This window comes from Sulfitobacter sp. TMED3 (genome assembly GCF_002167505.1).
Classification (GTDB): Bacteria; Pseudomonadota; Alphaproteobacteria; order Rhodobacterales; family Rhodobacteraceae; genus Sulfitobacter; species Sulfitobacter pontiacus.
In genome coordinates, this window is sequence record NZ_NHBI01000003.1 from 57,672 (window position 1) to 115,342 (window position 57,671).

Annotated in this window: 57 protein-coding genes and 1 pseudogene (2 of these 58 cut by a window edge); 38 read left to right on the forward strand and 20 right to left on the reverse strand. The window is 58.7% G+C overall.

What is annotated here, in order from left to right; all coding sequences use genetic code 11:
* Together CBB63_RS00430 and CBB63_RS00435 are read right to left on the reverse strand one after the other, a co-directional pair.
* Nucleotides 1-298, reverse strand: partial view of a shikimate dehydrogenase gene (locus tag CBB63_RS00430; protein WP_286697737.1) — the start only. The gene continues 536 nt to the left of window position 1, outside the view; the window shows 298 of its 834 coding nt (coding positions 1-298); its start codon is at nt 296-298; its stop codon lies off the left edge, out of view.
* Nucleotides 295-894, reverse strand: a complete 600-nt coding sequence (locus CBB63_RS00435) for a Maf family protein (RefSeq protein WP_286697738.1) — start codon at nt 892-894, stop codon at nt 295-297. The genes CBB63_RS00430 and CBB63_RS00435 overlap by 4 nt, the downstream gene beginning before the upstream one ends.
* Nucleotides 895-1,298: 404 nt before the next feature.
* Between CBB63_RS00435 and CBB63_RS00440 the strand changes: the two genes are divergently transcribed.
* The 7 genes from CBB63_RS00440 to CBB63_RS00470 all read left to right on the forward strand — a co-directional run bounded on the left by CBB63_RS00440 (nt 1,299) and on the right by CBB63_RS00470 (nt 8,638).
* The gene (locus CBB63_RS00440) at nt 1,299-1,748 is read left to right on the forward strand and encodes a CopD family protein (protein WP_286697739.1); all 450 of its coding nucleotides are present in this window, start codon (nt 1,299-1,301) and stop codon (nt 1,746-1,748) included.
* A 123-nt stretch (nt 1,749-1,871) separates the two neighbouring features.
* A complete protein-coding gene (gene rho / locus CBB63_RS00445) occupies nt 1,872-3,143 on the forward strand; it encodes a transcription termination factor Rho (RefSeq protein ID WP_005850767.1) in 1,272 nt (423 codons plus the stop codon).
* 30 nt (nt 3,144-3,173) lie between these two features.
* Nucleotides 3,174-4,460: a tRNA uridine-5-carboxymethylaminomethyl(34) synthesis GTPase MnmE gene (gene mnmE, locus CBB63_RS00450; protein WP_286697740.1), complete on the forward strand. Its 1,287-nt coding sequence runs from the start codon at nt 3,174-3,176 to the stop codon at nt 4,458-4,460.
* A 14-nt stretch (nt 4,461-4,474) separates the two neighbouring features.
* On the forward strand, nt 4,475-6,337 hold the full coding sequence (mnmG, locus tag CBB63_RS00455) for a tRNA uridine-5-carboxymethylaminomethyl(34) synthesis enzyme MnmG (RefSeq protein ID WP_286697741.1): 1,863 nt from the start codon (nt 4,475-4,477) through the stop codon (nt 6,335-6,337).
* Nucleotides 6,334-6,942 (forward strand): 16S rRNA (guanine(527)-N(7))-methyltransferase RsmG, encoded by a 609-nt coding sequence (gene rsmG, locus CBB63_RS00460; protein ID WP_286697742.1) that lies wholly within the window; start codon nt 6,334-6,336, stop codon nt 6,940-6,942. The genes mnmG and rsmG overlap by 4 nt, the downstream gene beginning before the upstream one ends.
* The gene (locus CBB63_RS00465; protein ID WP_286697743.1) at nt 6,935-7,735 is read left to right on the forward strand and encodes a ParA family protein; all 801 of its coding nucleotides are present in this window, start codon (nt 6,935-6,937) and stop codon (nt 7,733-7,735) included. Before rsmG ends, CBB63_RS00465 begins: the two co-directional genes overlap by 8 nt.
* Nucleotides 7,736-7,750: 15 nt before the next feature.
* Complete coding sequence (locus CBB63_RS00470) at nt 7,751-8,638, forward strand: ParB/RepB/Spo0J family partition protein (protein ID WP_286697744.1); 888 nt, start codon at nt 7,751-7,753, stop codon at nt 8,636-8,638.
* Here the strand turns inward: CBB63_RS00470 and hemW are convergent.
* The 3 genes from hemW to rph are packed head-to-tail and all read right to left on the reverse strand — an operon-like array spanning nt 8,584 to nt 11,106.
* Nucleotides 8,584-9,792 carry a radical SAM family heme chaperone HemW gene (gene hemW, locus CBB63_RS00475; protein WP_286697745.1) on the reverse strand — a complete coding sequence of 403 codons (1,209 nt, stop codon included), beginning with the start codon at nt 9,790-9,792 and terminating at the stop codon, nt 8,584-8,586. The two genes, CBB63_RS00470 and hemW, sit on opposite strands and share 55 nt — an antisense overlap.
* Nucleotides 9,785-10,396 carry an RdgB/HAM1 family non-canonical purine NTP pyrophosphatase gene (gene rdgB / locus CBB63_RS00480; protein WP_286697746.1) on the reverse strand — a complete coding sequence of 204 codons (612 nt, stop codon included), beginning with the start codon at nt 10,394-10,396 and terminating at the stop codon, nt 9,785-9,787. The genes hemW and rdgB overlap by 8 nt, the downstream gene beginning before the upstream one ends.
* A complete protein-coding gene (gene rph, locus CBB63_RS00485) occupies nt 10,393-11,106 on the reverse strand; it encodes a ribonuclease PH (RefSeq protein ID WP_005850783.1) in 714 nt (237 codons plus the stop codon). Before rph ends, rdgB begins: the two co-directional genes overlap by 4 nt.
* 130 nt (nt 11,107-11,236) lie before the next feature.
* Between rph and hrcA the strand changes: the two genes are divergently transcribed.
* Nucleotides 11,237-12,271, forward strand: a complete 1,035-nt coding sequence (gene hrcA / locus CBB63_RS00490; protein ID WP_009825719.1) for a heat-inducible transcriptional repressor HrcA — start codon at nt 11,237-11,239, stop codon at nt 12,269-12,271.
* Between the two features lie 9 nt (nt 12,272-12,280).
* Nucleotides 12,281-12,844: a nucleotide exchange factor GrpE gene (locus CBB63_RS00495; RefSeq protein WP_009825720.1), complete on the forward strand. Its 564-nt coding sequence runs from the start codon at nt 12,281-12,283 to the stop codon at nt 12,842-12,844.
* A 62-nt stretch (nt 12,845-12,906) separates the two neighbouring features.
* Here CBB63_RS00495 and mutS read toward each other — a convergent pair whose 3' ends face one another.
* Nucleotides 12,907-15,528 carry a DNA mismatch repair protein MutS gene (mutS, locus tag CBB63_RS00500; RefSeq protein WP_286697805.1) on the reverse strand — a complete coding sequence of 874 codons (2,622 nt, stop codon included), beginning with the start codon at nt 15,526-15,528 and terminating at the stop codon, nt 12,907-12,909.
* A 201-nt stretch (nt 15,529-15,729) separates the two neighbouring features.
* On the opposite strand from mutS, the gene CBB63_RS00505 reads away from it, so the two are divergent.
* Nucleotides 15,730-17,988 (forward strand): NADP-dependent malic enzyme, encoded by a 2,259-nt coding sequence (locus CBB63_RS00505; RefSeq protein WP_005850791.1) that lies wholly within the window; start codon nt 15,730-15,732, stop codon nt 17,986-17,988.
* Nucleotides 17,985-18,863 (forward strand): ribokinase, encoded by an 879-nt coding sequence (locus CBB63_RS00510; RefSeq protein ID WP_286697747.1) that lies wholly within the window; start codon nt 17,985-17,987, stop codon nt 18,861-18,863. Before CBB63_RS00505 ends, CBB63_RS00510 begins: the two co-directional genes overlap by 4 nt.
* 26 nt (nt 18,864-18,889) lie before the next feature.
* On the opposite strand, the gene msrA is transcribed toward CBB63_RS00510, so the two are convergent.
* The gene (msrA, locus tag CBB63_RS00515) at nt 18,890-19,555 is read right to left on the reverse strand and encodes a peptide-methionine (S)-S-oxide reductase MsrA (RefSeq protein ID WP_286697748.1); all 666 of its coding nucleotides are present in this window, start codon (nt 19,553-19,555) and stop codon (nt 18,890-18,892) included.
* A 152-nt stretch (nt 19,556-19,707) separates the two neighbouring features.
* On the opposite strand from msrA, the gene CBB63_RS00520 reads away from it, so the two are divergent.
* The 3 genes from CBB63_RS00520 to CBB63_RS00530 all read left to right on the forward strand — a co-directional run bounded on the left by CBB63_RS00520 (nt 19,708) and on the right by CBB63_RS00530 (nt 21,811).
* A complete protein-coding gene (locus tag CBB63_RS00520; protein ID WP_286697749.1) occupies nt 19,708-20,616 on the forward strand; it encodes a D-amino acid aminotransferase in 909 nt (302 codons plus the stop codon).
* Nucleotides 20,616-21,308, forward strand: a complete 693-nt coding sequence (locus CBB63_RS00525; RefSeq protein ID WP_286697750.1) for a sulfotransferase-like domain-containing protein — start codon at nt 20,616-20,618, stop codon at nt 21,306-21,308. Before CBB63_RS00520 ends, CBB63_RS00525 begins: the two co-directional genes overlap by 1 nt.
* 89 nt (nt 21,309-21,397) lie before the next feature.
* A complete protein-coding gene (locus CBB63_RS00530) occupies nt 21,398-21,811 on the forward strand; it encodes a DUF7282 domain-containing protein (RefSeq protein WP_286697751.1) in 414 nt (137 codons plus the stop codon).
* A gap of 59 nt (nt 21,812-21,870) precedes the next feature.
* On the opposite strand, the gene CBB63_RS00535 is transcribed toward CBB63_RS00530, so the two are convergent.
* Nucleotides 21,871-23,091 carry an argininosuccinate synthase gene (locus CBB63_RS00535; RefSeq protein ID WP_286697752.1) on the reverse strand — a complete coding sequence of 407 codons (1,221 nt, stop codon included), beginning with the start codon at nt 23,089-23,091 and terminating at the stop codon, nt 21,871-21,873.
* Nucleotides 23,092-23,216: 125 nt separating this feature from the next.
* Between CBB63_RS00535 and ilvA the strand changes: the two genes are divergently transcribed.
* Entirely contained in the window at nt 23,217-24,449 is a 1,233-nt protein-coding gene (ilvA, locus tag CBB63_RS00540) for a threonine ammonia-lyase IlvA (RefSeq protein WP_286697753.1), read from the forward strand.
* On the opposite strand, the gene CBB63_RS00545 is transcribed toward ilvA, so the two are convergent.
* Nucleotides 24,412-24,711, reverse strand: coding sequence for an Hpt domain-containing protein (locus CBB63_RS00545; RefSeq protein WP_286697806.1), 300 nt, complete (start codon nt 24,709-24,711; stop codon nt 24,412-24,414). The genes ilvA and CBB63_RS00545 overlap by 38 nt on opposite strands.
* Nucleotides 24,712-24,993: 282 nt before the next feature.
* On the opposite strand from CBB63_RS00545, the pseudogene CBB63_RS00550 reads away from it, so the two are divergent.
* Nucleotides 24,994-26,169: pseudogene (locus CBB63_RS00550) on the forward strand (SpoIIE family protein phosphatase); the annotation flags it as partial.
* Nucleotides 26,170-26,180: 11 nt separating this feature from the next.
* On the opposite strand, the gene CBB63_RS00555 reads toward CBB63_RS00550, so the two are convergent.
* Entirely contained in the window at nt 26,181-26,627 is a 447-nt protein-coding gene (locus CBB63_RS00555) for an NUDIX hydrolase (RefSeq protein WP_009825732.1), read from the reverse strand.
* A gap of 78 nt (nt 26,628-26,705) precedes the next feature.
* Between CBB63_RS00555 and hslO the strand changes: the two genes are divergently transcribed.
* The 8 genes from hslO to CBB63_RS00595 all read left to right on the forward strand — a co-directional run bounded on the left by hslO (nt 26,706) and on the right by CBB63_RS00595 (nt 35,839).
* Entirely contained in the window at nt 26,706-27,692 is a 987-nt protein-coding gene (gene hslO, locus CBB63_RS00560; protein WP_009825733.1) for an Hsp33 family molecular chaperone HslO, read from the forward strand.
* Complete coding sequence (locus CBB63_RS00565; RefSeq protein ID WP_009825734.1) at nt 27,682-28,278, forward strand: CoA pyrophosphatase; 597 nt, start codon at nt 27,682-27,684, stop codon at nt 28,276-28,278. Before hslO ends, CBB63_RS00565 begins: the two co-directional genes overlap by 11 nt.
* A complete protein-coding gene (locus tag CBB63_RS00570; RefSeq protein ID WP_286697754.1) occupies nt 28,257-29,441 on the forward strand; it encodes a CCA tRNA nucleotidyltransferase in 1,185 nt (394 codons plus the stop codon). The genes CBB63_RS00565 and CBB63_RS00570 overlap by 22 nt, the downstream gene beginning before the upstream one ends.
* Nucleotides 29,442-29,510: 69 nt before the next feature.
* Complete coding sequence (locus tag CBB63_RS00575; protein WP_286697755.1) at nt 29,511-31,352, forward strand: ABC transporter ATP-binding protein; 1,842 nt, start codon at nt 29,511-29,513, stop codon at nt 31,350-31,352.
* Nucleotides 31,352-33,178, forward strand: coding sequence for an ABC transporter ATP-binding protein (locus tag CBB63_RS00580; RefSeq protein ID WP_286697756.1), 1,827 nt, complete (start codon nt 31,352-31,354; stop codon nt 33,176-33,178). Before CBB63_RS00575 ends, CBB63_RS00580 begins: the two co-directional genes overlap by 1 nt.
* Nucleotides 33,179-33,216: 38 nt before the next feature.
* Nucleotides 33,217-34,455: a class I SAM-dependent RNA methyltransferase gene (locus CBB63_RS00585; RefSeq protein WP_005850822.1), complete on the forward strand. Its 1,239-nt coding sequence runs from the start codon at nt 33,217-33,219 to the stop codon at nt 34,453-34,455.
* Nucleotides 34,456-34,464: 9 nt separating this feature from the next.
* Nucleotides 34,465-35,256 (forward strand): ion transporter, encoded by a 792-nt coding sequence (locus CBB63_RS00590; protein ID WP_009825739.1) that lies wholly within the window; start codon nt 34,465-34,467, stop codon nt 35,254-35,256.
* Nucleotides 35,257-35,341: 85 nt separating this feature from the next.
* A complete protein-coding gene (locus tag CBB63_RS00595) occupies nt 35,342-35,839 on the forward strand; it encodes a L,D-transpeptidase family protein (RefSeq protein WP_005850826.1) in 498 nt (165 codons plus the stop codon).
* Between the two features lie 32 nt (nt 35,840-35,871).
* On the opposite strand, the gene dalA is transcribed toward CBB63_RS00595, so the two are convergent.
* Nucleotides 35,872-36,381 carry a divisome-associated lipoprotein DalA gene (dalA, locus tag CBB63_RS00600; protein WP_286697757.1) on the reverse strand — a complete coding sequence of 170 codons (510 nt, stop codon included), beginning with the start codon at nt 36,379-36,381 and terminating at the stop codon, nt 35,872-35,874.
* Nucleotides 36,382-36,552: 171 nt separating this feature from the next.
* Between dalA and CBB63_RS00605 the strand changes: the two genes are divergently transcribed.
* Together CBB63_RS00605 and CBB63_RS00610 are read left to right on the forward strand one after the other, a co-directional pair.
* Nucleotides 36,553-37,158, forward strand: coding sequence for a L,D-transpeptidase (locus tag CBB63_RS00605; protein ID WP_286697758.1), 606 nt, complete (start codon nt 36,553-36,555; stop codon nt 37,156-37,158).
* A gap of 140 nt (nt 37,159-37,298) precedes the next feature.
* A complete protein-coding gene (locus CBB63_RS00610) occupies nt 37,299-37,481 on the forward strand; it encodes a hypothetical protein (RefSeq protein ID WP_005850832.1) in 183 nt (60 codons plus the stop codon).
* 148 nt (nt 37,482-37,629) lie between these two features.
* Here CBB63_RS00610 and hemH read toward each other — a convergent pair whose 3' ends face one another.
* Nucleotides 37,630-38,676, reverse strand: a complete 1,047-nt coding sequence (gene hemH / locus CBB63_RS00615; protein WP_286697759.1) for a ferrochelatase — start codon at nt 38,674-38,676, stop codon at nt 37,630-37,632.
* A gap of 52 nt (nt 38,677-38,728) precedes the next feature.
* Complete coding sequence (locus CBB63_RS00620) at nt 38,729-39,547, reverse strand: methyltransferase domain-containing protein (protein WP_286697760.1); 819 nt, start codon at nt 39,545-39,547, stop codon at nt 38,729-38,731.
* 17 nt (nt 39,548-39,564) lie between these two features.
* Between CBB63_RS00620 and CBB63_RS00625 the strand changes: the two genes are divergently transcribed.
* From CBB63_RS00625 to CBB63_RS00640, 4 genes are all read left to right on the forward strand, one after another.
* A complete protein-coding gene (locus tag CBB63_RS00625; RefSeq protein ID WP_286697761.1) occupies nt 39,565-40,293 on the forward strand; it encodes a ComF family protein in 729 nt (242 codons plus the stop codon).
* Between the two features lie 36 nt (nt 40,294-40,329).
* On the forward strand, nt 40,330-40,587 hold the full coding sequence (grxC, locus tag CBB63_RS00630; RefSeq protein ID WP_286697762.1) for a glutaredoxin 3: 258 nt from the start codon (nt 40,330-40,332) through the stop codon (nt 40,585-40,587).
* Nucleotides 40,587-41,417, forward strand: coding sequence for a carbon-nitrogen hydrolase family protein (locus tag CBB63_RS00635; RefSeq protein ID WP_286697763.1), 831 nt, complete (start codon nt 40,587-40,589; stop codon nt 41,415-41,417). Before grxC ends, CBB63_RS00635 begins: the two co-directional genes overlap by 1 nt.
* Nucleotides 41,418-41,426: 9 nt before the next feature.
* Nucleotides 41,427-41,864, forward strand: a complete 438-nt coding sequence (locus tag CBB63_RS00640; RefSeq protein ID WP_286697764.1) for a MarR family winged helix-turn-helix transcriptional regulator — start codon at nt 41,427-41,429, stop codon at nt 41,862-41,864.
* A 12-nt stretch (nt 41,865-41,876) separates the two neighbouring features.
* On the opposite strand, the gene ubiG is transcribed toward CBB63_RS00640, so the two are convergent.
* Nucleotides 41,877-42,623, reverse strand: coding sequence for a bifunctional 2-polyprenyl-6-hydroxyphenol methylase/3-demethylubiquinol 3-O-methyltransferase UbiG (gene ubiG, locus CBB63_RS00645; RefSeq protein ID WP_064217204.1), 747 nt, complete (start codon nt 42,621-42,623; stop codon nt 41,877-41,879).
* A gap of 48 nt (nt 42,624-42,671) precedes the next feature.
* Between ubiG and pip the strand changes: the two genes are divergently transcribed.
* The 6 genes from pip (at nt 42,672) to infB (ending at nt 49,994) form a co-directional block, all read left to right on the forward strand.
* Entirely contained in the window at nt 42,672-43,643 is a 972-nt protein-coding gene (gene pip, locus CBB63_RS00650; protein WP_286697765.1) for a prolyl aminopeptidase, read from the forward strand.
* A gap of 170 nt (nt 43,644-43,813) precedes the next feature.
* A complete protein-coding gene (locus CBB63_RS00655; protein WP_502695834.1) occupies nt 43,814-44,488 on the forward strand; it encodes an ABC transporter substrate-binding protein in 675 nt (224 codons plus the stop codon).
* A 162-nt stretch (nt 44,489-44,650) separates the two neighbouring features.
* Entirely contained in the window at nt 44,651-45,229 is a 579-nt protein-coding gene (gene rimP, locus CBB63_RS00660; protein ID WP_286697767.1) for a ribosome maturation factor RimP, read from the forward strand.
* Nucleotides 45,230-46,858, forward strand: a complete 1,629-nt coding sequence (nusA, locus tag CBB63_RS00665) for a transcription termination factor NusA (RefSeq protein WP_286697768.1) — start codon at nt 45,230-45,232, stop codon at nt 46,856-46,858. It abuts the gene before it with no gap.
* 22 nt (nt 46,859-46,880) lie between these two features.
* Complete coding sequence (locus CBB63_RS00670; RefSeq protein WP_005850857.1) at nt 46,881-47,501, forward strand: RNA-binding protein; 621 nt, start codon at nt 46,881-46,883, stop codon at nt 47,499-47,501.
* A gap of 9 nt (nt 47,502-47,510) precedes the next feature.
* Entirely contained in the window at nt 47,511-49,994 is a 2,484-nt protein-coding gene (gene infB, locus CBB63_RS00675; protein ID WP_286697769.1) for a translation initiation factor IF-2, read from the forward strand.
* A 1-nt stretch (nt 49,995) separates the two neighbouring features.
* Here the strand turns inward: infB and CBB63_RS00680 are convergent, their stop codons facing one another.
* The 6 genes from CBB63_RS00680 to CBB63_RS00705 all read right to left on the reverse strand — a co-directional run bounded on the left by CBB63_RS00680 (nt 49,996) and on the right by CBB63_RS00705 (nt 54,561).
* Nucleotides 49,996-50,802 (reverse strand): metallophosphoesterase family protein, encoded by an 807-nt coding sequence (locus CBB63_RS00680; protein WP_286697770.1) that lies wholly within the window; start codon nt 50,800-50,802, stop codon nt 49,996-49,998.
* Entirely contained in the window at nt 50,799-51,722 is a 924-nt protein-coding gene (locus CBB63_RS00685) for a diacylglycerol/lipid kinase family protein (protein ID WP_286697771.1), read from the reverse strand. The genes CBB63_RS00680 and CBB63_RS00685 overlap by 4 nt, the downstream gene beginning before the upstream one ends.
* Before the next feature lie 74 nt (nt 51,723-51,796).
* Entirely contained in the window at nt 51,797-51,931 is a 135-nt protein-coding gene (locus CBB63_RS00690) for a hypothetical protein (RefSeq protein ID WP_005850863.1), read from the reverse strand.
* 126 nt (nt 51,932-52,057) lie between these two features.
* A complete protein-coding gene (mutT, locus tag CBB63_RS00695; protein WP_286697772.1) occupies nt 52,058-52,456 on the reverse strand; it encodes an 8-oxo-dGTP diphosphatase MutT in 399 nt (132 codons plus the stop codon).
* Nucleotides 52,453-53,679, reverse strand: coding sequence for a bifunctional glutamate N-acetyltransferase/amino-acid acetyltransferase ArgJ (argJ, locus tag CBB63_RS00700; protein ID WP_286697773.1), 1,227 nt, complete (start codon nt 53,677-53,679; stop codon nt 52,453-52,455). Before argJ ends, mutT begins: the two co-directional genes overlap by 4 nt.
* 3 nt (nt 53,680-53,682) lie before the next feature.
* Nucleotides 53,683-54,561, reverse strand: coding sequence for a peptidylprolyl isomerase (locus CBB63_RS00705; protein ID WP_286697774.1), 879 nt, complete (start codon nt 54,559-54,561; stop codon nt 53,683-53,685).
* A gap of 176 nt (nt 54,562-54,737) precedes the next feature.
* On the opposite strand from CBB63_RS00705, the gene secA reads away from it, so the two are divergent.
* Together secA and CBB63_RS00715 are read left to right on the forward strand one after the other, a co-directional pair.
* Nucleotides 54,738-57,467 carry a preprotein translocase subunit SecA gene (gene secA / locus CBB63_RS00710; RefSeq protein ID WP_286697775.1) on the forward strand — a complete coding sequence of 910 codons (2,730 nt, stop codon included), beginning with the start codon at nt 54,738-54,740 and terminating at the stop codon, nt 57,465-57,467.
* Nucleotides 57,468-57,577: 110 nt separating this feature from the next.
* Nucleotides 57,578-57,671 carry the beginning of a spike base protein, RCAP_Rcc01079 family gene (locus CBB63_RS00715; RefSeq protein ID WP_005850873.1) on the forward strand. Its footprint extends 176 nt past the window's final position, so the window shows 94 of its 270 coding nt (coding positions 1-94); it begins with the start codon at nt 57,578-57,580; its stop codon lies beyond the right edge, outside the window.

Sequence of the window (57,671 nt, forward strand, 5' to 3'; positions counted from 1 at the left end):
TACCGTCTGCGCGGAAGGTGATCGTATTCACNGCCCCAATCATCGCGGCGCGGTCTGTGATGATATCTGCGATCTCGATCACCGCTTCTTTATGGGGGATCGTGACATTGGCNCCGATGAACCCCATTTTCGGCATCGCCTCAAGCACTTGGCGCAGATCTTCGGGTTCGACGTGCAGGGGGATATAGGCCCCNTNCAGCCCAAGCGTTTTCAGCCAGTGCCCGTGGATCTGNGGGGATTTTGAATGGGCAATCGGCGATCCGATCACACCTGCCAGCGGTATTTTAGCCAAGCTCATGCGGATAGATCCCCCCGTAGCGTCAGATAATTCAACAGTTCAAGCAGGGGTAACCCTAGGACATTAAAGTAATCNCCTTCAATGCCGCTGAACAGCCTGACGCCTTCCTCTTCTAGTTTATAGGCGCCGACCGCATGTTGGATACTGTCCCAGTTCCGCGCGACATACTCCTCTATATAGCTGTCGGACGCGTCGCGCATGCGCAGCCGCACCTGACCCACGTGACGCCAGATCGGTTTGCCATCCTCGACGATCACCACGGCGGACAGCAAGCTATGGCGATCGCCGCGCAGGGATTTCAGCTGGGCAATCGCCTCGTCTGGCGTGGCGGGTTTTGACAGCANCGTCCCGCGNTGGTCNAGCACCTGATCACAGCCCATCACCAAGGCGCCCGGGGTCTTGTCGCTGACTTTGCGGGCTTTCATCTCGGCCAGTGTATCGGCGATGTCGCGGGGGGGCGCCTGCTCTGCCAGCAGGGCCATCTTAATCATTTGTTCATCTATTCGCGCCACGCTCACCTCATGGGGGACGCAGGCCTGTTGCAGCAGCTGTGACCGGATCGACGACCCGGAGGCGAGGATGAAACGTTGGGGCATGGGGATAAACCTGTGTGCGACGCTAGGAAGTTCTTAGGGATTTTTCNCCCGAATGGCGAGAGTGCGCGAAAGCGTCGGGAAAACCCCTGCCTGCCAGCGGGAAATTCCAGCTTTATACGGGGCGGCATAAGGATAAATCGCAAACCCCCTGAACGGAGTTANTCCCAAGCTTATCCACAAAGCTACACAGTTTATCCCCTGAAAATTTTTTATTTAAGTATTTGAAAAAGGGTGAATTTATCCGCGCGGNGCCGAGTTATCATCGATAGGGGATTCACAACATGCACAGGTGGATAAATCGAGGTACAAAACAGTAATCCACAGAAAATGATNTCCCTACTTACATCATCATCTTTCTTCTTTTCTTATTTATATTAGTAAGAAGGCACCAACCGGAGTGTGACATGACCGACTTGCTTGCCATCGCCTATCCTTGGGTAAAATCGCTTCATATTATCTCGGTCATTTCGTGGATGGCGGCGCTGTTCTATCTGCCGCGGCTTCTNGTGCATCATACAGAGCAGGTGGGCCAAAGCGGCCAGACNCACGATCTTTTCAAGATGATGGAGTTCAAGCTNGCCACCGTGATCATGCGNCCCGCGATGATCGGCACCTGGATTTTCGGGCTGGCGCTGGTGTTCACACCGGGCATCGTCGACTGGGCNGCTGTGTGGCCCTGGACGAANGGCGCAAGCGTATTTGCGATGACNGGGTTCCNCGGGTGGCTNGTCGGGCGTGTGAAGGCCTTTGCAGCGGGGGAGAACCGGCTGAGCGGTAAACGTTACCGGATCATGAACGAGGTACCGACGCTGCTGATGATCATCATTGTATTCTCGGTCGTCGTGAAATTCTAAGCTGATTGACGAANCCCGCCATTCTGAGTATGTGTTTCCTGCACCCCGTCCGGGGACCGTATACATCTGCCCATTTTTATGACACGACCCGCCCGCATTCCGGGATCGGAACAGGATATTTCCATGACAACTGAAACACTTAACCTTGCCGATCTAAAGGCGCAGACGCCCAAGAATCTTCTGGCGATGGCCGAAGAGCTTGAGATCGAAAACGCATCGACCATGCGTAAAGGCGAAATGATGTTCCAGATCCTGCGCGAACGTGCGGATGAAGGCTGGGAAATCTCGGGCGATGGTGTGCTGGAAGTGTTGCAGGACGGTTTTGGCTTCCTGCGGTCGCCCGAAGCGAACTATCTGCCGGGCCCCGATGACATTTACGTCTCGCCCGAGATGATCCGCCAGCACTCGCTGCGCACGGGCGACACAATCGAAGGTCTGATCAAGGCGCCAGATGATGCGGAGCGGTATTTCGCGCTGACAGATGTCACCAAGATCAACTTTGAAGAGCCGGAAAAAGCGCGCCACAAGGTCGCCTTTGAAAACCTGACGCCGCTTTACCCCGATGAACGTCTGACGATGGAAGTCGATGATCCGACGATAAAGGACCGGTCCTCGCGTATCATCGATCTGGTATCGCCCATCGGTAAGGGCCAGCGCTGCTTGATCGTGGCGCCGCCACGGACCGGTAAAACGGTTCTGCTGCAAAACATCGCCAATTCGATCGAACAGAACCACCCCGAGTGCTACTTGATCGTTCTGCTGATCGATGAACGCCCCGAAGAAGTCACTGATATGCAGCGTAGTGTCAAAGGGGAGGTTGTATCTTCGACCTTCGACGAGCCTGCAACGCGCCACGTGGCCGTGTCGGAAATGGTCATCGAAAAGGCGAAACGTCTGGTCGAGCATAAGCGTGACGTTGTGATCTTGCTGGATTCGATCACCCGTCTGGGCCGCGCGTTCAACACTGTTGTGCCGTCGTCGGGTAAGGTTCTGACCGGTGGTGTTGATGCCAACGCGCTGCAACGCCCCAAACGTTTCTTCGGCGCCGCGCGGAACATCGAAGAGGGTGGGTCGCTGACCATTATCGCTACTGCTCTGATCGATACCGGCAGCCGCATGGACGAGGTGATCTTTGAAGAATTCAAAGGGACCGGTAACTCTGAAATCGTGCTGGATCGCAAGATTGCGGACAAGCGCGTCTTCCCTGCGATCGATATTCTGAAGTCCGGTACGCGGAAAGAGGATCTGCTGGTCGACAAGAACGATCTGCAAAAGACCTTTGTGTTGCGTCGTATTCTGAACCCGATGGGTACGACAGATGCGATTGAATTCCTGATCGGGAAGTTGAAACAAACCAAGACGAACTCCGATTTCTTCGACTCAATGAATAGCTAAATATTCACTTAAATCAGTGGGTTAAATGATATGGATACGATATTCGCCCAAGCCACAACGCAGGGGCGGGCCGGTGTTTGCGTCATTCGTATCTCGGGCCCGCAAGCGTTTTTTATCGCTGAAACCATCGCGCAGCCATTGCCCGCGCCGCGGGTTGCCGCCGTGCGCGCAATTAGTGAGGCCGATGGGCAGGTGATTGATCGTGCCCTTGTCCTGACTTTCGAAGGTCCGAACAGCTTTACCGGCGAAGACACGGTCGAGCTTCATTTGCATGGGAGCATCGCGGTGGTGCGTGCGGTACTGGCGCTGCTCTCTGGTTTTGACGGCACGCGCCTTGCCGAGCCGGGCGAATTTACCCGCCGTGCGATGGAGAATGGCAAGCTGGATCTCACGCAGGTTGAGGGTTTGGGTGACCTCATCGAGGCAGAGACCGAAGCCCAGCGAAAACAAGCCTTGCGCGTTTTGTCCGGTCACCTGGGTCAAAAGGTCGATATCTGGCGCGAAAAACTGATCCGCGCGGCCGCTCTGCTTGAGGTGACCATCGATTTCGCGGATGAAGACGTTCCNGTCGACGTCTCGCCCGAGGTTACGGAACTGCTGAATGCGGTGAACGCCGATATTCTGGCTGAAATCGCCGGTACCCATACGGCGGAACGTATCCGAACGGGTTTTGAGGTCGCTATCATCGGCCGGCCCAATGCCGGGAAATCGACTTTGTTGAACGCATTGGCNGGGCGCGATGNGGCGATCACCTCTGCCGTGGCGGGTACGACGCGNGACGTGATCGAGGTCCGGATGGACCTTGGTGGCCTGCCGGTGACCTTGCTGGATACGGCGGGCTTGCGCGANGGGGCAGACGAGGTCGAAGCCATCGGGATCGACCGCGCGAAAACCCGCGGCGAGCAAGCTGACCTGCGCGTGTTTTTGAGTGAAGAGGGTGAGGANCTGNCTGTTGCCGCANNTGCGGATGATATCGTCCTGCGACCAAAGGCTGACTTACGCGATAGCGCGGACGACGCTATATCTGGTGTGACGGGGCAGGGCGTACCGCAGCTGATAGAAAGAATACAGACCATCCTTGGCGCGCGAAGTCTGAATGCCGGCCTTGCGACGCACGAACGTCACCGCGTTGCATTGCAGAAATCAGCCGAGGGATTAGCNGCTGCGATGTTGGTTCTGGATCACGGCCCCGATCAATATGATATAGCATCAGAAGAACTGCGCCATTCGATTCGCGCGCTTGAGGCGCTGGTAGGNCGAATTGACGTTGAGAACCTGCTGGATGTAATCTTTTCGAGCTTTTGCTTGGGNAAATAGATGGAGTGTTTCACGTGAAACATTTTGACGTGATAGTTATCGGTGGCGGCCATGCCGGNGCCGAAGCGGCCCACGCATCCGCGCGTATGGGCGCGAATACTGCTTTGATCACGATGTCGCGCGATGGGATCGGGGTGATGTCCTGCAATCCGGCTATCGGTGGTCTGGGTAAGGGGCATTTGGTGCGCGAGATTGACGCGCTGGANGGCGTTATGGGNCGTGTCGCGGATNAAGCCGGCATCCAGTTCCGNCTTTTGAACCGCCGCAAGGGGCCCGCTGTTCAAGGCCCGCGGGCGCAAGCGGACCGGGCGATCTATCGGAAAGAAATGCTGGCCGAGACCGAACGCCAGGAGAATCTGACCATCGTAGAGGGTGAGGTGACCGACTTCATTCTCGACAATGGTAAGGTTTCTGGTGCCGTTCTTGCCGATGGTGAACAGATCTCCGCGGCTGCNGTTGTTTTGACGACGGGTACTTTCTTGCGCGGGGTCATCCATATTGGGGATGTGTCGCGCTCCGGCGGTCGGATGGGCGATAAAGCCTCCGTCGACCTGGCAAACCGCATTGATTCGTTCAACTTGCCACTCGGCCGCTTGAAGACGGGGACGCCACCGCGTCTGGACGGACGGACGATTGACTGGGAAAAGCTGGAATCGCAACCCGGGGATGATGAGCCTGTCTTGTTCTCGTTCTTGTCAGAGACGACGTCGGCCCCGCAAATCTCCTGCGGTATTACGCATACCAATGAAGAAACGCATCAAATTATTCGCGATAACCTGTCGCGCTCCGCGATGTACGGGGGGCATATCGACGGGGTAGGGCCTCGATACTGCCCGTCGATTGAAGATAAAGTTGTCCGCTTCGCTGACAAAACCTCGCACCAAGTTTTCCTGGAGCCTGAGGGCGCCGATGACCATACGATCTACCCCAATGGTATTTCGACCTCGCTGCCTGAGGATGTTCAACTTGCCTATGTNCGGTCGATGGTNGGGTTGGAAAATGTTGAAATCATCCAGCCCGGNTATGCGATTGAATATGACTATGTCGACCCCCGCGCCCTTGATCTGGCCCTTTCCGTGAGGACTGTGCCTGGCCTATATCTCGCTGGTCAGATCAACGGGACNACCGGNTATGAAGAAGCTGCAGCACAAGGNTTGGTTGCCGGATTGAACGCGGCNCTTNCAGCNCAGGGNAAAGANCCGGTGACGTTCAGCCGCGCCGATAGCTATATTGGCGTGATGATTGATGACCTGACCACCCGNGGNGTGACAGAGCCCTATCGCATGTTCACCTCTCGNGCCGAATTCCGNTTGTCGCTTCGTGCTGATAACGCTGACCAGCGCCTCACNCCTTTGGCGATNGCCTTGGGCTGCGTNTCGCANGAGCGGGTTGCGCATTTTANCGCCAAAATGGCCAANATCGACGCAGCGATGGCNGAACTNACGAANACGCCCTATGCATCNAAGGCGATCGAGGCGGCAGGGATCAAGGTTAGCCAGGACGGAACAAAGCGGACCGGTTTCCAACTNTTGGCNTTTCCGGACGTGACATTCGAGCAGATCGTCTTGATCAATCCAGCGCTTGATGCGGTAGAACCCGAAATTCGCCGTCAGGTCGAGCGGGATGCGCTATATGCAAATTATATCGCGCGTCAGCAACGGGATATCGACCTCCTCCAGAAGGACGAGGCGCATGTTATTCCCGCGAGTTTTGATTATGAAGCCATCGACGGGCTGTCAAATGAGCTAACCTCAAAGCTGTTGCTGACACGCCCGACCAACCTCGCGCAGGCGGCTCGAATTGACGGTATGACACCCTCCGCCTTGACGCTGCTTCTGTCTCACCTCAAGCGCGGCAGCCAGAAGAAGTCTGCATGATGGGCGCTTTTGAGGAAGATGTTTCACGTGAAACATTGGAAAAGCTTCAGCATTTCTCGCAATTGGTCGAGAAATGGACGGCGAAGATCAATCTGATTTCCAAGCCGAGCGTCCCCGAGATGTGGGAGCGTCACATTCTGGATTCTCTACAAATCTATTTCCACGCGCCGAATGCGGGCCATTGGGTAGATCTTGGAAGCGGTGGCGGTTTTCCGGCAATTGTCGTGGCGCTGATGTCACAGCAAGACGAGCGTGCGACGAAATTTACCTTGGTCGAAAGTGACCAGCGTAAATGCGCGTTTCTGAGAACAGCCATTCGGGAGCTTGAGCTGAACGCAAAGGTGGCGAACGCGCGGATTGAAGCGATCGAACCCTTGGAAGCAGACGTTCTAAGCGCGCGGGCCCTGTCCGACTTGACCGCTTTGCTCGGCTTTGCAGATCGCCATCTCTTACCTTCTGGCACTGCGCTTTTCCCGAAGGGGGAGAACTGGCGCGCAGAGGATGCCGCCGCGAGAGAGACATGGGCATATACCTGCGACGCTATCCAAAGCCAGACGAACCCCTCCGCCGCAATTCTTAAGATCAAGGAAATCAAACATGTCTGATCTGTCTCGACCTTCGGGGCCCAAAATTATTGCGATTGCGAACCAGAAGGGTGGGGTGGGCAAAACCACGACGACGATCAACCTCGCCGCGGCTCTGGTTGAGCAGAAGCAGCGCGTTCTGGTGATTGACCTCGATCCGCAGGGCAACGCGTCAACTGGTCTGGGCATCGAATTGGATGATCGGGAATTTACGACCTACGAGCTTTTGCTTGAGGATATCGACCTTGATCAAGTGATTATGACGACCGAGACAGAGGGCCTGCATATCGTTGCCGCCACTGTCGATCTCAGTTCCGCAGATATGGAATTGATCGCTAATGAAAAGCGTAGTTTTCTTCTGCATGACGCCCTACGGCAGACGCAGATGGACAGCTACGCCTTCGANTATATTCTGATNGATTGCCCGCCATCGCTGAACTTGCTGACGGTGAACGCGATGATNGCGGCGCATTCGGTGCTNGTCCCNCTNCAAAGCGAGTTTTTCGCGCTTGAAGGNTTGTCGCANNTGATGCTNACCATCCGCGAAGTGCGCCAGAGCGGGAACAAGGATCTACGGATCGAAGGAATTTTGCTGACGATGTATGATCAGCGGAACAACCTGTCGCAACAGGTTGAGCAGGACGCCCGAAGCAATTTGGGCGAACTGGTATATAGAACCGTTATTCCGCGCAACGTAAGGGTCAGTGAGGCACCCAGTTACGCGATGCCGGTTCTAAGTTACGATAGCGGGTCGAAAGGTGCCAAAGCGTACCGCGATCTGGCGAAAGAAGTACTGGCAAATAGTGCCGTATAAATAAGGGGTCAGGCAATGGCAGATAAAGACAAACGGCGCGGTTTGGGTCGAGGATTGTCGGCTTTGATGGCGGACGTAGCGGAGACACAAACGGTGGCATCAGAAGGCGCGGCGGAACAGTATGTTCCTATTGAAAAGATTTCCCCCAATCCGGAGCAGCCGCGCAAGCGGTTTGATCCGCAGGATTTGGANGATCTTGCAAACTCTATCCGCGAAAAGGGCGTTATCCAGCCGCTGATCGTACGCCGCCGCGATGATGGGACGTTCGAAATTGTCGCGGGTGAACGCCGTTGGCGNGCGTCGCAGATGGCGCAACTGCATGAACTTCCGATCATCGTGCGCGAGTTCACNGATGTCGAAGTTCTCGAAGTTGCGATTATCGAGAACATCCAGCGGGCGGACCTCAATTCNATCGAGGAAGCNGCGGGCTATCGTCAGCTGATGGACCGTTTTGGNCACACGCAAGAGAAGATGGCNGAAGCCTTGGGCAAAAGCCGNAGTCATATCGCNAACTTGCTGCGCTTGCTGAACTTGCCCGAAAANGTACTGGAAATGGTGCGTCAGGGCGACCTGACAGCGGGNCACGCCCGGACCTTGGTGCCGTCGAAGAACCCTGAAAAGCTGGCCAAACAGATTATCGCNGGCGGCTTGTCGGTGCGCGCGGCCGAGGCGCTGATCAAGAAAGAGCAGCAAGCTGAGAATGANGGACCAAACAAGCGGGCGGNNAAATCCTCGANCGAAAAAGACGCGGATACCCGCGCGCTTGAAGGGGATCTGTCAGCGAACCTTGGNTTGAAGGTAACCCTGAACCACAAGCCGGGGCAGGAGGCNGGGCAGATGGTGNTGCACTACACNACGATGGACGAGCTGGACGAGCTTTGCCAACGTCTGTCGNCNTCNTAATCNGACAAAAGCTCGGCCAGGATCGCGTTTAGCACCATAAAGCCCTGATCNGTNACATAAAGCTGGTCTTTATCCCTAGAAATCATCCCGATGTCCTGCATCTGGGTGATTTTTTTTGTCGAAAGCGGTGCGCCGGAAAGCGCCTCGTACCGNCGCAGGTCCACGCCTTCTTTCAGACGCAGCCCCATCATCAGAAACTCGCTCCCCTGATCTTCGGTCGTCAAAAGCTCGCGGGGCTTTTCGGTGGCACCGCTGGCAACAGCGTCAAGCCAGCGTTTGGGGTTGCTAAAACATTCGGTCGCAAAGCGATTGCCGTTCTGGGTCAGGCGCCCGTGTGCCCCCGGACCGATGCCAAGATAATCACCATAGCGCCAGTAGATCAGATTGTGCCGCGACTGCGCCCCGTCGCGGGCGTGGTTCGATACCTCGTAAGAGGGCATCCCCATCTCGCCGCAAATATCCTGAGTTGCCGCATACATATCGGCACCCAGATCATCGCTGGGCAATCCGCGCAGCTTTCCTACCGCATAGCGGTCGCCAAAGGCGGTGCCTTGTTCAATGGTTAGTTGATACAGCGACATATGGTCTATCGCTAGGGATAGGGCCTGTTTTAGCTCGGCTTTCCAGTCGGGCAAGCTCTGGTTCTGGCGGCCATAGATCAGATCAAAACTGACGCGTTCGAAGGTATTGCGGGCAATGTCAAAAGCGGCAAGCCCTTCGTCNACCGTATGGATGCGGCCCAGACGTTTCAGGTCCGCGACATTCAGGGCCTGTATCCCCATTGAAATACGGTTCACGCCCGCCTGACGGAAGGCCGCAAAACGGTCGGCCTCAACCGAACCGGGGTTCGCCTCGAGCGTGATTTCCAGATCATTCGCTGTGGGCCACAGTCGACGGATCGCGGCGATGACATCAGCGACGACATCGGGGTCCATCAGACTGGGGGTACCACCGCCGAAAAAGACGGCGTTCAAGACGCGCCCTTGGGTTTCGGCGGCGCCGCGTTCAAGCTCTGCCAGATAGGCATCGCGCCAGGCCCGTTGGTCGATTGTGCGACTAACATGGCTGTTAAAGTCACAATAGGGGCACTTCGCCTCGCAAAACGGCCAATGGATATAAAGGCCAAAGCCCCCCTGGCGCCAATCCTCAGTCAAAGCAGGCAGAGATCAGTTTGGCGAAAGCATCCGCACGGTGGCTGATTGCGTTCTTGGCGTCGGCGGACATTTCGCCAAAGGTCTGCTCGTGCCCGTCGGGTTGGAACATCGGGTCATAGCCGTGACCGATGTCGCCGCGGATCGGCCAGACAAGCGTGCCGTTCACGCGGCCTTCGAAAACCTCTTCATGCCCGTCGGGCCATACCAAAACCAATGTCGCGCAGAACCGCGCGCGGCGCGGGTAGGGGGCGTTTGCCTCTTCCAGTAACCTGTGGGTCTTGGTCATCGCCATGACGAAATCGCGTCCGTTGGGCGTTTCGGACCAATCGGCGGTATAGACGCCGGGGGCATTGTCCAGCGCTTCGACCTCGATCCCGGAGTCATCTGCAAGCGCGGGAAGGCCCGTTGCCGCCACCGCCGCACGTGCTTTGATGCGGGCGTTGCCGATGAAAGTGTTTTCGGTTTCCTCCGGCTCGCCCAGGTTCATTTCGGCGGCGCCTTTGACGGTGACGCCGAAGGGGGCGAAAAGCTCGGTCATTTCCTGCAGCTTGCCAGCGTTGTGGGTGGCGACCAGGATCTGGTCGCCTGTGAATTTACGGGTCATGCGGTGGCTGCCTTCTGCTTCTCGACCAGCTCTGCCACGCCCTTTTCAGCGAGGTCCATCAGCTGGTTCATCTGGTCGCGCGAATAGGTGGAGCCTTCGGCGCTCATCTGGATCTCGATCAGTTTGCCGGTGCCGGTCATAATAAAGTTACCGTCAACGCCTGCTTCGGAATCCTCGGGGTAATCAAGGTCAAGCACGGGCTGGCCCGCATAGATGCCGCAGCTGATCGCGGCGACCGGATCGACCAGCGGGTCGCTGACCACGTCGCCCGCCTTCATTAGCTTGTTCACCGCCAGTTTCAACGCGACCCAACCGCCCGTGATAGAGGCACAACGCGTGCCGCCGTCGGCCTGCAGCACGTCACAGTCGATGGTGATCTGACGTTCGCCCAAGGCGCTACGATCCACGCCGGCGCGCAGGGCGCGGCCGATAAGGCGTTGAATTTCAACAGTACGGCCCCCTTGTTTGCCCATTGCCGCTTCGCGGCGCATACGGGTATTGGTGGCACGGGGCAGCATGCCGTATTCTGCCGTGACCCAGCCCAGACCAGAGCCCTTGATAAAGGGTGGCACGCGGTCCTCGATCGTGGCGGTACACAGCACATGGGTGTCGCCCATCTTGATCAGGGCCGATCCTTCGGCGTGTTTGGTGAATCCCGTTTCAATCGATACGGCACGCAGTTCGTCAAGTTTCCGACCAGAGGGGCGCATAGGTATTTCCTTTTCCATTTGCCATTGGGGATAACTCTGCGTTGCGCCGCGATGCAACCCCGATTGACGTTTGCCCCCTGTCGCACATACTTCTCCCACTATGGACAAAACACCTACAGTTTTAGACGAGATGAACGACCGTTCGCGCGAGGTGTTCCGCCGCGTGGTCGAAGGCTATCTGGCGAATGGCGATCCCGTGGGGTCGCGCACGCTGACCCGGGATTTCAGCGAAAAGGTCAGCGCGGCGACGATCCGTAATGTGATGCAGGATCTTGAATATATGGGCCTGCTCGGCAGCCCCCATGTCAGCGCCGGTCGTATCCCGACGCAGATGGGGCTGCGCATGTTCGTCGACGGGATGATCGAGATCGGCGATCCAACCGAGATGGACCGTGAAAAGATCGACGCGACCGTTGGCAGCAACAACGCCGATGTCAGCGGCATTCTTGATCGGGTGGGGTCGGCGCTGTCCGGCGTGACCCAGGGCGCCTCGCTTGTGCTGACGCCCAAGCACGAGGCACCGATCAAGCATATCGAATTTGTTTCACTGTCTCACGATAGGGCGCTGGTCGTTCTGGTCTTTTCAGACGGTCACGTGGAGAACCGGTTGTTCACACCGCCGCCGGGCCAGACCCCCAGCAGCATGCGTGAAGCCGCGAATTTCCTGAATGCGCTGGTCGAGGGGAAAACCATCTCGGAATTGCAGCGCACCATCGCGCATGAGATCAGCCAGCGGCGCCAGCAGATTGACGTACTGGCGCAGCAGCTTGTCGAGAGCGGTCTGGCGCTGTGGCAGGGCGAAGGGGAATCCCCCGAGCGGTTGATCGTGCGCGGACGGTCGAATCTGATCAACACCGAAGGCGAGGCCGAGAATGTCGAATTGATCCGCCAGCTATTTGACGACCTTGAACGCAAGCGGGACATCGCGGAATTCCTTGAATTGGCCGACGCGGGCGACGGTGTGCGCATTTTTATTGGTTCTGAGAATAAACTTTTTTCACTTTCGGGTTCCTCTCTGGTCGTTTCCCCTTATATGAACGCTGATCGTAAGGTGATCGGGGCGGTCGGTGTGATCGGCCCCACGCGCCTTAATTATGGACGTATCGTGCCGATTGTGAATTACACGGCGCAGCTGGTTGGAAAGCTGATTTCGAACCGCAGCTAGAGGTGAATTATGGCAGAGCCGAAAGAGAACGAATTTCTGGATGATATCGATGACGCAGAGGCCGAAGCCTATGCCGACGAGATGTCCGAAATTGATGACGAAGCGCTGGAACTGGACGAATTGCGTGCCGAGCGTGACCAGCTGAAAGACCGTTTCATGCGGGCCCTGGCCGACGCAGAGAACGCGCGCAAAAGGTCTGACAAGGATCGTCGCGAGGCGGAAAACTATGGCGGGTCGAAACTGGCGCGCGACATGCTGCCGGTCTACGACAATATGAAACGCGCCCTGGAAGCCGCTACAGAAGAGCAACGCACCATCTCCGGCCCATTGCTGGAAGGGATCGAGCTGACGATGCGCGAGTTGCTGAGCGTGTTCAAGAAGCACGGCATCGAAGTTATCTCGCCCGCAGTGGGTGACAAGTTCGATCCGCAGCATCATCAGGCGATGTTCGAGGCGCCCGTGCCAGACACCAAATCAGGCGATATCATCCAGGTCGCCGCCGAAGGTTTCATGTTGCACGACCGTCTGCTGCGTCCGGCGCAGGTCGGCGTTTCCTCTACCCCCGCAGGGTAAACGCCCGGGATAGAGCGGCCCTTCGGGGAGGATTTAACACCATTTGGAAGCGAGGGAGGCGGTCAGGTTTTGGCCGCCTCTTTCAATTTATAGATCAGGTCGAGCGCTTCACGTGGAGAGAGCTCGTCGGGGATAATCTCGGCCAGCGTTTCTTCAAGCTTGGAGCTTTGTTTTGGTTGGGGCGCAGGTGCCGGTGACACGGCAAACAGGGGCAGGTCGTCGATCAGGGTTTTCTGCGTCGCGCCGCCTTCACGTTCGCCCTTTTCCAACGCTTCAAGCACGACGCGGGCGCGCGCGATGACGGACGGCGGCAGGCCGGCCAATTGCGCGACTTGCACACCGTAGGACCGATCGGCGGCGCCTTTGCGGACCTCGTGCAGGAAGATCACCTCTCCGTCCCATTCCTTGACCGCGACGGTGGCGTTATCGACCCCGCCCAGCTTGTTCGAAAGCGCGGTCATTTCATGGTAGTGCGTCGCGAACAAAGCGCGAGAGCGGTTGATATCGTGCAGGTGTTCCAGCGTGGCCCAGGCGATGGACAAGCCGTCATAGGTCGCCGTGCCGCGCCCGATTTCATCCAGGATCACAAGCGCGCGGTCGTCCGCCTGATTGAGGATTGCGGCAGTTTCGACCATTTCGACCATAAACGTGGAACGGCCTCGTGCCAGATCGTCAGAGGCACCGACACGGCTGAAAATCTGGCTGATCAGGCCGATGTAAGCGGTGGCGGCAGGCACGTAGCTGCCCATTTGTGCCATCAAAGCGATGATCGCATTCTGCCGCAGGAAGGTCGATTTACCCGCCATGTTAGGGCCGGTCAGCAGCCAGATATTCGCGTTGTCGCCATCGGCCGACAGGGTGCAATCATTGGCGATAAAGGGGCTGCCGGATTGCTGGGCCAAGGCGCGTTCCACGACCGGATGGCGGCCCCCCTGAATGTCGAAGGCACGTGAATTATCGACGCGGGGTTTCACCCAGTTTTCGGACTGCGCCAGATCGGCCAGACCGGCGGCCAGATCAATCTCGGCCAATCCAGCCGAGGCGACACCGATCGGGCCGGAGTGATCCAGAATCGCGCGTTTCAACGTTTCATAGAGCCGCTTTTCAATCTCCAGCGCGTGGTTGCCCGCGTTGAGGATCTTTGTCTCCATCTCTGACAGTTCCACGGTTGTGAAACGGACCTGATTGGCGGTGGTCTGACGGTGGATAAAGGTATCGGACAGCGGCGCCGACAGCATTTTCTCGGCGTGGGTCGCTGTGACTTCGGCGAAATAGCCAAGCACGTTGTTGTGTTTGATCTTCAACGTCGAGATACCGGTGAGCGTGATGAAATCCTGCTGCATCTGGGCAATGACGCTGCGGCCTTCGTCCCGCAGGGTGCGCACCTCGTCCAGCTCGGCGTCATACCCCGGCGCGATAAAGCTGCCGTCGCGGGCCAGCAGGGGTGGTTCGGCGATCAGCGCGTCGTCGAGCAGATCAATCAGGCTGTCATGGCCGGTAAGCCCTTTGGCGGCCTGGGCCAGAAGATCGGGCAGGGCGGCGGCTTGCATCTTGTCGGCTAGATGGCTGGCTTCGGTCAGGCCGTTGCGGATGGCGGCAAGGTCACGGGGGCCGCCACGGTCCAGCGACAGGCGCGACAGGGCGCGGTCCAGATCAGGGACATTGCGCAGATGCTGGCGGATGTCATTGCAGATCGACGGTGTGTCATAGGCAAAGCTGATCGCGTCCAGACGGGATTGAATCGTCTCTAACACACGGGAAGGTGACGAAATGCGCCGTTCCAGCAGCCTGGCGCCACCGGCGGTCACTGTCTTGTCCATAACGGACAACAGCGTGCCGGCGCGACCACCGGTCAGCGCGTGTGTCAGTTCAAGATTGCGACGTGTGGCAGCGTCGATCTGCACGCTGCGGGCCTCGGCCTCTTTCTGCGGCGGGCGCAGGAGGGGGAGTTTGCCCTTCTGTGTAATCTCGAGATAGTCGATGATCGCGCCCATGGCCGAGATATCAGCCCGTTCAAAGCTGCCGAAGGCGTCGAGCGACCCGATGCCGAACAGATCGCAGACCCGTTTTTCAGCGCTGCTGCTGTCAAAGGCAGAGCGCGCGATAGGGGTCAGCGCGATGTCGAAATCAGAGACTAATTCGCGTAAATCAGCCTCTTTCGCTTCTGACACGATCAGCTCTGACGGGGACAGACGGGCCAGTTCGGGGCCAAGCCGCGACAGGGTCAGGGGCATCACGTGAAACGCACCGGTCGAAATATCGACCCAGGCCAGCGCATGACCATCGCGGACCTCTGCAAATGCGGCCAGATAGTTGTGGCGCCGCGCTTCGAGCAGGGATTCCTCGGTCAATGTGCCGGGGGTGACCAGCCGCACGACATCGCGTTTGACCACGGATTTATAGCCGCGTTTCTTCGCCTCTGCCGGGCTTTCCATCTGTTCGCAGACCGCCACGCGGAAGCCTTTGCGGATCAGCGTCAGCAAATACCCTTCGGCGGCATGGACCGGCACGCCGCACATGGGGATGTCTTCGCCCCCGTGTTTGCCGCGTTTGGTCAGCGCGATATCCAGCGCTTCGGCCGCGGCGACGGCATCGTCAAAGAACATCTCGTAGAAATCGCCCATGCGGTAGAACAGCAGCGCTTCGGCGTACTGGGATTTAAGCTCTAGATATTGCGCCATCATTGGCGTGATTTTTTCTTCGGTCACCCTGCGCCCCCGGTTCGAGTTAACGTTGTGTACAAAACCGCGCCTCCGGACGAAAGGGCGGACCGGCTTTGCACGCGAGGCGTCGCCGCGACGTCGCGCAAACCGTGAGCGCCATCATGATTGTGTGAGGGGCCGATCGGCGATATCAAGCGGGAAACCATGAGGAAAGCCGTTCTAGTGACCAAAAACCGCATCACGTCCGAAGAGGCGCTCGCCTTTCACCTTGAACCCACGCCGGGCAAGTTCGAAATCACCGCAACCGTCCCGATGACGACCCAGCGGGATCTGAGCCTCGCCTATTCCCCCGGTGTTGCCGTTCCCTGTGAAGCGATCGCCGAAAATCCCGAGCTGGCATATGACTATACCAACAAGGGCAATATGGTCGCGGTGATTTCCAACGGCACTGCTGTTTTGGGCTTGGGCAACCTTGGTGCGCTGGCGTCGAAACCGGTGATGGAGGGCAAGTCGGTGCTGTTCAAACGGTTCGCCGACGTGAATTCGATCGACGTCGAGCTGGATACCGAAGACCCCGAGGCATTCATCAACGCGGTCAAGCTGATGGGGCCGACGTTCGGCGGGATCAACCTTGAGGACATCAAGGCGCCGGAATGTTTCATCATCGAACAGCGTCTGAAAGAAGAGATGGATATTCCGGTCTTTCACGACGACCAGCACGGCACCGCGGTGATCTGTGCTGCCGGTCTGCTGAACGCCTTGCGCATTTCGGGCAAGAAGATCGAAGATGTGCAGATTGTGTTGAACGGTGCGGGGGCGGCGGGGATCGCCTGTCTTGAACTGCTCAAGGCGATGGGGGCCAAGCATAACAACTGTATCATGTGCGATACAAAAGGTGTGATCTATCAGGGCCGTACCGAGGGTATGAACCAGTGGAAGTCGGCCCATGCTGCGCAGACCGAACTGCGCACGCTGGAAGAGGCGATGAAGAACGCGGATGTGTTCCTGGGTGTGTCGGTCAAAGGGGCGGTAACGCCTGCGATGGTCGCCAGCATGGCGGATAATCCGGTGATCTTCGCGATGGCGAACCCCGATCCTGAAATCACCCCGGAGGAAGCACACGAGGTGCGCCCCGATGCGATTGTCGCCACAGGCCGCAGCGATTACCCCAATCAGGTTAACAACGTTTTGGGCTTTCCTTACCTGTTCCGCGGGGCGCTGGATATCCACGCCCGCGCCATCAACGACGAGATGAAGATCGCCTGCGCCCACGCTTTGGCCGATCTGGCACGCGAGGATGTGCCGGACGAAGTGGCGCTGGCCTATGGCAAGAACCTGAGCTTTGGTCGGGATTACATCATCCCGACGCCGTTCGATCCGCGTCTGATCCATCGTATTCCGCCTGCTGTTGCACGTGCAGGTATGGACACCGGCGCCGCGCGGCGCCCGATCATCGATATGGACGCCTACGAGCTGAGCCTGAAGTCGCGGATGGACCCGACGGCGAATATCCTGCGTGGGATCAACGCCCGTGCGCGGGCCAATCAGGCGCGGATGATCTTTGCAGAAGGGGATGACCCCAAGGTTCTGCGTGCTGCGGTGATGTATCAACGCTCCGGTCTGGGCAAGGCGCTGGTGGTCGGACGCGCTGACGACGTAAAGGCCAAGCTGACGGCGGCGGGGATGGAGGATGCCTACCGCGAGCTTGAGGTCGTGAATGCGGCCAATACCCAGCACCTGGAGACGTATAAATCATTCCTTTACAATCGCTTGCAGCGCAAAGGGTCGGACAGCAAGGATATCCACCGTCTGGCCGCCCGTGACCGCCACGTCTTTGCCGCGCTGATGTTGGCGCACGGGCATGGCGATGGTCTGGTGACCGGTGCAACCCGCAAATCCGCCCATGTTCTTGAACGGTTGAACCACGTATTCGATGCCAATGCGAAACACGGCGCCGTCGGGATCACTGCGTTGCTGCACAAGGGGCGGATTGTGTTCATCGGCGATACGCTGGTGCATGAATGGCCGAACGAAGAAGATCTTGCGAATATTGCTGAAAAAGGGGCCAAGGTCGCCCGCCACATGGGGCTTGAGCCACGGGTTGCCTTCGTCAGCTTTTCGACATTCGGCTACCCCGTGTCCGAGCGGGCAGAAAAGATGCAGCGTGCCCCCGATGTGCTGGACGCACGCGGGGTCGATTTCGAATACGAAGGCGAAATGACCGTTGATGTGGCGCTGAATGCGGAAAGCCAGAAGAACTATCCGTTCTCGCGGCTGACAGGGCCTGCGAATATCCTCGTCGTGCCGGCGCGGCATTCGGCCAGTATCTCGGTCAAATTGATGCAGGAAATGGCGGGCGCCACGGTGATCGGCCCGATCCTGACGGGGTTGGACAAGTCGATCCAGATCTGTTCGACCACATCCACCGCGAATGACATCCTGAACATGGCCATTCTGGCGGCCTGCAAGGTCGGCGAATGATCTGGAACCTCGGCTCTATCAACGCGGATAATTTCTACTATCTGCGGCATCTGCCGGCGCCGGGGGAAACGATTGCCGCGCATGATTTCCGGCAAGGGTTGGGCGGGAAGGGGGCCAATATGTCGGTCGCCGCCGCCCGCGCCGGAACGCGCGTTATGCATATCGGCGCCGTGGGGCCGGATGGGAAATGGACCGTGGACCGCTTGCTGGAATACGGCGTCGAAACGCAGCATATCAGCATGATCGACACGGCCACCGGTCACGCGAATATCTGTGTGGCCGAGGATGGCGAAAACTCTATCGTGTTGTTTTCAGGGGCCAATCACAAGATCACCACCCAGATGATCGGGGCCGCCCTGGCAGAGGCATCGCCCGGTGACTTTCTGCTGATGCAGAACGAAACCCTGGGCCAACGCTTTGCCGCGCAGACCGCGCATACTTTGGGCCTGCGCGTCGCCTATGCCGCCGCGCCCTTTGATGCTGAGATCGTGGCGCAGGTTCTGCCCGACATTGATCTGCTGGTGTTGAACGAGGTCGAGGCAGAGGCGCTTGAAAAAACCACAGGTGCCCGCATCGACGCGCTGCCGATCAACGATATTATCGTGACCTTGGGTGCTGAGGGGTGCAAATGGGTCTCTAACAAGGCGAAAACGGTGCAAATCTTTCCGGCCTATCCGGTCAAAGCCGTCGATACCACGGGCGCGGGGGACACGTTTACCGGCTATCTGATCGCTGCCTTGGACCGCAAACTGTCGATGCCGGATGCGATTGCGCTGGCAATGCAAGCTGGCGCCTTGATGGTCACCCGGCAAGGGACGGCGGATGTGATCCCGGACCTCAAAGACATCCAGGATCACGGATTTGACGAAGATTAACGCTCGCGATTAACGCGGGGTTAACGTTATTTCGCAAAGGGCGCAGCGTTGCCCCAAAGTTGTTTCACGCGCTGGTCGCGCCCGCAGCCGTTGCGATAGCGCTTGTAGGCGACGGATTTCTTCACGCCCAAGCCGACGCTGGTAAAGGCCAGACGTTCGTCGCTTTTGTAGTAATCCTGATGGTAGGCATCGGCGGGGGAGAACGCGGCTTTGCCCAAGATCGGGGTTACGACGGTCTTGCCCAAAGCGGCCTGCGCATCGGCCTTGGCCTTTTCTGCAGCGGCCTTCTGCCCATTACCGTCGGCAAAAATCGCGGTGCGGTAGCTATCGCCGCGGTCGCAGAATTGCCCGCCCGCGTCCGTTGGATCAACCGACCGGAAGAACATCGACAGCAGCTGGTCCGCAGATACCACCGCCGGATCATACTGGATCTGCGCTGCTTCATAGTGTCCGGTGCCGCCGGCGACGCCCTGTTTATAGGTGGGGTTTTTGACGCTTCCGCCCGCAAAACCCGATACGACCTCTTTCACACCCTTAACGCTTTCAAAGTCCGCTTCAACGCACCAAAAGCAGCCGCCCGCGACCAAAAGCGTCTCTGTTCCGGCGGCTTTTGCGGTTGTCGCCTGTGCTGCAAGGCCCAGACCAATGGCAGCGCTTAACGCGATCATGCGCATATTTGTGGCAAATCCCATGGAATACTCTCCTTTATTTTGCCTGACGGTGACCGCAATGCCTGCGCGACGCAACTCAGGTGCCTGTGATGTCACAGCCAAGTGATGTCGGTTTCACCCTTGGCCCCGCGGCACGAAGTTCTTAGCGTCAGCCCCAAAGAAGGAGCAATTTGATGCAAACCCACGTCACCACGCACCAAGCCGAAGAAGATGCCCGCAATGAAGACACTTTGATCTATTTAAACGGTCAGATTGTCCCCAAGGCACAGGCCGTGGTCAGCGTCTATGACAGCGGTTTCATGCTGGGCGACGGCATCTGGGAAGGGTTGCGGCTGTATGATGGTACATGGGCCTTTCTGGACGATCACCTTGACCGCCTGTTCGAGGCGTCCAAAGCCATTGACCTTGACATCGGGATGACGCGCGACGCCCTGATTTTGGCCTTGTTAGAAACGCAAAAAGCCAATGGCATGACCACCGATGCCCACGCGCGTCTGATGATCACACGGGGGCCAAAAACGCGGCCCTTCCAGCACCCGTCGCTGTCGCAATCGGGCCCTACCATCACGATCATTATGGAACACTCGCGCCCGAATATGCCGCGCCCGATCCGGCTGGCGACAGTACCGCATCTGCGCGGGCTGCCGATGACGCAGGACCCAAAGCTAAATAGTCATTCCAAATTGAACTGTATTCTCGCGTGTATTGCCGCGGAAAAAGCGGGTGCCGACGAAGGGCTGATGCTGGATATTAACGGTTTCGTGAATACAACCAACGCCTGTAACTTTTTCATCGTCCGCAAAGGGGAGGTTTGGACCAGCACCGGCGATTACTGCATGAATGGAATCACCCGTCAGAAGGTGATCGACCTGTGTCGCGCCAATGATATCCCGTGTTTCGAAAGGAATTATTCATTGGTCGACACCTATGGTGCTGACGAGGCGTTCTTGACCGGCACATTCGGGGCGCAAACACCNGTCGCGATGATCGANGGCCGTCAGATTGGCACNGGCGACATGGGGCCGGTAACAAAAAAGCTGCGCGGNTTGTACAAAGACCTGATNGCAAAGGAATGTGNCTGATGCGTATCGCAATGTGGTCCGGCCCGCGCAATCTGAGCACGGCGATGATGTATAGCTTCGGNAACCGNGCNGATTTCACCGCGATGGATGAACCGTTCTATGCGCCGTATCTTAAGGCCACCGGCGCCGATCATCCGATGAAAGATGAAATTATCGCGGGCCATGAATGTGACCCCTCGAGCGTCGCGGCGCGCTGCGCAGAGCCGGGCACGACGCATCGCTACATGAAACACATGCCCCATCATATGATTGACGGGTTTCCGATGGGTTGGGCAGAGGGCTGCGTGCATGTCCACCTGATACGCCACCCCGCCCGCGTGATCGCGAGCTATACCGCGAAACGGGAAGCGCCGAATTTTAATGATATCGGCTATGGCCAACAGACCGCGCTGTACGATCAAATCGGTGGGCTGGTCATCGATTCCGCTGATATTCGCGCGAACCCCGAAGGCATGTTGCGCAAGCTGTGTGATGCCATCAACCTGCCCTTCGATCCGGCAATGCTATCCTGGGCGGCGGGCCCACGTGCCGAAGATGGCATCTGGGCATCACATTGGTATGGTGCCGTGCACAAAAGCACCGGTTTCGCAGGGGNGGAGGGGCCGTTGCCCAGGCTTGAACCTGCCGCAGAAGCGCTGTGTGCCAAAGCNCTTCCACATTATCAAAAGCTTTATGATCAACGGCTTAGGTGATTTCGNGTAAAAATNTNCGATTTATCGAAACTAAATCATCTCATGTTGCGTGAATTATCAGGAAGAACCACGCAACAAGGAGATTTAACATGAAGATGTTTACAGCAACCGCTCTGGCTCTCACGCTTGCCACGGGTACAGCCTTCGCCGCCGCACACAGCAACGCGATGGTCGAAGCGATGGATCAAGATGTATCCAACGGTGTGGTCAGCGCCGATAAGGTGATGGCAACTGAAAACGGCTGGATGGTCGTTCACCGCACAGATGCCGAGATGAAACCCGGCCCCGTTGTCGGCTACGCGCCTCTGCGTGCGGGTGAAAACGTCGACGTTGCCGCCATTCTGCAAGAAGAAGTGAAATCCGGCGATATGTTGATGCTCATGGTCCACTCCGAAGAGGGCGGCATGAAAACCGGCGGCTTTGAATACACATTGGGNGCCAAAGAAGACGGCCCGATCAAGCCAGANGGNAAATTGGTGATGACGGTTATTACTGCAGAGTAAACCGTTCTAACCCAAAAGAAGGCCCGGACAGAATATCCCCCTGTCCGGGCCTTTTNTGTTTACCCTTTGAGGCGCTTNTCGCGTGCGGCCAAGAGCTTGAGACGCAGNGCGTTCAGCTGAATGAAGCCCGCCGCGTCTTTTTGATCATAGGCACCAGCGTCATCTTCAAATGTCACGTGGGCTTCGGAATACAGCGAATGATCCGACCAGCGNCCGACTGTACGCACGTGGCCTTTGTACAATTTCAGTCGAACTGTACCGGTTACATGGGTTTGCGAGGCATCAATNGCCGCTTGCAGCATGGTGCGCTCGGGGCTGTACCAGAANCCGTTNTANATCAGCTCCGCATAGCGCGGCATCAGCTCGTCCTTCAGGTGCATCGCNCCACGGTCNAGGGTGATTGATTCGATCCCGCGGTGTGCTTCAAGCAACAAGGTGCCGCCCGGCGTTTCGTAAATACCGCGGGATTTCATNCCNACAAAACGACCCTCGACAAGGTCAAGGCGCCCGCAGCCATGTTTGCCGCCAAGTTCGTTCAATTTAGCCAGAAGTGTCGCGGGCGACATGGCTTCACCGTTGATGCTTACCGCATCGCCACGTTCAAACCCGATCTCCACATACTCGGGCGTATCTGGTGCTTGCTCTGGCGAGACCGTGCGCTGGTACACATAGTCGGGCGCGTCCACGGCCGGATCCTCCAGCACTTTGCCTTCCGAAGAGGTGTGCAGCAGGTTCGCNTCCACGCTAAACGGCGCTTCGCCACGTTTGTCCTTCGCCACGGGGATCTGATGTTTTTCGGCAAATTCGATCAATTTAGTCCGGCTGGACAGGTCCCATTCTCGCCATGGCGCGATCACCTTGATGTCGGGGTTCAACGCATAGGCCGCCAATTCGAANCGAACCTGATCGTTGCCCTTGCCTGTCGCGCCATGCGCAACGGCGTCGGCGCCGGTTTCGGCGGCGATTTCAACAAGGCGCTTGGAAATCAGAGGGCGCGCGATGGAGGTGCCCAACAGNTATAGGCCTTCNTAGACCGCATTGGCGCGGAACATGGGGAAGACGAAATCGCGCACGAATTCTTCACGCACGTCTTCCACGTAAATCTCGGATGCGCCCATCATTTCAGCTTTGGCGCGGGCGGGCTCAAGCTCTTCGCCTTGGCCGAGGTCAGCGGTAAAGGTAACCACCTCGCAACCATATTCGGTTTGCAGCCATTTCAGGATGATCGAGGTATCAAGCCCACCAGAATAGGCGAGCACAACTTTTTTGGGCGCGGACATGATGTTTCCTTTTCGGTTTGCACCGCGAAGTACCTGTTTTTCAAGGCGTGAGCAAGATTGAAGGCTGCGTTGACCGCGTCACCTGGGAATCGTATCGACAAGTATTCAACGGGAAGGTCGATGAGATGACAGATATGTTTAAAACTGCAGCACGCAGCGCAGCGCAACAGATGCGAGAGGTGTTTCCCGCCACCCCCTTGATGCGCAACGAACATCTGTCAGAAAAATATGACGCTGACATATGGTTGAAACGCGAAGACCTAAGCCCCGTTAGATCATATAAGTTGCGCGGGGCGTTCAACGCGATGCGCAAAGTGATCCCCGAGAAGTCTGTTTTCGTTTGNGCAAGNGCGGGCAACCACGCCCAAGGTGTTGCATTTATGTGCAGTCATTTCGGTGTGAAAGGTGTGATTTTCATGCCCGTCACGACGCCTCAACAGAAAATTCAGAAAACCAAGATGTTCGGTGGGCTTCAGGTCGAGGTTCGCTTGATCGGCGATTACTTTGACAAAACGCTCGCCGCGGCGCAGCAGTATTGCGTGGAAGAGGGCGCGCATTTTCTGTCTCCTTTCGATGATGAAGATGTCATAGAGGGGCAAGCCTCCGTTGCGGTTGAAATAGAGGAGCAGTTAGGGCGCGTGCCCGACCACATTCTGCTTCCCGTTGGTGGCGGCGGTCTTTCGTCCGGCGTTTACAGCTATTTTCAAAATGCATGCCGATATAGCTTTGTTGAACCTGAAGGGGCCCCTAGTTTGGCCAAAGCTTTGGCCGCGGGTGCACCGGTGGATGTGTCTCCTATCAATAGTTTCGTCGATGGGGCCGCGGTCGCAAAAATTGGCCAACGTAACTTTGCACGGTTGGATCGTGTCGCAGAGAGTGATGTGATCCATCTGGCCGAAGACCGCATCTGCGTCACGATCATCGAAATGCTGAATGTTGAAGGCATCGTATTAGAACCTGCTGGTGCCCTTTCTATTGAGGCGCTGGGCGAAGTAGCTGACCAGATCAAGGGCAAGACCGTTGTATGCGTAGCATCCGGCGGAAACTTCGATTTTGAGCGTCTGCCAGAGGTGAAAGAGCGGGCGCAGCGGTACTCCGGCGTCAAGAAATATTTTATTCTGCGGATGCCGCAGCGCCCTGGTGCGCTGAAAGAATTCTTGAGCATTCTCGGCCCGGACGATGACATCTGTCGGTTTGAATACCTGAAGAAGTCTGCGCGAAACTTCGGCTCTGTCCTGATCGGAATTGAAACACGCAGCCCTGAAAGTTTTGGGCCGTTCTTGGCGCAACTGAAGGACGCAGGATTTACCTATACGGACATCACGAATNACGAAACCTTGGCTCAATTTGTCCTATAGGCNTAATGCAGGTCTCCGTGTTCGATAGGAAATGTTCTTTCGATTTTTCATAGCTGGTAAGGATCTCCTTCCAAATAGATGTGATTTGATGGCTGCCGGTAAAGTCGCCTTCGGCCTGCGCGCATTGTTCTGACAATTCGACAAACCCCACGCTTAATGCGCTGCCCTTCACAAAGTGAAGTATATCGCGAAACTGATCGGTCGTTACGCCCATCGTTAGCTGAGCATTGGCTTCTTCCACCTCCTTAAAAAANACGCACATAATTGTGCTGAAGTCGTCGCGCCCAACAGCGGNNTGCAAGGTCGCGACCTGTTCCCAGTCAATCACTGATTCGCCCTCTTTCTCCGNCCAATGTGGGGCAAAATTCTTAACAAAGCGTGCAGGGCGATCATCACTTAAAAACTTTTNGGCTTCACCGAATCTTAATCNGTCGTTGGCTAGGCTCGGGGNGAAGTTGNCGAAAGNTTNTGNATGTTGCAGANCAAGATTGAANAAATAGCCCGNCCAAACACGCCGCAGCGGTTTCGCGCGATCAAAACAGCTATGGTTGTCGACGATAGCGCGCTGCAGCGGCGAATCTTGATGGCGACGTTGTCGCGATGGGGATTCGATGTGCAGGAAGCGGCCTCTGCTGAAGAAGCATTGGCGGTCTGCGAACAAAATCTACCAGATCTGATCATCAGCGACTGGATTATGCCAGGTATGTCGGGGCTGCAATTTTGCGAGGCGTTTCGCAAACTTTCGAAGGGCAGCTACGGGTACTTCATTTTACTGACGGCAAAATCTGATAAATCCGAGGTGGTTAAAGGGTTGGACAGCGGTGCGGACGATTTTGTCAGCAAGCCAGTCAACGTTGACGAGCTACGCGCGCGAATTATGGCCGGCGAACGCATTTTGACGATGCAGCGTGAATTATCGTCGAAAAACCGTGTCATTAGTGAAGCTCTGGACGCGTTGCAAAACGTACATGACGCATTGGATCGGGACCTAGACGAGGCGCGAAAGTTTCAGAAATCCCTTTTGCAGGAACCGTTTTGCGCCTTCGATGCGGGTGCCGTGTCTTTGATGCTCAGGTCTAGCGGGCATGTAGGGGGCGATCTGGTGGGATATTTCACAGCGGGAAATAGCATCGGGATCTACGGGCTAGATGTGTCCGGCCACGGGGTGAGCTCGGCCCTGATGGCCGCCCGATTGGCCGGTATTTTTTCCGCCGTCGCACCGGAGCAAAACCTGGCGTTGGCACGCCAATCTGACGGGACGTATAAAATGCGCCCGCCCGACCAAGTAATCGCCGAGCTGAACAGCCTAGTGCTCTCTGACATGGAATCGGAGCAGTATTTCACACTTTTTTTGGCGGAAATTGAACTTGATACCGGCAGGATCAGGGCAACCCAGGCCGGCCACCCGCACCCCTTTATTCAGCGACGCAACAGCAGGTTGGAAAACTTCGGGAGAGGCGGGCTGCCCGTAGGGCTGATTGCCGATGCGCAATATGAAACAGTCGCGAGCCAGCTTTACCCTGGCGATCGTCTGATCGTGCTTTCCGACGGGGTGACCGAATGTCCTGACCCGATTGGGCAAATGCTGGACGATAATGGTTTAAATCAGGTTCTACATGATCTGCACCCCATCAGGGGGCCGCTTTTCTTTGACGCGCTCACGTCGAGGCTAGAAGATCATGCGGGGACGGCTGACTTTCCTGATGATGTTTCCGGCATCTGCTTCGAATTTCAGGACCTTGCCGCCAGAAACCGTTCAAGAAAGTGCCGATCCCCATCGTTGCCTAGCACCGAAACGGCCTCTTCCCCCGACAGAACAACTGTTGCGTGGTCAGGCTCTATCGGGGGGGCAATATGACGGACGGGATGGGCGACATAGACATGGCAAATTTTCTCTGCCCAGATGTTATACTCCGGCATATAGACGTATCGTCGGAATGCGCCCAACCGCCGAGGGCGCGCAATGGTCCAGCCAATCTCTTCCATCACCTCGCGGTGGAGCGTTTGGAGAGGCGATTCACCGGGGTCAATGCCACCGCCTGGCAACTGAATATCAACATGTGGCCTAAGCTGGGCGGTCATCAAAAAGCGGCCCTTGAGGGGCAAAATCGCATAGGCTCCGGGACGCGACGTGTATGTTTTTCCCGGAATGGGCGGTTCCCCAACGCGTCGCATCATATGACTCCCCCTTTTCGCACGGCTTGTTGCCCTTATATAGACGCGGTATGCCAACCGTCTGCCGGTAAGGAAAGTCAAATGACCCAAGGAAACAAAATCGCGTGGGACGACACCGTTCTACCCTTTCAACTCGATGCCTCTGATATTCGGGGGCGCGTCGCGCGTCTGGATGGCGTGCTGGAAGGGATTTTGCGTCAGCATGACTATCCCGAAAAGGTAGAGGCGTTGGTCGCCGAAATGGCCTTGCTTACGGCGCTGATCGGGCAAACCATTAAACTGCGTTGGAAATTGCAACTGCAGGTCCAATCCAAAGGGCCCGTGCGCATGATTGCGACAGACTACTACGGCCCGACGGATGATGGTGAACCCGCGCGCATCCGTGCTTACGCTAGTTATGATGCCGACCGGATCACCGATGGGCCGGCCTTTGATCAAGTGGGCGAGGGGTATTTTGCCATTATGATCGATCAGGGCAACGGGATGACCCCCTATCAGGGGATTACGCCGCTTACCGGTAAATCGCTGTCCGAATGTGCAGAGGCGTATTTCGCGCAGTCCGAACAGCTGCCCACACGGTTTGAGCTGAGCTTTGGCAAATCCACCTCCCCGGGGGAGGATGAGCATTGGCGCGCCGGCGGTGTTATGCTGCAACATATGCCCAAAGCCTCGCCCTTTGCCGCGCAAGGGGAAGGCAGCGGCGAGGTGCTGCAAGCCACTGATCTGGTCGACGGTGAAGAGGGGGATAACTGGCACCGCGTCAACGTCTTGCTGGATACGGTAGACGAGCTTGAACTGATTGGGCCGAGCCTGCCGCCGACAGATCTTTTGAAACGTCTATTTCACGAGGAGATGCCGCGCGTATTCGACGCGCAGGCGGTCCGCTTTGGCTGCACTTGCTCCGAAGATCGTGTGCGGCAAAGCCTGTCGATCTATTCGGCGGGGGATATCGAAACGATGACGACAGACGACGGCCGCGTCACGGCCGACTGCCAGTTCTGTGGTGCGCATTATGATCTGGATCCGAAAACAGTCGGGTTCGAGGCAGAAGACAACAGTGGCAGCTGATCAGCTCGCCCATTTTCGGAAGGCGCTGGCGCAAACTGGTGTCACGTCTTCCGATTTTGACCTTAACAAAGGGTCTACGCCACCGGCGAATCGGACATTGCGGCCAGCTGGCGTTCTGGCCCCGATCGTTGAACGGGGCGGGCGGTTGGAACTTATCCTGACCAAACGGTCGTCCGCGCTAAAGCACCATCCGGGGCAAATCGCCTTCCCGGGCGGCAAGCAGGATGGCGGTGATGCGGATGTTGTTGCCGCAGCTCTACGCGAGGCGCGGGAAGAAATCGGCCTGCCCTCGGATCTGGTCGACGTCTTGGGTACGCTGCCCGCACATGAGACAGTTACCAACTTTCTGGTGACGCCCGTCATTGCCTTCGTGAAAAAAGACTTCGAAATTATCCCCGAGCCTGGCGAAGTTGAGGAAGTCTTTACCGTTCCACTTGATCATGTGCTCAACGCCGAAAATTACGTGGTCCAGTCGCGCCGGTGGCAGGGGCAGCGACGGTATTATTACACGGTTCCTTATGGTCCCTATTACATTTGGGGGGCAACCGCGCGTATGTTGCGGGCATGGACAGAACGTATGATGTGACCCTTCCTGCCAGCACGCGCTGGCTTTCCGACCCCGATGCCCAAGCCGTATGCGATGCGGTGACGGACGGCGGGCATGCGATCTATTTTGTCGGGGGCTGTGTGCGGAACGCGCTTTTGGGCGTGGCGGATAGCGATGTCGACATGTCGACCAATGCATTGCCCGAGCGTGTCATGGCTCTTGCCGCGCGCGCTGGGCTGAAAGCCGTACCGACGGGCGTGGAACATGGAACTGTCACCGTGGTCAGCGGCGGTAAGGGGTTCGAGGTGACGACCTTCCGCCGGGACGTGGAAACGGACGGGCGACGTGCGGTTGTCGCTTTTTCGGACAGTATCCTCGACGATGCGTTGCGCCGTGATTTTACGATGAACGCGCTTTACGCGGATGCGCAGGGGCGGGTGATCGACCCGCTTGAAGGTCTTGTTGATTTGCGCGCGCGGCGGGTGAGGTTTATCGAGGATGCCGCCCAACGTATCCGCGAAGATTACCTGCGCACTTTGCGCTATTTCCGGTTTTGCGCGTGGTATGCGGACCCGGTCGAGGGCTTCGATCCGGAGGCTTTGGCCGCGATTGCAGCGCATACAGACGGGTTGGAAAGCCTGTCGGCAGAGCGGATCGGGGCAGAGCTTACGAAGCTGTTAACCGCGCCGGACCCTGCGCCAGCGGTCGCGGCGATGCGCCAAACCGGCGTCTTGGGGGCAATTCTGCCGGGGAGCGATGACCGCTGGCTCGGGATGGTCGTGCATTTCGAACAGCTGTTGCAGATGTCTGTGGACTGGCGCAGGCGGCTGGCAGCACTTGGCGGTGAGGATACCGATCAGCGCCTGAGGTTGAGCAAGGCAGACGCGAAATACCTGCATCGGCTGAAAGAGGCGGCATATGGCGCAGAGACGGTGGCCGCGATTGCCCATACCGACGGCGGCGATATGGCGCGCGCGGTTGTTGTGCTGCGCGCCTGCCTGTCTGAAACGCCACCCGATGCGGCTGTGCTTGATAGTATCGCGCAGGCCGAAGCTGCCGTATTTCCCGTTCAAGCCGCTGATTTGATGCCGGAATACACCGGACCTGCTTTGGGAAGGCGGATGGCCGAGCTTAAGGCGCTCTGGATCGCTTCGGGGTTTGCGGCGACGCGGGACAGTTTGTTGGACATGCCAGAAAGCTGACGCAACCTGTGGTCTTTTCGGCGCTGCTCTTTCTATAGTGGCGGCGAACACGCGCCCCACAGGTGAATTATGTTTCGATTTTTCGAAAATCTTGTCGATCCCTATGCGGACTACGCCGAGCTAGACACGCCGCCCACGCGGCTGTGGCCCTTTTTCCGCAACTACAGCGCGCCGTTCAAAACGGTGTTCTGGGTCACGGGTGTGCTTTCCGTTGTGGTCGCGGCGATCGAGATCGGGCTGATCTACTATATGGGCCGTCTTGTCGATCTGATGGACGGCAGCCCGGCCGAGGTATGGCGNAGCTATGGGGCGGAGTTTATCGTCGTCGCGCTGCTTATCCTGATCGCGCGNCCNGCTGTGCANGCGGTTCATGTGTTACTGCTGAACAACGCTGTGTTGCCAAATTACGGCACNCTTTTCCGTTGGCGCGGNCACCGGCAGGTGNTGCGGCAATCGGTCGGCTGGTTCGAGGATGACTTTGCCGGGCGCATCGCCAACCGCATCATGCAAACGCCCCCCGCTGCGGGGGAGGTCGTGTTTCAGGTCTTTGACGCGATTTCNTATGCGCTGGCCTATCTCATCGGNGCAGCGATTTTGTTAACCACGTCGGACTGGCAGCTGCTGATCCCCTTGGTCGCGTGGTTCGCGCTTTATGCTGTGCTGACCCAATGGACGATCAAGCGTGTGGCGGTTGCGTCGCAGGCGGCGTCGGATGCCCGCTCAGAGGTGACAGGCCGCGTGGTCGACAGTTACAGCAANATTCATTCGGTCAAGATGTTNGCNCACCATGACCGCGAGATTGAATATGCCAAGGGNGCCATCGAGAANGCGCGCGTCACTTTTCAAAAGGAAATGCGGATATTCACCATCATGGATATCTGTCTGGTCAGCTTGAACGGTTTGNTAATCGTCGGGGTCGTAGGCTGGGCGTTCTATCTNTGGTCAACCGGCAACGCGACGGTGGGCGTGGTGACGGCTGCGACGGCGCTGACGCTGCGGTTGAACTCCATGACCGCCTGGATCATGTGGGCGCTTTCGACGTTCTTCCAGCAGCTTGGCGTCGTGGCCGAGGGGCTAGAAACGATTGCGCAGCCCATCACCTTGGTTGACGACAGCGATGCCAAGCCGCTGGCCCTGACCGACGGGCGGGTGGAGATGCGCGGGCTGACCCATCATTATGGCCGTGGTTCGGGCGGGTTGGATCANGTGGATATCACCGTGCAGCCGGGGGAAAAGATCGGCCTGATCGGGCGGTCGGGCGCGGGCAAATCGACCTTGGTCAAGCTGNTGCTGCGGTTTTACGACCCCGAAGGCGGACGNATTCTGATTGACGGGCAGGATATCACCACCGTCCGGCAGGACAGCCTGCGGCAGGCGATCGGGATGGTGCAGCAGGACAATGCCTTGCTGCATCGGTCGATCCGCGAAAATATCCTNTACGGNCGTCCCACCGCGACGGAGGCAGAGGTGATTGCCGCAGCGAAACAGGCCCAAGCACATGATTTTATTCAGGANTTGAACGATCAGGGCGGGCGGTCCGGCTATGACGCGCAGGTTGGCGAGCGGGGNGTGAAACTGTCGGGAGGGCAGCGGCAACGCATCGCGCTGGCGCGGGTCATCCTCAAGAACGCGCCGATCCTTTTGCTGGACGAAGCGACGAGCGCGCTTGATAGCGAGGTAGAGGCCGCGATCCAGCAGACCCTGTACGGCATGATGGAGGGCAAGACCGTCATCGCCATCGCGCATCGCCTGTCCACCATCGCTGAAATGGACCGTATTNTGGTCATGGACGGGGGCCGTATCGTCGAAGAGGGCACGCATGAGGTGCTTTTGGNACAAGGCGGGCTATATGCAGATTTCTGGAACCGGCAATCCGGCGGGTTCCTTCGCACAGAAGAGCCGACATCGTAATGCCTTTGACATGGATCGACCCGTTTTCCCCCGCCACGACAGAGCCGCCGCGCCGTCTGGCGGCCTTTTTTCGTTGGGCGTTGAAGGGCAGCGGCCCTGCACTTGGGGTTGCCGGGGTGCTGTCGATTTTCGCCGGCGTGATAGAGGTGATGGCNGCCTTGGTTCTTGGGTGGGTNGTGGATGCGGCGCTTGCCGCCGAGGCNGGGGCCGTATTCTCGGATCATACGGGGCTGCTCTTGGCGGGGCTGGCGTTCTTTTTGCTGCTGCGTCCNGCGCTGTTCGGCGTCAGTTCGTATATGCAGTCGATCGTGGTCGCGCCGAATGTGTTCAACCTCGTGCTGTCGCGCTTGCATCGCTACACGCTGGGGCAGGCGGTCACGTTTTTCGACAATGATTTCGCGGGCCGGATTTCGCAGAAGGAAATGCAGACCAGCCGCGCGCTGACCGATGTCGTGACCGAGGTGCTGCATACGGTGCTCTTCGCCGCCGCGTCCTTTGTCGGCGCGGTGATGCTGCTTGGCACGGTNGANTGGCGCATCGCTGCGGGGCTGGTGCTTTGGATGGTCGGCTATGTCTTCCTGATCCGCCACTTCATGCCGCGGGTCCGNAAACATTCNAAAGCGCGGGCAGGNGCGCGCGCGATGGTGACGGGGCAGGTGGTCGATACGATCACCAACATCAANACNGTCAAGCTCTTCGCCCATGCCGATCACGAGGACCGCGCCGCCTTGGGGGCGATGCGCAAGTTTCTGGACACGAGCCTCGATTTCGGGCGGGTNAGCGTCTCTTTCCGGTTCTGGCTGATGACGATNGCGGGNTTTTTGCCGGTGCTGCTGGTGGGGGGNGCGCTTTGGTANTGGTCGCTGGGTCTGGTGACGGCGGGNGATATTGCGGCGNCGGGGGCGGTGTCGNTTCGGCTGGCGCAGATGACGGGCTGGGTCAGTTTCACGCTGATGGCGCTTTATGCGAATATGGGCGAGGTTGAAGACGGGATGCGCACGCTGGCCGCGCCGCAGCAGCTGCGCGATGCAGACAACGCGGCAGAGCTGGTGGTGCACGAAGGGGCTATCCGCTTTGACGGGCTGCGCTTTACCTATGGCCGCGATACGGGCGGTATCGAGGAGCTGAGCCTATCGATCAAACCGGGGGAGAAGCTAGGCATCGTCGGCGCATCGGGGGCGGGAAAATCGACGTTGGTGTCGCTTTTGCTGCGGCTCTATACGGCGGAACAGGGTCACATTTCAATTGATGGGCAGGATGTCTCGGGTGTCACCAAGCAAAGCTTGCGGCGTCAGATCGGGATGGTCACTCAGGAGACCGCGATGTTCAACCGGTCGGCGTTCGACAACATCCGCTATGGCAAGCCCGACGCGACAGAGGCAGAGGTCATCGCCGCCGCACGTAAGGCCGAGGCGCATGAGTTCATCGAGAAGATGCAGGATCACACGGGCCGCAGCGGCTATGACGCGCATCTGGGGGAACGGGGGGTCAAGCTGTCGGGCGGGCAACGTCAGCGTATTGCGCTGGCCCGCGCGATCCTCAAGGACGCGCCGATCCTGATATTGGACGAAGCGACAAGCGCGCTGGATAGCGAGGTCGAAGCCGCGATCCAAAGCGCGCTGACCCGCGTGATGGAGGGCAAGACCGTGATGGCCATCGCCCACCGTCTGTCGACCCTGACCGAGATGGACCGCATCGCCGTGATGGACGCGGGCCGCATCGTAGAGATCGGCACCCATGATGCGCTGCTTGCCAAAGACGGGCTTTATGCCCGCTACTGGCGGCGGCAGTCGGGCGGGTTTTTGGATATGAAGGCCGCAGAATAAGGCTTTTGCTGCGCCCGGCTTCGCGGTAAGCCCTGCGCATGACAGAATATACAATCCAGCGACTTGGCCACCTGGGCGACGGCATTGCGCCCGGCCCTTTATTTGCTCCTATGACCCTGCCGGGCGAGGTGGTGACAGGCACGCCTGACGGTCAGACCCTGACCGACATCCGTATCGTCACCCCGTCGGAGAACCGGGTGTCGGCGCCGTGTCGCCACTTCAAGGCCTGTGGCGGCTGCCAGTTGCAGCATGCGTCGGATGACTACGTCGCGGATTTCAAGCTGGGCGTGGTCAAGGCGTCGCTGGATGCCCACGGGATAGAGACTGTTTTCAAGCCACTGCAAACCTCGCCCGCGCAATCGCGCCGTCGGGCAACCTTTGCCGCCAAACGTACCAAAAAGGGCGCGATGGCCGGTTTCCACGGGCGCGGGTCTGATGTGGTGATCGAAATTCCCGGGTGTCAGTTGCTGGACCCTGCGGTGATGGGCGCTCTGCCGATTGCCGAAAAGCTTGCCGTGATCGGCACCAGCCGCAAGGCTGCCCTTGCTGTAACGGTGACCGCGTCGCGCGGGGGGCTCGATATCTCGGTCCAGAACGGGAAAGAGCTGGACGGCCCCTTGCGGCAAGAACTGGCACATCTGTGCGACAGTCTGGGGCTGGCGCGGCTGACCTGGGATGGCGAGGTGATCGCGATGCGCACGCCACCCGTACAGCGTTTCGGTGCGGCCAAGGTGACACCCCCGCCCGGTGCCTTCCTGCAAGCCACCCCGCACGGAGAGGCGGCGCTGGTCACCGCCGTCCGCGAGGCTGTCGGTGAGGCGCGCCATGTGATTGACCTGTTTGCGGGCTGCGGCACGTTCAGCCTGCCCCTGGCCGATCAGGCAGAGGTACACGCCGTCGAGGGTGACGCCGCCATGACCGCCGCGCTGGATCACGGGTGGCGCATGTCGACGGGGCTCAAACCCGTCACGACAGAGGCGCGCGATCTGTTCCGCCGCCCCTTGCTGCCGGACGAGCTGGCCAAGACCGACGCCGTGGTCATCGACCCGCCGCGCGCGGGGGCCGAGGCCCAGATCGCCGAGATCGTCAAAGCGATGCCGCCGGTGCTGGCCTATGTGTCGTGTAACCCCGTCACCTTCGCGCGGGACGCCGCCGTGCTGATTGCCGCCGGTTATACGTTGAATTGGGTGCAAGTCGTTGATCAATTCCGCTGGTCCTCCCATGTGGAGCTGGCAGCGCAGTTCACTGCGCCGGAAGTACAACGCAAACGTAAATAACGCAGATCTATGGTGGGCACGGTAAACATGCGGGAACGTCTGGGAAGATGGGTCGAAGGGCGGGCCGTCAGCAATTTCATCATCGGTGTGATCGTGTTCAACGCCGCCTTGCTGGGGATGGAGACAGCCCCCGCCCTGATGGAGAGATACGGCACGCTGATCCTATTCCTTGATCGCGTCTGCCTGTTTATTTTCATCGCCGAGATCACGCTCAAGATCATTGCGCGCGGGGTCGGGTTCTTCCGCAACGGGTGGAATGTCTTTGACTTTACGGTCGTTGCCATCGCGCTGGTGCCCGCGGTGCAGGGGCTGTCTGTCTTGCGGGCGCTGCGTATCCTGCGGGTTTTGCGGGTGCTGTCCGTCGCCCCGCGTCTGCGCCGCGTTGTCGAAGGGTTTATCACCGCGTTGCCCGGTATGGGGTCGGTGTTCCTGCTGATGACGATCATCTTTTACATCGGGTCCGTCATCGCGACCAAATTGTTCAGCGACCAGTTCCCCGAATGGTTCGGGTCATTGCCCGCCAGCGCCTATAGCCTGTTTCAGATCATGACGCTGGAAAGCTGGTCGATGGGGATCGTCCGCCCGGTGATGGAGGTCTACCCCTATGCCTGGGTTTTCTTCGTGCCGTTTATTCTGGTCACGACCTTCGCCGTAGTGAACTTGCTGGTGGGTCTGATCGTGAACTCGATGCAGGATGCGCATAACGAGGAAGAGACCGTGCGCACCGATGCCTACCGGCTTGAGGTGATGGAAAAGCTGGAAGCGATCGAAAAGAAGCTGGCAGAGCACAGCCGACAGTAACGGCTTTTTGACCGCATCGATATTTGCTACATGATAGGGCATCCACATAAGGCCGAAATGGTCGCGGGAACGAGGCATAGTGAACATGAAACGCAGAAACCTGATTCTGGGTGGCACCGCGCTGGTCGCGCTTGGGGCCTGCAGCAGCAGTAAATTCAAACGGTACAACGGGCCGCAGGTCACCTATGTGATCGTCAACAAGGGCGACCGCCGGATGTATCTGATGCACCACGACAAGGTGCTGGAATCATACGATATCAAACTGGGGTTCGCGCCTGTGGGCCACAAGGTGTACGAAGGTGACGGGCGCACGCCCGAAGGGATCTATATGATCGACCGGCGCAATCCGAACAGCCGNTTCCACCTGTCGATCGGCATCAACTACCCCAATGAAATGGACCGCGCCCGCGCGGAAGCTTTGGGCAAAAGCCCCGGTGGCGATATCTTTATCCACGGTCAAAAGACCGCCAAGGACAAGAATCGCACCGATTGGACGTGGGGATGTATCTCTGTCTCGAACGACGAGATGGAGGAGATCTATGCGATGGTCGGGGATAACACCCCNATCGCACTGAACCCCTGATATCTAGNTAAAAGCGGGGGTGACCTTGGCGGTCACTTCCCCATCACCATGGTCCACCAGATCTTGCCGTTGTTTTCCTGATGCCAGGAAAAGCCCATGTTCAAAGCGTCCTTCGACATGATGATGCGGCGGGTGTCNGGTTTNTCCATCCANGCGGCAAGTGTTTCGAGCTCGGTCTCGTAGGTTTCCGAGATGACTTCGCCGACCAGCGCGCCAGTGTATCCTACACGTTGGATACGATCGACAGGGGACGACCCGTCAGACCCGAAGTGCCAGGGGCGGTTCTGCACCGCCATATCCCGCGAATGGGTCGCGGCGGCGGCGTTCAGNTGTGCGTCNAGTTGAACNGGTGCCAGACCNGAGGCACCGCGCAGCGCGTTCACGGAATCAAGCATGCGGAANTGCAGCTTGCCGGTATCGTTGCGCCCGATCTTATAGACGGTNGGGCCGGGGCGACCGTCGGATGCAAGCGGGGTCGGTGCAGGGGTACAGGCCGCCAGCGCCACGGTCAGGGAAATAAGGATTGAAAACAGACGGATCATGGCGCAGCTCCACGCAATTGGGTTTGTCGTGCCATACAGCTTGATGCGTTGCAGATCAAACGCACATGAGCGTGAGCGCGCCTGTTAACGCTTGTTTGATTTGAAACTGCGACTTTCGAGCCATATACGACAGTATTATACTAGGTTGTAACTACCTTCAGGAGACATCTGATGTCTGATAAGAAATTTACCCTTTCGTCGCGCCGTGCTTTCCTTGCTGGCAGCGCCGCGATGCTGGCAACGCCTGCGCTGGCGCAAAGCAGCGTNAACAGCGAAGCGACCACGGAGACGGAGCGNGATCTGACCGAGNCNGTGCGTCGCAACACCTCCAGCTTCCGCACGCTGGATTGGCAGCCTTACTTNAGCNACACCAAGAACGGGGCCATTCTTGTCGATATCGACAGCCGCGCGGTGCATTACTGGTCNGAGGATCAGTCGATCTACAAGCTGTACCCCTCAAGCGTACCGCTGACCGAGGAACTGACCCGCCGTGGGCGTACCAGCGTGATCCAGAAGGTCGTCGGCCCCACATGGCGTCCGACCCCGTCGATGCTGGAACGCAACCCAGAGTGGCCAGCGGTGATCGGGCCGGGCCCTGACAACCCCTTGGGCACCCACGCGCTGTACCTGAGCTGGACGTACTACCGTATCCATGGCACGCATGACACACGCAAGATCGGGCGTCGTTCGTCGAATGGCTGCATTGGCCTGTACAATGAACATATTGCTGAACTTTTTGGCATGGCGAACGTCGGNACCCAAGTGTTGCTTATTTGACAACTTTTTAGCGATTGTGGTGCTCAAAAGCTGAATCCGGGTTTGCAATTACCCGCTGATGCTGTTTAGAAAGTTTTACGAGGTAAGTCTTGGGCGCGTGCTATCACACTGTGAAGTACGCCTTTTCTGGAGGTTATGTTATGAAGAAACTCGTTCTCGCCGCTGCTCTGACAGCTGCTGCATCGAATGCATTTGCNGGTTCGCTGGCAGAGCCAATCATCGAAGCACCCGTCATCGTTGAAGAGTCCACCTCTTCTTCCTCGGGCATCCTGATTCCTCTGCTGCTGCTGGCCGTTGTTGCTGCTGCAGTTGCTTCCGACTAATTCGGTCGAAGTTTCAGTTAGAAAAAGGCGGTGTTCTACACCGCCTTTTTTTATGTCTGCCGTTTNGCNTCAGATGACAAGCGGACAAAAGAAAAGCGCCTGTAGCCACAGGCGCTTTCTTTGTTTTCAGGTCCGACCGGCGGGGGGATTAGTCGATCCAGCCTTGCAGGTTTTCCTCGATCACATTGGACAGCGCCTTGATGTGCAAGTCGTCGTCATTGAGNCAGGGGATATAGTGAAACTCCTCCCCGCCCGCGTGTTCAAAGCTTTCCTTGATCTCTTCGTTGATCTCTTCCAGCGTTTCGATGCAATCGGCTGAAAAGGCAGGGGCACAGACCGCGATCTTTTTGTTACCGGCTTCGGCCTGCCGCGCGACCTCTTCCACNGTATAGGGCTGCAACCATTCTTCGGGGCCGAACTTCGACTGGAAGGTCGTCATGATCTGGGTGTCGTCCCAGCCCAGCCGTTCCTTCAGCAGGCGCGTCGTTTTCTGGCATTGGCAGTGATAGGGATCGCCCTCCATCAAATAGCGCAGCGGGACACCGTGATAGGAACACAGCAGCTTGTCGGGCTTTGTCTCCATCTTGGCGTAGGCCTTCTCGATCGAGGTGGCGAGCGCTTCGATATAATCGGGGCGGTCGAAATAGGGTTCAACCGTGCGGGCGGCGGGNTGCCATTTCTCTTTGGCGAGCGCNGCGAAAAACGCGTCATTCGCGGTGGCAGAGGTGGCACCGGCGTATTGCGGGTACAGCGGGAAAAACAGGATCTTCTGGCAGCCCGCAGCGGTCATCGCCGCCACCTTGGATTGGGTCGACGGGTTGCCGTAGCGCATGCAGTAATCGACCATGACTGCGTCACCATACCGCGCCTGCATCGCGTCTTTTATCTTCNCNGTTTGCTGTTTGGTGATGGTCATCAGCGGGCTTTCCCCCGCCTCGTGGTTCCAGATCGACTTATACGCGGCACCGCTGGTGAAGGGGCGTTTCGACAGGATCACCAGCTGAAGCAGCGGTTGCCATTTCCACGGGCTATAGTCGATCACGCGGCGATCCGACAGAAATTCCGATAGATAACGGCGCATTGACCAGTAATCATAGTTGTCCGGCGTGCCGAGGTTCGCCAGCAGGATACCCACCTTGGGGGCGGGNACGGTGGGGTGGTCAGGCTGTGCATGGGCTGGGCGCTGCTGCGTCATCTGGCATTCCTTTTCTGCGTTTAGCGCTGAGATAAACGGTTATGGTCGCGCGTCAATCGCGCAGCGGCGTTTCTGCCGTNGCCAGCGCATCGGCCAAGCGCTGCTGCGCAGAGCCGGGTCGCAGGGGTTTGGGCTGGCTGTCCGCCGGTGCCCAGCCCGCCAGAAAGACCAGCTCAAAGCTTGCTTTGATGCGCCCCTCTGGCGTGGCGTAGTGGTCGCGGTAAAGCTGCCCCGCCGCNTCAAAGATCGCGCGGCCACTGGNGCGGCGCAGGCGGCTGGTCAGGGCGTTGGCCTCTCCCATGGCGCGCAGGTCGCGCATCAGGTGCCAGATATCGCGGTATTCTGTCGTCAGCGTCACGGAATCCGCCACCGGCAGCGCAAGCCCCGCCCGTTGCAGCAGCCCGCCGATATCGCGCAANTCGGCCATAGGGGCGATCCGCGGCGACAGCCCACCGGTGATCGACGCCTCGGCCTGACCCAGACAGGCGCGCAGCTCGTGCAGGGTCTGCCCGCCGAAACCNACGCTTAAAAACAGCCCGTCGGGTTGCAGGGCACGGCGTGACTGGATGATCTGACCCACCGGATCATTCGCCCAATGCATCCCCATCGCATGGACCACCAGATCATGNGCGCCNTGGGTCAGCGCAAGCGTATCGGTGTCCTCCACCAGCGTCGCGNNNGGNTGCAGCGCGCCCCAGACCTGCGGGAAGCCNGTGACAATCGCTGCTGACGTAAAGGTTCTGTTAACCAGCGACAGCCGATCATCGACCTCTTCAAGCGCGGCGCGGTGCAGGAACAGGGCGTCATCGGAGGCGCGGCTGCGGTTGCGGGTCAGCGCCGCGCGATCGGTCAGGGTGTGTGAAGCGTTCATGAAAGGATAATAAGATCATGCGAGACCAGTTACAAACCGCTGTTGCGCTGATTTACCCGCCGTCCTGTCTGGCGTGCGGGGCGTGGGTGGCTGCACATGGGGGGCTGTGCGGTCCGTGCTGGCGCGACACGGGGTTCATTGACGGCGTGGTNTGCGAAACCTGCGGTATNCCCTTGCTGGGCGATNTGTCCGAGACAGACGTGCGCTGCGACGCNTGCCTTGCCGCGCCNCCGCCGTGGGANCACGGGCGCGCAGCCCTTTTGTACCGAGATACCGGCCGCCGGCTGGTGCTGGCGNTNAAACACGGCGACCGTCAGGACATCGCCAAACCCGCAGGACACTGGATGGCGCGGGTGATCGCGCCCTTCGTCACGCCTGACACTTTGGTGGTGCCCGTGCCGATGCATTACGCGCGGCTGTGGAAGCGGCGGTTCAACCAATCGGCCCTGCTGGCCCGTGCGCTTGCCCGTGAACACAAGCTTGGGTGGTGTCCTGACGCGCTGCGCCGCGTCCGACGCACCGCCGCGCTAGAGGGGAAGGGACGCCGNGAACGCNTNGCCCATCTGGATGGCGCGATCACCGCCCATCCCCGCCGCGCCGACCTGCTGCGTGNCCGTCCGGTGCTGCTGGTGGATGACGTGATGACATNGGGCGCGACATNGNAGGCGTCGGCGNGGGCCTGTCTGGACGCACGCGCAGGGCCAATCTGCGTCGTGACACTGGCAAGAGTGGCAAAAGATACTTAAGTCTTGATCCAACCCATTTGTTGAAAGGACATCAACATGCAACCTGTTGAGATCTATACCTCCCCGCTNTGCGGCTTTTGCCATGCCGCCAAACGTCTGCTGAATGAAAANGGCGTGAGCTTTGCCGAGGTCGACGTGCTTGCCCAGCCAGAGCGTAAGTCCGAGATGATCGAACGTGCCAATGGCGGACGCACNGTNCCNCAGATCTTTATCGGCGACACCCATGTCGGCGGCTGTGATGACCTTTACGCGCTTGAGCGNGCGGGCAAGCTGGACGCNTTGTTGGCCTCCTGATGCAGGCGGCGCTGATCCAGCTGAACGTCAGCGATACACCGGCCCGCAATCTGGCGGGCACGGTAGAGATGGTGCGCGATGCCGCGGCGCAGGGGGCGGCGTTTGTCCTCACGCCCGAGGTCACGAACTGCGTCTCGACCAGCCGCGACCACCAGCGCAGCGTTTTGCAGCACGAAGACGATGACATCACCCTCGCCGCCCTGCGGGATGTGGCGCNAGAGGCGGGCATCTGGCTGCTGATCGGGTCGCTTGGNCTGAAAACGCGGGATGCGGACGGGCGCTTTGCCAANCGGTCNTTCCTGATNGATCCGCAGGGGCAGATCAAAGCCCGCTACGACAAGATCCATATGTTCGACGTGGATATCGACGCGGGCGAAAGCTACCGCGAATCGGCGGGCTACCGCCCCGGCGATCAGGCGGTTGTNGCGCAGACGCCTTTCGCCAAAATCGGGATGAGCATCTGCTATGACATGCGCTTCCCCAAGCTCTATCAGGCGCTGGCGGATGCGGGGGCCACGATCCTGACNATGCCCGCCGCGTTTTCGCCCGTGACCGGTGCCGCGCATTGGCACATGCTGCTGCGGGCCCGCGCGATCGAGACAGGGTGTTTCGTGTTAGCCCCCGCGCAGACCGGCACCCATGCCAGCGACAGCCACAAGNCCCGCGACACCTACGGCCATTCGCTGGTTGTTGCCCCGTGGGGCGAGGTGNTGCTGGATGCGGGCACCGCGCCGGGCATTTATCCGTTCACGCTGGACATGGCGCGTGTACAAGAGGCACGTACCCGCGTACCCAGTCTTGCCAACCGGCGGGATTTCAAGGCACCTTAGTAACGGCTTATGACGGAAAANCGAAACTCACTTGCGATCACGTTGATCAGCGAATTGCTGTCGGCTGATCAACGGATGCGCAACCGGCTGACCCGGGCGCTGCCCAAAGGNATGGAGATTTCGCATTTTTCGGTGCTGAACAATCTGGCCTGGCATGACGGCGAAAAGACCCCTGCGCAGCTGGCCGAGACGTTCAATGTCACCCGTGGTGCGATGACGAATACGCTGAATAAACTGGTCTGGGCGGGCTATGTGCATATCCGCCCCGATTGGGACGATGCACGGCGAAAGATGGTGGCGATCAGCCCCGCAGGGCGCAACGCGCGGGATCATGCGATCCGGCAAATCTCGCCGTTGATCAATGATGTGGCCGATGATCTGGGCGAGGCGCAGGTGCGTGCCACGCTCGATACCCTGCGCGCCTTGCGGCGCCAGCTGGAAGGCTGACGCCGGTTTGGGTCACTCTGGCTTCAGGCTGGCGGTGACGTAGTTCACGCTCAGGTCACGATCGGACAGACGCCACGACCATGTGATCGGGTTGAAAACGAAGCCCTTGCGATCCACCGCCGTCAGGCCCGCCTTGTGCAGCAGGTCAAAGAGTTCATCCGGCGTGATGAATTTCGACCATTCATGGGTGCCCTTGGGCAGCCAGCGCATCACGTGCTCTGCCCCGACAATCGCCATCATGAAAGACTTGGGGTTGCGGTTCAGTGTCGAACAGATGTGCAGCCCGCCGGGTTTCAGCAGGGTGCGGCAGGCGATCAGATAATCGATGGGAGAGGCGACATGTTCGACCACTTCCATGTTCAGCACCACGTCGAATTGTTCGCCCGCTTCGGCCAGCGCCTCGGCGGTGGTGTGGCGATAGTCGATGTCGAGCCCCGATTGCTGCGCATGGACCTGCGCGACAGGGATGTTGCCCGCCGCGGCATCGGCTCCGACCACGGTCGCACCCAACCGCGCCATCGGTTCCGACAGCAGCCCGCCGCCACAGCCGATGTCCAGAATCCGCAGCCCGCGAAACGGTTCGGGCGATTTCAGGTCACGGTCGAACTCTCCGGCGATTTGGGAAGTGATGTAATCGAGCCGGCAGGGGTTGAGCATATGCAGCGGCTTGAATTTGCCGTTCTCGTCCCACCATTCGGCGGCCATGGCCTGAAACTTTTCGATCTCGGCGGGGTCAACAGTGCTTTGAGGCGCTTGCATTCTGATCTCTCTGTGCTCTTTTGGGTCCAATGACTATATAGGGCTGTAATGGACAAAATCCCGGACCAAAAGCGCGCAGTGCAATATCTTCACCCGCCGATCGACCCGTTCGATCAGCGGATGATGGATGTGGGCGATGGTCATTCGATCTATGTCGAACAATGCGGCAACCCCGATGGCATTCCTGTGGTGGTCCTGCATGGCGGCCCCGGCGGCGGGTGCAGCCCGTCGATGCGGCGCTATTTCGATCCGGCAAAATATCACGTGATCCTGTTTGACCAGCGCGGGTGCGGGCGGTCCAAGCCTTTTGCGTCGGTCATCAATAACACCACATGGGATCTGGTCGCGGATATCGAACGCATCCGCAAAGCGCTTGGCATCGAGAAATGGATCGCTTTTGGTGGCAGCTGGGGCGCGACGCTGGCGTTGATCTATGCCGAAACCCACCCCGAGAGGGTGCGCAACATCATCCTGCGCGGCGTTTTCATGATGACGCAGTCGGAGCTTGACTGGTTCTATGGCGGCGGCGCGGGCAAGTTCTGGCCCGATCTTTGGGCGCGGTTTACCGGCCTGATCCCCGAAGCCGAGCACGGCGATCTGATCGCGGCCTATCATCGGCGGCTGTTCTGCGGTGACCGTATGACCGAGGTGAAATACGGCAAGGCCTGGGCCGCGTGGGAGAACGCGCTGGCCTCGATCCATGCGTCGGGCGGGTCGTATGAGGGACCGGGGGAATATTCGCGCACCTTCGCCCGGCTTGAGAATCACTATTTCACCAACGCCGGATTTCTTGAGTTTGATGGCCAGATCCTTGCGCATGTGGACCGCATTGCCCATATCCCCGGCGTGATTGTGCAAGGCCGCTACGATATGATTTGCCCCCCCTCCAGCGCGTATGAACTGGCGCAGGCTTGGCCCAATGCCGAGCTGAAGATGGTGCGCAATGCCGGTCACGCGCTGTCCGAACCCGGCATCAGCGCCGAACTGGTGCGCACGATGGACAGGATTGCCGCGCAATGACCCGCTCTTTGATGGATCGCCGTGCTTTATTTGCTTCGGGTGCTGCGGCGGCCTTGCTGGCGGCGACAGGTGTGTCGGCGGCGTCCATGCCCAAAGCGGGCGGGCGGTTGCGGATGGCGCTGTCGGGGGCGGCGCGCAGCGATACCTGGGGGCAGGGCGATGGCCTGTTCATGCAGGTGGCGCGGCAGGGGNTGATCTTTGATACGCTGACCGAAATCGCCGCTGACGGCACCCTGCGCGGAGAGCTGGCAACAGCCTGGCAGGGCAGCNCCGACGGGCGCGTCTGGCTGGTCGATCTGCGCAAGGATGTGCTGTTTCACGATCAACGTCCCATGACCGCGCGCGATGTTGTCGCGTCCCTCGCGCTGGACGGTGTGGTAGAGGCGACGGGCCCCCATCAGCTGCGCATCACGATGGATGCGCCCGCGATGGACTTGCCCTTTACGCTGGCGGACCCGCGTCATGTGATCCGCGCCGCCCANGCGATGGACGACGGCATCGGCACCGGCCTGTACCGTCTGCGANGATTTACGCCGGGTCAGCAGGTTTTGGCCGAACGTGTGGCNGATCACTACAAAGGGCGCAGCGCCGGCTGGTTCGATACGGTTGAACTGGTGTCCATTCCCGCGCAGCAGGTNCGTGCGCAGGCGATGGCTGAATATCTGGTCGAAGCGGCAGACCTGAATGATGGCGAAGCCCTTCAATCCTATGATGATATTGCCTTGCTGCCCCATGCACGCGGGGTGACCCATGCGGTGTCACGCAGCATCGCCATGCCCCTGCGCACCGGCCAGCATCGCCCGTTGGACAACCTGCGCGCCGCCGAACGCTGGTGGCTGGCCTAAGCAGGGCAGGCACACGGGGCTTGCAGTTTCACATATACGGGCGTATATGACGTCTCAACAGCGGCGCATCGGGGTCCACACCTGAGGCTCCACCGATCTTGAACACGGGCCGCGCGCCCGTTTTTTTGTGCCTGCTCGAAACTGCAGGATGATAGTGAGATTATGAACAACGACCTGATTGCAAAAGCAGCCATTGATCGCCGCATGGCCGAGATCATCACACCGGTGATCGAGGATATGGGGTTTGAACTGGTGCGCGTNCGCCTGATGTCGGGCAAGTCGACGACGTTGCAGGTGATGGCAGACCGTCCCGATGGCGGTATCGAGGTGGACGAGCTGGCCCTGATCAGCCAATCCATCAGCGCTGTCATGGATGTCGAGGATCCGATCCTTGATGAATACACCCTTGAAGTGTCGAGCCCTGGCATCGACCGCCCGCTGACGCGGCTCAAGGATTTCGAGATGTTCGAGGGCTATGANGCCAAGATCGAGACCGGCGAACTGATCGACGGCCGCCGCCGCTTNAAGGGNGAGCTGGCAGGCGTCGAGGATGACGAGGTGCTGATCAACGTCGAGGAAGGCACCATCGGGCTCAAGTTCGATTGGCTGACCGACGCCAAACTGGTTCTGACCGACGATCTGATCAAAGAAATGCTGCGCCAACGCAAAGCGTCCGGTGCGATTGACGAAACCAAATTCGATGACATCGAGACCGAAGGGTCCACCGAGGGAGACGACTAAATGGCCATTACATCTGCCAACCAGCTGGAACTGCTGCAAACCGCCGAGGCTGTGGCCCGCGAAAAGATGATCGACCCCAATCTCGTGGTTGAAGCGATGGAAGAATCGCTCGCTCGGGCGGCGAAGTCGCGCTACGGCGCTGAGATGGACATTCGCGTTTCCATCGACCGCAAGACCGGTCGCGCGACCTTTACCCGTGTGCGTACGGTTGTGGCCGATGACGAGCTTGAGAACTATCAGGCGGAGTTCACGGTAGAGCAGGCCAANCAGTATATGGCCAACCCCGAAGTCGGTCAGGAATTCAGCGAAGAAGTCCCACCGGTTGAAATGGGCCGTATCGCCGCNCAATCCGCCAAGCAGGTGATCTTGCAGAAGGTCCGCGAAGCCGAGCGTGACCGCCAGTACGAAGANTTCAANGACCGCGCNGGCACGATCATCAACGGTCTGGTCAAGCGCGAGGAATATGGCAACGTTATCGTCGATGTGGGCGCTGGCGAAGCNATCCTGCGTCGNAACGAGAAAATCGGCCGCGAAAGCTANCGCCCGAACGACCGTATCCGNGTNTACATCAAGGATGTGCGNCGCGANCAGCGNGGCCCGCAGATCTTCCTGAGCCGCACNGCGCCCGANTTCATGGCCGAGCTNTTCAAGATGGAAGTGCCTGAAATCTATGACGGCATCATCGAGATCAAGGCCGTTGCCCGTGACCCCGGTTCGCGCGCGAAAATCGCTGTCATCTCTTATGATGGCTCCATCGACCCTGTGGGGGCCTGCGTTGGTATGCGCGGCAGCCGCGTTCAGGCCGTTGTGAACGAGCTTCAGGGCGAAAAGATCGACATTATCCCGTGGAACGAAGACCAGCCGACCTTCCTTGTGAACGCGCTTCAGCCTGCCGAGGTCTCCAAGGTTGTTCTGGACGAGGAAGCCGGCAAGATCGAAGTCGTCGTTCCCGAAGAACAACTGTCGTTGGCGATTGGCCGTCGTGGTCAGAACGTGCGTCTGGCATCGCAGCTGACCGGTCTGGACATCGACATCATGACCGAAGAGCAAGAGAGCCAGCGCCGTCAGGCCGAGTTCGAACTGCGCACCAAGCTGTTCATGGACAATCTGGATCTGGACGAATTCTTTGCCCAGCTTCTGGTCTCCGAAGGGTTCACCAACCTCGAAGAAGTCGCCTATGTCGAAGTGGACGAGCTGCTGGTCATCGACGGTGTTGACGAAGACACCGCAAGCGAACTGCAAGCCCGCGCCCGTGACGTGATCGAAGCGCAGAACAAAGCGGCGCTTGATGCGGCGCGCGCCTTGGGCGTGGACGACACGCTTATTGAATTCGACGGTCTGACACCCCAAATGATTGAGGCACTGGCCAAAGACGACGTAAAAACGCTCGAAGATTTCGCGACTTGCGCGGATTGGGAGCTGGCCGGCGGCTGGACTACCGTGAATGGCGAACGCACCAAGGATGAAGGGACACTTGAACCTTTCGATCTGTCGCTGGAAGATGCGCAAAAGCTGATCATGACCGCGCGCGTCCTGCTGGGGTGGGTCGATCCTGCCGAGCTTGAAACGGATGATGTCGACGAAGAGTTCGATGCCGACATCGACACGGACGAGGAGGCCGAGGCCTGATCGCGGGGCCTTGGGGAACGATATGACACGTGGTGGCGTTTCTAAAGACCGGCAAGACGGTCCCGAACGAAAGTGTATCGCCACTGGCGAGGCGCAGCCCAAAAACGGGCTGATCCGCTTTGTCATTGGTCCCGACATGCATGTTTTCCCGGATATCATGGGGAAACTGCCCGGTCGGGGGATGTATGTGTCAGCGGATCGGGCCGCATTGGAAAAAGCGGCCAAGAAGGGTCTGTTCGCCCGCTCGGCCAAGCAACCTGTCAAGGTTGCGGATGATTTGGTGGATGAAGTTGAAAAGCAACTTGTCCGCCGTGTGGTTGACCTGATTTCGTTGCAACGCAAGGCGGGCAAGGCCGTTGCGGGCTACGAAAAAGTCAAAGGTTGGCTGCAAATGGAAGAAGCCGAAGTGTTGATCCAGGCAGTAGATGGATCGGGCCGCGGCAAATCGAAACTAAGCACGCCGCATTACGGCCATTACATTGGCTGGCTGACGGCAGACGAATTGGGTTTGGCTTTCGGACGCCAAACTGTGATACATGGGGCGCTCGCCTCTGGTGGTCTTACCTCTCGTGTTGTAGAGGAGGCTCAGCGGTTAAAAGGCGTGCGCATAAACGAGGGTGGCAACGGTCACCCGAAAGGATAGACGAGCTTCATGAGCGATAGTGACGGCAAAAAGACATTGGGCCTGCGGGGAGCGTCTTCGCGTCCCGGCAACGTAAAGCAAAGCTTTAGCCACGGGCGGACGAAAAACGTCGTGGTCGAGACCAAGCGCAAGCGCGTTGTGGTGCCCAAACCTGCTGGCGCAAAAGCCGGCGGCGGTAGCAATCCATCGCTCGGGGATCCCTCCAAGCGTCCGGCAGGGATCACCGATTCCGAAATGGAACGCCGGCTGAAGGCGGTTCAGGCTGCCCGCGCCCGCGAGGCGGAAGAAGCCGAAGCACGCGCAGCCGAGGAAAAGGCCCGCGCNGAAGACCGCGAGCGTCGTCGTGCCGAGATCGAGGCGAAAGAAGCCGAAGANCGNNAGCGCGAGGAAAGCCTGAAGGCGAAAGCCGAAGAGGACGAGCGCCGCAAGAAAGAAGCGGAAGCCGCAGCAGCCGCTGCCGCAGCCCCCGCAGCGNCCCCTGCCGCGCCGCGTTCGCCGAACATCAAATCCGGCGCACCGACCCCTGCGGCCCGCAAGAAAGAAGGCGACCGCGAGGAAACCAACAAGCGCAACAAGGGTGGCGACGANAGCCGTCGTTCCGGCAAACTGACGCTGAACCAGGCTTTGTCCGGTGGCGAAGGTGGCCGTCAACGGTCCATGGCGCAGATGAAACGCAAGCAGGAACGCCAGCGCCAGAAGGCAATGGGCGGTTCGGTCGAGCGTGAAAAGGTNGTGCGCAACGTCAACCTGCCTCCGGCGATCGTGGTTTCCGAACTGGCGAACCGGATGGCCGAACGCGTTGGCGCTGTCGTCAAAGCATTGATGACAAACGGCATGATGGTNACNCAGAACGAAACCATCGACGCTGACACAGCCGAGCTGATCATCGAGGAATTCGGCCACAAAGTGGTGCGCGTTTCCGACGCTGACGTTGAAGACGTGATCAAGGAAGCCGAAGACGATCCGAAAGATCTGGTATCGCGTCCTCCGGTNATCACGATCATGGGCCACGTTGACCACGGTAAGACATCGCTGCTTGACGCGATCCGCAAAGCCAAGGTTCAGTCCGGCGAAGCGGGCGGTATCACGCAGCACATCGGTGCCTATCAGGTCACAACCGACAACGGTCAGGTTCTGAGCTTCCTCGATACNCCGGGCCACGCGGCCTTTACCTCGATGCGGTCGCGCGGTGCGCAGGTCACCGACATCGTCGTTCTGGTGGTCGCGGCGGATGATGCTGTGATGCCTCAGACGATCGAAGCGATTAACCACGCGAAAGCGGCNAAGGTGCCNATGATCGTGGCGATCAACAAGATCGACAAATACGAAGCCAACCCTGACAAAGTCCGTACGGACCTGCTGCAGCACGAGGTCATCGTTGAAAAGATGTCCGGTGAAACACAGGACGTCGAAGTATCGGCAACCACGGGTCAAGGTCTGGACGAACTGCTGGAAGCCATCGCGCTGCAAGCGGAACTGCTGGAACTGAAAGCGAACCCGAACCGCGCCGCGGTCGGTGCCGTGATCGAAGCGCAGCTTGACGTGGGCCGCGGCCCCGTTGCGACTGTTCTTGTTCAGAACGGNACGCTGCGTCAGGGCGACATCTTTGTTGTGGGNGAGCAGTACGGTAAGGTCCGTGCGCTGATCAACGATCAGGGCGAGCGCGTGAAAGANGCAGGCCCATCCGTGCCGGTAGAGGTGCTTGGCCTTAACGGGACACCGGGTGCGGGCGACGTTCTGAACGTNACCGACACCGAAGCGCAGGCGCGCGAGATTGCGGAATACCGTGAAAAAGCCGCCAAAGACAAACGCGCTGCGGCTGGTGCTGCGACGACGCTGGAACAGCTGATGGCGAACGCCAAGGTGAACGAAACCATTAGCGAGCTGCCTTTGTTGATCAAAGCAGACGTTCAGGGNTCTGCCGAAGCGATCGTTCAAGCGATGGANAAAATCGGCAACGACGAAGTCCGCGTGCGCGTCCTTCACTCGGGCGTGGGTGCGATCACCGACACCGACGTTGGTCTTGCCGAAGCCTCCAACGCGCCGATCATCGGNTTCAACGTNCGTGCAAACGCATCGGCCCGTGCCTCGGCCAACCAGAAGGGNGTCGAGATCCGGTATTACTCGGTCATCTATGACATGGTTGATGATGTGAAAGCTGCCGCAAGTGGCCTGCTGAGCAACGAGATCCGCGAACACTTCATCGGCTATGCGTCGATCAAAGAGGTGTTCAAAGTGACCGGCGTTGGCAAGGTTGCGGGCTGTCTGGTGACCGAAGGCAAAGCAAGCCGCGCCGCTGGTGTGCGTCTGCTGCGCGACGATGTCGTGATCCACGAAGGCACGCTGAAAACGCTCAAGCGGTTCAAGGACGAAGTTGCCGAAGTACCGTCAGGCCAGGAATGTGGTATGGCGTTCGAGAACTACGAAGACATCCGTCCGGGCGACGTTATCGAAATCTTCACACGTGAAGAAGTCGTGCGCACGCTGGACTAAGTTACACCTCGTCCGATATCNGATGATCAGAAGCCCGGTTAAATGTCCGGGCTTCTGTCGTTTCAAANACCCGTTTATCTTCGTTAAAGCTNAGCCGGTCGACACAGACCTGATCGTCCGAGATNTTCACAAGGTTGAAATCATTCNGCTCTCCGCGNACNCGAGACGACAGGCTGGTCCCCGCATGCAACTGGATCGCNGTGGNGCCGCCGGATTCGACGGTAAANTTCTCTGCGTGCCACGTGTGAAGGTGCCCCGACAGGATCAGGTTCGCCCCGCAAGACAGCAGCTTTTCCAGCGCGATTTCAGCACCGGGTATGGGCTTTTTCTTGGTGTGATTGGGATGCTCTAGCGGGTGATGCACCACGAGCACGCGGGCTTTGCGCGCGGCGGTGTCATCCATCGCCTTGCAGGCTTGCGCGATACGCCCTGCCGTCAGCTTTCCCGTCTGCCACGAAAAGCGATCGACCGAGTTGATGCCGATGACGACCATATCATCGTCCTCATACCGAGGCGTCAGATCGGCGTTGATCCATTTGCGATACCGCCGCCACGGCATGAAAAACCGCTGGAACGGGCGGTCAAGCAAGACATCGTGGTTCCCCGGCACACCCAAGACAGGCGCGTTGATCCGCTGGATAAAGTTATGCGCTTCCTCGAACTGGCTCCGCCGCGCGCGCTGCGTGAAATCGCCCGAGATGGCGACGATATCGGGGTTCAGCTCGTTCACACAAGAGAGCAGCGGTTCCAGCAGGTCGGGTCGATCCTTGCCAAAGTGTAAATCTGAGAGATGTACCAATGTGCTCATCTGACGGCCTCGTTAAATTCGGCAGGAATGATCAGCTGCAGGGCCTCGCGCTGCATGTGCAGTTTGAACGGGCCTTTCATGCGGCTTAGCTCTCCGTCGCGGGCGACAGGGCGTGATTTATGCGGCATCTCAAGCGTGATCTCGTTCCCGCAGTGCATTTGATAGTCGGTTTCACGTTTCGCGACCCCAAGGGCCAGCGCGGCGGCGTGTTTGAACAACCCCCAGCGGTTCGTATCGGGGGCGACCAGCAGCACCATGCCGCCCTTGGCGATACAGTCTTCGCCGCCCAGCCCCATTTGATTCAGCTGAAAGGCGTTGCTGATCGCAAAGACCAGCGGTGTCCTATGTTTAAAGGATTTGCCATCAATCGTCACCGTCAGCCTGAGCGGCGCGCGGAGTGTTGCCAGCGCTTTGACCACCGACCAATAGGCCGCGACACGGCTGCGGCCCCAGCGGTCATAGATGCCTTCGCGGGTTTTCAGGATGGCGGCATAGGCCCCGATGCTGGCGTTGTTCAGAAACGCGTTGCCGTTGATCTTGGCGATGTCCGTGGGGCGCAGGACGCCCTTGGCGATGACATCAACGGCTTCGTCAACGGTTTCGGGCAGGTTCAGCGAACGGGCGAAATAGTTAAAGGTGCCTGCGGGGATAATCCCCATCTGGTTGGGCACATGCGCCAAGCCCGAGGCGACGCCGCTGATGGTTCCGTCGCCGCCTGACGCGACGATGGTGGCATCGGGGTTCGCCTCGGCAGTCGATTGCGCCACCTGTCCCAAATCCGCGCCATTGGGCGAGAATTCAACGAAGCTGACGGGAATGTCGTGGTGTTGAAACCTGTCTGAAATCCGGGACTTACGCTCTGTCCCGTCTTTGCGGCCGGAGCCCTTGTTCAGAATAACGATAACACGTTGAGGCTTCATGATTGATCCATCCTTGATGACCTAAGCAAACGCTTGGGGCAGGGGGATGGTTCAGATGTTTTGCGTGTGCGTGATCAGTTCCGGCGCTGGATTGGCTTGCCGGTATAGATCGCGTCATCAACCTTAACCGATACGCGGCCGTCGGGCATGTCGCGGACGAAAATACCCTGGACGGATACGGTGGAACCGATGGTGATTGTGCGAAGCATTGCTTCCTCCCAGAAGAACCTGAAGTTGCATCTTTATAAGCGACAATTTGCCTAAGTCTAGCAACAAAAAAGTCAAGGAAGCAGTATTCACGCGCGCAAAGAAACAGCTGCGAGGTCGCGCTGGCCCTAAAGCCAGTCGCGCAGGAACGGAATCAGGGGAATGTCCGCAGGGGGCATCGGATAATCTTTCAGCGCATTGGCACGGACCCATTTCAGGGTCTGCCCCTCGCGCGCCTGCGGTGTGCCGTTCCATTTGCGGCAGGCAAACAGCGGCATCAGCAGGTGAAAATCATCGTAGGCATGGCTGGCAAAGGTCAGCGGGGCAAGGCAGGAGGCCCATGTGTCGATGCCAAGTTCTTCTTGCAGCTCGCGGATCAGCGCGGCTTCGGGGGTTTCGCCGGCTTCGACCTTGCCGCCCGGAAACTCCCACAAACCGGCCATGGATTTGCCGGGCGGGCGCTGTGCCAAAAGCACGCGCCCGTCCACGTCGATCAGGGCAACCGCCGAGACAAGGATTACCTTCACGAACGATAGTCCGCGTTGATCTCGATATAGCCGTGGGTCAGGTCGCAGGTCCAAACCGTTGCTTTGCCGTCGCCAAGGCCCAGATCAACGCCGATGGTGATGTTCTGGCCCTTCATATGCGCCGCCGCTGCCTCTTCCGAGTAGTCGGGGCTGCGCCAGCCGTCTTTGGCCACCTCGATATCGCCAAAGCGGATCGACAGACGATCCCGATCAGCAGCGGCCCCTGATTTACCGACGGCCATTACCACGCGGCCCCAGTTCGGGTCCTCGCCCGCGATGGCGGTCTTGATGAGGGGGGAATTCGCGATGGCCATGCCGTGGGTCTTGGCGTCGTCATCCGTAGCGGCACCGGTCACGGCGATCTCGACGAATTTGGTCGCCCCTTCGCCGTCTTGCACAACCTGATGCGCGAGGTTCAGCATGACGCTGTGCAGCGCTTCCGAGAACGCATCGCTTTCGCTGGCATCCGCGCCCGACGCGCCAGTTGCGGCCAGGATCAAACTGTCGGAGGTCGATGTGTCGCTATCCACGGTGATGCAGTTAAAGGTGCTATCGGTATGGGTCGACAGCATTTTTTGCAGCGCCGGTTGGCTGACAACCGCATCGGTGAAGATATAGACCAGCATCGTCGCCATATCTGGCGCGATCATGCCCGATCCCTTCGCAATCCCCGCGATAGAGACTGTTTTCCCGTCAATCTCGACCTCGGCACGGGCCCCTTTGGGGAAGGTGTCCGTGGTCATGATCGCCTTGGCCGCATCGGAAATGCCCTTGTCGGACAACGCGCCCTTAAGGTCCGCCAGAACAGCCGTAATCCGGTCGTGGGGCAGGGGTTCGCCGATCACACCTGTCGATGAGGTAAAAACACGCGATTGGGGAATGTTNCAGACATCAGCAACNGCAGCGGTAATTGCTTCGACCGCGGTGACGCCGCCCTTGCCGGTGAAGGCATTGGCGTTGCCCGAGTTGACCAGAATNGCGGCACCGGTGTCNGATGTCGCGCCGATCTTGGCCTGACAATCCAGNACCGGNGCNGCGCGGGTGGCAGAGCGNGTAAACGCCCCCGCCACCGTNGNGCCNGGGGCCAATTCNGCNAGCATCACATCGGTGCGGCCTTGATACCGTACCCCCGCCGCGNTGGTGGCGAAACGCACACCATCGATGACAGGAAGATCAGGGAAGTGATCGGGTGCCAGCGGGGATACAGCGGTGATTTTGCCCATTTGTTACTCCAGCAGGCCGAGGTTGGTCAGAACCGAAGGGTCGATTGAGTCAGCCGCCGAGCGGTCAACNTCTGCGGCTTCGGTGGTCTTTTCGATCAGGGTCTGTGCTTTNACCTGACGGACNTGNGTTTCCAGCTCGTNCTTNACGTCTTCNAGCTTGGGNGCTTCTTTCTGGCGCTTGTCGTCCAGTTTGATCACGTGCCAGCCGAACTGGGTTTCAACNGGTTCNGACACAGTGCCGACTTCAAGCNCGGCAACGGCGGTTTCAAACGCGGGCACCATCATGCCGGGNCCGAACCAACCCAAAGTNCCGCCCGCAGGACCGGANGGACCGGTGGANTTTTCTTTCGCCAGCTCGGCAAAATCCGCGCCTTCATCCAGCTCTTTCTTGACGGCTTGGGCTTCTTCTTCTGTTTCTACCAGAATATGCGACGCGCTGAATTCCTCGGTCGGTTCNGCATCGGCGTAGGCTTCGTCATAGGCGGCTTGCAGCTCTTCCTCGGTGACGTCCTGGGCCATTGCTTTCTCGATCACTTCGCCCGCGATCAGCTGGCGACGTTCGTTTTCAAGCGCCATCTCGATCCGCTTTGGCACTTCACCGTCAAAATCTTGCGACAAGGCGGTTTGCTGCACAAGCTGATCCAGAATGCCTTTGAACAGGACTTCGGGGGGAAGCTGTTGATATTGTTCGGGCAGGGTGGCGCGGGCAATGATCATGCTGCCAATCGTGATGTCGGTGCCATTNACCGTGGCAACCACGGTTTCAGCGGTGACGTCTGTCTGCGCATCCGTGTTTTCGGCAGTGTCGTCCTGCGCAACNGCGGGCAGGGCGAGCGAAGCTGCCACCACGAATGGTGCCAGAAAAGTGAGAGGTTTTTGCATGTATCTGTCCTTGGTTTGGCAGCCACAAGGGGCTGCTACATTGACACGGTTTAGTGCGGCCCTTACATCGCCCTATGGGCGCGGCCTTGGCGCACGTTCAGTCTTGTATCTAGGGGCTGTCCGGCGGCTCGGCAAGCAGATGGACGCCTTGGAACATAACTTCGGCAGGAGATTGCATGCTGGGCATCGGAACACTCGCCAAAAAAGTCTTTGGGACCCCAAACGACCGTAAAATCAAGGCGACCCGCCCGCTGGTTGAAAAGATCAACGCGCTGGAAGAAGAATTCTTGGCTTTGACCGACGACGGTCTGAAGCAAAAAACGGAAGAGCTGCGCAAGCGGGCGATTGACGGCGAAAGCCTTGATGATCTGCTGCCGGAAGCTTTTGCGAACTGCCGNGAAGGCGCNCGCCGGACCTTGGGTCTGCGCGCNTTTGACACGCAGTTGATGTCGGCGATTTTCCTGCATCAGGGNAANATCTCNGAGCAGAAAACCGGCGAGGGTAAAACCCTGACCGCGACGCTGGCCGCTTACCTCAATGCGCTGACCGGCAAGGGCGTGCATGTGGTCACGGTGAACGAATACCTCGTGAAACGGGACGCCGACTGGATGGGCAAGGTCTTTGCCTCGCTGGGGCTGACCACGGGCGCTGCGGTGTCCGGCATGACCGAGGAAGACAAACGCGCCGCCTATGATTGCGACGTGACCTACGCCACGAACAACGAGCTGGGCTTTGATTATCTGCGCGATAACATGAAGTCTGAGCTGAGCCAGATTTTCCAGAAACAGCACAACTTTGCCATCGTGGANGANGTCGACAGTATTCTGATCGACGAGGCGCGGACGCCGCTGATTATCTCNGGCCCGTCGCAAGACCGCTCCGAGATGTATAAAATCGTCGACGATGTGATCCCGCTGCTGCAGGAAAGCCACTACGAGCTGGACGAGAAAACCCGCAACGTGACCTTTACCGACGAAGGGAACGAGTTCCTCGAGCAAGAGCTGCACAGCCGCGGTCTGCTGGAAGAAGGGTTAACGATGTATGACCCCGAAAGCACCACCATCGTGCACCACGTGAACCAGGGTTTGCGGGCGCATAAGCTGTTCCAGCGCGACAAGGATTACATTGTGCGCGACGGCGAGGTGATGCTGATCGACGAATTCACCGGGCGTATGATGTCCGGTCGTCGTCTGTCCGACGGGTTGCATCAGGCGATCGAAGCGAAGGAAGGNTGCCAGATCCAGCCCGAGAACGTGACACTGGCCTCGGTCACCTTCCAGAACTACTTCCGCCTTTATGACAAGCTGGCCGGCATGACGGGTACTGCCGAAACCGAAGCCGAAGAATTCGCCGAGATTTACGGGCTGGGTGTGGTCGTTGTCCCGACCAACGTGCCGGTTGCGCGTGTGGACGAAGACGATCAGGTCTATCGTTCGGCGCTGGAAAAATATCAGGCGATGATCGAAAAGGTCAAAGAAGCCAATGCGATAGGCCAGCCGGTTCTGGTGGGTACCACCTCTATCGAGAAATCCGAAATGCTGAGCCAGATGCTGACCGAAGCGGGCATCAAGCATAACGTTCTGAACGCGCGCCAGCACGAGCAGGAAGCGCAGATCGTGGCGGATGCGGGCAAGTTCGGNGCGGTNACCATCGCGACAAACATGGCCGGTCGCGGCACCGACATTCAGCTGGGCGGCAACGTCGAGCTGAAGGTGATTGAGGCGCTGGACGCTGATCCTGATGCCGATCCCGTTGCGATCCGTGAAAAGATCGAAGCGGAACACGCTGACGAGAAGAAAAAAGTGCTCGACGCAGGGGGGCTTTATGTTCTGGCGTCCGAGCGTCACGAAAGCCGCCGGATCGATAACCAGCTGCGCGGCCGTTCGGGCCGTCAGGGTGACCCCGGCCGGTCGTCCTTCTACCTGTCTCTCGAAGACGATCTGATGCGTATTTTCGGCTCTGAACGGCTTGAGAAAGTATTGACGACGCTTGGCCTGAAAGAGGGCGAAGCGATTGTGCACCCTTGGGTCAACAAGTCTCTGGAACGCGCGCAGGCCAAGGTCGAAGGGCGCAACTTTGACATTCGTAAACAGCTGTTGAAGTTCGACGATGTGATGAACGACCAGCGGAAGGTCATCTTTGGCCAGCGTCGCGACATCATGGAAGCCGCCGACCTGCAAGAGATCACCGCCGACATGCGCGAGCAGGTGATCGACGATCTGATCGATCAGTTCATGCCGCCAAAAACCTATGCAGATCAGTGGGATACACAAGGTTTCCAGGCCGCGGTTGCGGATCAGTTGAACCTGGATGTGCCCGTCGCAGCATGGTGTGAGGAAGAGGGCGTCGACGATGAGATCATCCGCGAACGTCTTGTCGAAGCCAGCGAAAACATGATGGCCCAGAAGGCTGAACAGTTCGGCCCCGAGAACATGCGCAACATCGAAAAGCAGGTGTTGTTGCAGGCGATTGACGGCAAGTGGCGTGATCACCTTCTGACGCTGGAACATCTGCGGTCGGTCGTCGGTTTCCGCGGCTATGCGCAGCGTGATCCGTTGAACGAATACAAGAACGAATCCTTCCAACTGTTTGAAAGCATGCTGGACAGCCTGCGGACCGAAGTGACCCAGAAGCTGGGTCAGATCCGTCCGATGACAGAGGAAGAGCAGCAGCAAATCCTGTCGCAAATGCAGGAACGTCAGGCCGCGGCGCAGGTTAACGCAGCGCAGGCGGCGGAAGAGAACAGCGAAGCGCCGGCTTCGACCGCCGCTGCAGAGTCTGGCTCTACCGCTGTGGCGGGGTTCGACGAGAATGATCCAAGCACGTGGGGCACCCCTGCGCGCAATGATGAATGCCCCTGCGGGTCGGGCAAAAAGTTCAAGCATTGTCACGGCAAGCTTGCGTAAATGATCTTCCCCAAGGCTGTTTGCCGGCCTTGGGGGTGCTCCGCACGGTGGGGTAAGATTTAGGTAGGATCGGTAGACCAAGCTGCGCTTTTCACCAAACGGAGAGCGACATGCCAATTACCGACAATTTCAATGACTATACCGCAGGATTGACCGGCCCTATTTGCGGGGCCTTTGATATTGTGCCCGACGATACCGCCGACC

Bases quoted from the DNA above. Each gene is read 5' to 3' on its own strand.
- rho (WP_005850767.1), top strand. From the start codon at position 1,872: ATGACAACTGAAACACTTAACCTTGCCGATCTAAAGGCGCAGACGCCC.
- rsmG (WP_286697742.1), top strand. From the start codon at position 6,334: ATGATGGGCGCTTTTGAGGAAGATGTTTCACGTGAAACATTGGAAAAG.
- rdgB (WP_286697746.1), bottom strand. From the start codon at position 10,396: ATGACCCGTAAATTCACAGGCGACCAGATCCTGGTCGCCACCCACAAC.
- rph (WP_005850783.1), bottom strand. From the start codon at position 11,106: ATGCGCCCCTCTGGTCGGAAACTTGACGAACTGCGTGCCGTATCGATT.
- hrcA (WP_009825719.1), top strand. From the start codon at position 11,237: ATGAACGACCGTTCGCGCGAGGTGTTCCGCCGCGTGGTCGAAGGCTAT.
- CBB63_RS00495 (WP_009825720.1), top strand. From the start codon at position 12,281: ATGGCAGAGCCGAAAGAGAACGAATTTCTGGATGATATCGATGACGCA.
- mutS (WP_286697805.1), bottom strand. From the start codon at position 15,528: ATGATGGCGCAATATCTAGAGCTTAAATCCCAGTACGCCGAAGCGCTG.
- CBB63_RS00510 (WP_286697747.1), top strand. From the start codon at position 17,985: ATGATCTGGAACCTCGGCTCTATCAACGCGGATAATTTCTACTATCTG.
- msrA (WP_286697748.1), bottom strand. From the start codon at position 19,555: ATGGGATTTGCCACAAATATGCGCATGATCGCGTTAAGCGCTGCCATT.
- CBB63_RS00555 (WP_009825732.1), bottom strand. From the start codon at position 26,627: ATGATGCGACGCGTTGGGGAACCGCCCATTCCGGGAAAAACATACACG.
- hslO (WP_009825733.1), top strand. From the start codon at position 26,706: ATGACCCAAGGAAACAAAATCGCGTGGGACGACACCGTTCTACCCTTT.
- CBB63_RS00570 (WP_286697754.1), top strand. From the start codon at position 28,257: ATGGACAGAACGTATGATGTGACCCTTCCTGCCAGCACGCGCTGGCTT.
- CBB63_RS00585 (WP_005850822.1), top strand. From the start codon at position 33,217: ATGACAGAATATACAATCCAGCGACTTGGCCACCTGGGCGACGGCATT.
- CBB63_RS00590 (WP_009825739.1), top strand. From the start codon at position 34,465: ATGGTGGGCACGGTAAACATGCGGGAACGTCTGGGAAGATGGGTCGAA.
- ubiG (WP_064217204.1), bottom strand. From the start codon at position 42,623: ATGCAAGCGCCTCAAAGCACTGTTGACCCCGCCGAGATCGAAAAGTTT.
- pip (WP_286697765.1), top strand. From the start codon at position 42,672: ATGGACAAAATCCCGGACCAAAAGCGCGCAGTGCAATATCTTCACCCG.
- CBB63_RS00670 (WP_005850857.1), top strand. From the start codon at position 46,881: ATGACACGTGGTGGCGTTTCTAAAGACCGGCAAGACGGTCCCGAACGA.
- CBB63_RS00685 (WP_286697771.1), bottom strand. From the start codon at position 51,722: ATGAAGCCTCAACGTGTTATCGTTATTCTGAACAAGGGCTCCGGCCGC.
- CBB63_RS00690 (WP_005850863.1), bottom strand. From the start codon at position 51,931: ATGCTTCGCACAATCACCATCGGTTCCACCGTATCCGTCCAGGGTATT.